This window comes from Geodermatophilus sp. SYSU D01036 (genome assembly GCF_054050435.1).
The window spans coordinates 1-56626 of record NZ_JBJGZJ010000023.1 but is presented as its reverse complement, the minus strand read 5'-3'; the positions used below and the strand labels follow the sequence as shown (position 1 = coordinate 56626).

Below are 56626 nucleotides of genomic sequence, written 5' to 3'. Positions count from 1 at the left end.
ACGACCCGGCGGCGGCCGCGCAGCTCGGCGTGCAGCCGTGGCTGCTGACCGGGATGCGCGGCACCGCCGAGCAGGCCCTCACCGAGCGCCGCGCGGTCACCGACCGGGCGCTGGCCGCGGTGCCCGCGGGCTCCCTGGGGTCGGGGGTCGCCGGCCGGGCGGCCGAGGCCCTGGCCTGGTGGCGGGCCCGCACCGACAGCGGCGGCGTGCGCCTCGAGCAGGTCTACCTGGGCTACCTCGACCTCTCCAACGAGATCATGACCGCCGAGCGCGCCGCCGCCTCGGCCGCCGTCTCCGAGGGGGTGCCGGCGGCCACCGTGCGCGCGGTCCAGGACGTCCAGACCGTCGCCCGGCTCGCGCAGGACGCCAGCCGGCAGATGCCGCTCTACCTCGGCTCGCTGTTCGCGGCCGACACCGCGCTCATCGGCTCCCGCCTGGCGTGGGAGACCGGCTGGCTGTCCTACACCGACGCGAAGCGGCAGATGGACGAGCTGTCCCAGGGCTCGCTGCGGCGGGCGTGGGAGGAGGTCCGCGACTCCGACCTCGTCACCGGCCTCGACCGGCTGCTCACCCCGTCCGACACCCCGCACGCCGCCTACGCGGCCGACGTCACCGGCATGGCCGAGCTGCTGTTCAGCAGCGGGGACCGCGACGCCCGGCTCGCCGGGCTGGTCGACACCGCGGTCGGCACGGTGCTGGAGCTGGCCGCGGCCGACCGCGAGGAGGCCGCCGCCGACCTGCGCACCACGCTGCAGGTCGGGGTCGGGCTGCTGCTGCTGTCCCTGGTGGGCGCGGTGTGGACCGGCCGCACCGTGTCGCGCGAGCTGGGCGTGCTGGCCGGCCAGGCCACCCGGATCAGCGAGGGCGAGCTCGTGGAGGTCGAGGTCGCCGGCCCGCGCGAGGTCCGGACCGTGTCCGCCGCCCTCGGGGACGCCGTCGCCGGGCTGCGCCGCATCCAGGACCAGGCCCGGGCCGTGGCCCGCGGCGACCTCGACGACGCGCTGCTCGACCGGCCCCTGCCCGGCCCGCTCGGCGAGGTCGTGCACGCCTCGATCCAGCAGATCGTCTCCTCGGTGCGCCAGCGGGAGGAACTGCAGTCCGCCCTCGCCCACCGTGCCACCCACGACCCGCTCACCGAGCTGCCCAACCGGGCCCAGGCGCTGACCCTGGTCACCTCGGCGCTGCACCGCGCCCGCCGCTCCGGGGAGATGACCGGCCTGCTGTTCGTCGACCTCGACGGCTTCAAGGCGGTCAACGACGCCCACGGCCACGCCGCCGGCGACACGGTGCTGCGCGAGGTCGCCGCCCGGATGCGCGCGCTGGTCCGCGCCGGCGACGTCGTCTGCCGCCTGGGCGGGGACGAGTTCGTCGTCCTGGTCGAGCCGGTCGGGGCCGAGCGCGACCTGCAGGACCTCGCCGAGCGGCTGATCGCGGGCGTGAGCGCGCCGATCGCGGTGGGCGGTGTCGCGGTGCGGGTCGGCGCCAGCGTGGGCATCGCGGTCAGCCGGGACGGCGGCGCCGACGCCGACGTCCTGTTCGCCGAGGCCGACACCGCCGCCTACCGCGCCAAGCAGCGCGGCCGCGGCCGGGCGGAGGTCTTCGACGAGGCGCTGCGGCGGCAGCTCGCCGTCCGCGCCGGGACCGAGGCGGCGATCACCGCCGCGCTGGCCGATGGCGACATGCGGCTGCACTACCAGCCGGTGGTCGACGTCGACGGGCAGCGGCTGCACGGCTTCGAGGCGCTGGTGCGCTGGCAGCGCGACGGCGCGTTCGTCCCGCCGGACGAGTTCGTGCCGGTCGCGGAGAGCTCCGGCCTGGTCTGCGAGCTGGACCGGTGGGTGCTGCACGAGGCCACCCGGCAGCTGGCCGCCTGGCGGGCCGAGGTGCCGCCGGTGCCGGGCGCGCCGGAGCCGACGGTCGCGGTCAACGTCTCCGGGCGGCACCTCACCGACCCGCGCGTGGTCACCGACGTCACCGACGCCCTGGCCGCCTCGGGGCTGCCGGCGCGCCTGCTGGTCCTCGAGGTCACCGAGACCGTCCTGGTCGACGACCCGGTCGCCATGACCCACCTCGCGCAGCTGCGGGAGATGGGCGTGGCCATCGCGATCGACGACTTCGGCACCGGCTACACCTCGATCGGGCAGCTCCGGCACATGCCGGTCGACACGCTCAAGATCGACCGGAGTTTCGTCACCTCGCCCGACCCGGGGCAGCGGGAGCTCGTGGCGCTGGTCATCCGGGCCGCGCACACCTTCGGCCTCGACGTCGTGGCCGAGGGCGTGGAGGAGCCGGGGCAGCTCGAGCGGCTGCGCGAGCAGGACTGCGACCTCGCGCAGGGCTACCTCATCCACCGCCCGCTGCCGCCGGAGGCCGCCGGGGCGCTGCTCCGGTCGGCGCCGGTCGGCGTGCCCGCCCCGCGCGGCGACGGCGCGCCGCGGGCGGTGCCGGCCTCCTGACCGGGCGCGCGGCCCCGTTGACCGCGGGGTCGCCGCCGGGGAGCCTCGCTGTCACGATGCCTGCCGCCGCCCGCCCGCGCCGCCCGGCCGCCGGCGTGCTGCTGGTGGCGGGGGTGCTGGCGGGCGGGTGCACCGCCGTCGTCCCCGGCACGGCGTCCCCGACGGGGACGGCGACCACCGACGCCACCGACGTCGAGGTGCGGGTGCACCTGGCCGAGGAGGGCGACCCGGCCGACCGGGTGGCGCGCAACGCGGTGGCCGACGTCCTCGCCTGGTGGGAGCGGACCTACCCGGAGGTGTTCGGCGGGCGGTTCGGGGGGATCGAGGGCGGCTTCTGGTCGGTCGACCCGGCCGAGACCGACCCCGCCGCCCTGCCCGACGGCGCCTGCTTCCCCGACGACGTCGACGACCTCGCCGACAACGCCTTCTACTGCGGCGACGACGACGCCGTCGTGTACGACCGGGCCTGGCTGGCCGACCTGGTCGGGGACTACGGCCCCTTCATCGTCGCCGAGATCATGGCGCACGAGATCAGCCACGCCGTCCAGGCGCAGGCCGGGCTGGACGACCCCTCGATCGTCGCCGAGACGCAGGCCGAGTGCTTCGCCGGCGCGTGGACGAAGTGGGTGGTCACCGGCCGGTCCGAGCACTTCGCGGTGCGGCCCAAGGAGCTCGACCCCTACCTGCTCGGCTACCTGTACTTCGGCGACGCCGTCGGCACCCCGCCCGACGCGGAGGACGCGCACGGGTCGCTGTTCGACCAGCTGTCGGCCTTCCAGGAGGGCTACGCCGACGGCGCGGAGGCCTGCGCCGCCTTCGACGAGTCCCGGCTGTACACCCAGCAGGAGGTCTCCCCGCGCCCGGGCGGGCACGACCGGTCCTACCGCGCCGTGGTCGACGGCGCCGACGACGTGCTGGCCGGCTTCTGGCAGCAGGCCCTGACCCGCGGCTTCCCGGGCACCGACCCGCTCGGCGGCCCGTTCGCCGCGCCCGAGGTCCGGGCCGCCGACGGCCCGGGCGCGGTGTGCACCGGCGAGGGCGCCGAGCTGGACCTGCAGTTCTGCCCCGAGGACGGGTCGGTCCGCTACGACGCGGCCGACCTGCTCGAGCCGGCCTTCGCCGACGTCGGCGACTTCGCCGTGACGACGCTGCTCGGCCTGCCCTACGCGATGGCCGTCCGCGAGCAGCGCGGGCTGTCGGTGGACGACCCCGAGGCGGTGACCAGCGCGGTGTGCGCCACCGGCTGGCTGGCCCGCGAGGCGTACCTCGGCGCGCTCGACGGCGCGCCGGTGGCGCTCGCGCCCGGGGACGTCGACGAGGCGGCGGTGGTGCTGCTGCAGTACGCCACCGAGCCGACCGTCGTCCCGGAGCCGGAGCTGTCCGGCTTCGAGCTGGTCGACTCCTTCCGGCAGGGCTTCGCCGACGGCGGCGACGCCTGCGGGCTCTAGGGCGCGTCCTCCCGGTCGGCGTCGAGGAAGTCCTCGACCACCGGCGCCAGCTCGTCGGCCTCGGTGACCAGCGCCAGGTGGCCGCCGCGGTACACGTGCAGCCGGGCGTCGGGGATGAGCCGGGCCATGACCCGGGCGTTGACCAGCGGGACGATCGGGTCGTCGTCGCCGGCCACCACCAGCGTCGGCTGCCGGACCAGGGAGAGGAACGGCAGGCTGCTCCAGCCCGAGCTCGCGGCCAGCTGGTAGTAGTAGCCGCGTCCCGGCCCCGTGCGCTCGTGCGCGTGCAGCGCCCGCGCGGCCCGCTCGGGGTCGGTGCGCACCGAGCCGCCGTAGATGACCGGGGCGATCCGCCGGGCGTACTCGGCGTCGCGGTGCCGCCGCGGCGTGAGCATGTGCGAGAGCACCCGCGGCGAGCCGGGCACCATCAGCGCGCCGGTGCCGGTGGCCGCGAGCACCAGCCGGCGGCAGCGGCGGCGGTGCTGGACGGCGAAGTGCTGCGCCAGGCCGCCGCCCCAGGACAGGCCCAGGACGTCGACCGGCCCGTCGTGGCCCAGCCGGCGCAGCACCCCGGCCACCACCGGCGTCAGCGTGCCCAGCACGTAGGGGACGACCGGCCGCGGGGACCCGCCCACGCCCGGGACGTCGAACCGGACGACGGTGCGCCGCGGGTCGAGCGCGTCGACGAAGGGCTGCAGCACCTCCAGGCTCGCGCCGATGCCGTTCATGAGCAGCAGCGGCGGCGTCGTGCCGTCGCCGGGCCGCTCGGCCACCCGCAGGGTGCGGCCGAGCACGGTCAGCGTGCGGACGGACTCACTTCTCGAGGACATAGGTCCCAGGAGCGTCCCCCAGGACCGGCAGTTCCGCACTCCCGAGCGACTCCGGCGCGGGCACCTCGTCCCCCGACCGCTCGCCCAGCCAGGCCATGAAGTCCGGCCACCAGGAGCCCTTCTCCTTCGTCGCCCGGGACAGCCACTCCTCCGGGTCGGCCGGGGTGTCCGGCGCCACCTGGAACGTCGACTTCGGGTTGCCCGGCGGGTTGACCAGCGAGGCGATGTGGCCGTTGGTGGACAGCACGAACCGGCTCTCCCCGCCGAGCAGCTGGGTGGTGCGGTAGCAGGCCTGCCAGGGGCAGAGGTGGTCGGCGATCCCGGCGGTGACGTAGGCGTCGACGTCGACGGCGGACAGGTCCACCGGCGTGCCGAGCATCGTGGCCGCGCCCGGCCCGGTGAGGGAGTTGCCGACCGCGACCTCGATGAAGTCCCGGTGCAGCGCCGCGCTCATCCGGGTGGTGTCGGCGTTCCAGAAGAGGATGTCGAAGGCGGCCGGTGGCTTGCCCTGCAGGTAGTTGTTGACCCAGTAGTTCCACACCAGGTCGTTGGGGCGCAGCCAGGCGAACACCTCGGCGAGCATCGCGCCGTCGAGGTAGCCCTTCCGGCGGGACTTCTCCGTCGCCTCCCGCACCGCCTCGGGGTCCATCAGGGCCGACACCGTGCCGGCCCGCGCCCAGTCGAGGACGGTGACGGCGAAGCTGGCGGCGGCCACCCGGTCCAGCCGGCCGGTGGCGGCGAGGTGGGCCAGCACCATCGCGGTGATGATCCCGCCGGAGCAGAACGCCTGGAGGGCCACCCGCTCGCTGCCGGTGACGCGCTGCGCGGCGTCCATCGCGTCCAGGACGGCCCGGCCGTACGTGTCCAGCCCCCAGTCGGCGTGCCGCTCGTCGGGGTTGCGCCAGCTGATCATGAAGACCTGCTGGCCGGCGGCCACGTAGTGCTCGACGATGCTGCGGCCGGGCGCGAGGTCGGTGATGTAGTACTTGTTGATCGTCGGCGGCACCATCAGCAGCGGGACGGCGCGGACGGTCTCCGTCGTCGGCCGGTACTGGATCAGCTCGAACACGTCGGTCCGCAGGACGACGGCGCCCGGGGTGACCGCGAGGTCCTCGCCCACGGTGAAGGCGTCGGGCTCGACCATCGAGGGCACCCGCGGCGGGGACACCAGGTCCGAGACCATCCGGCGCAGCCCGCTGACCGCGTTGCGGCCGCCGGTGTCGATGACCGCCTTGAGCGCCAGCGGGTTGAGGAACGGGACGTTGGACGGCGCCAGCGCGTCGACGACGTTGGTCATCGTGAAGCGGATCCGCTCGTCGTCCTGCCAGTCGAGGTCGGCGTCCTCGACCAGGCGCGCGGCGGCCTGCGCGGCGGCGATGTGCGCCTGCATGGTCCGCCGGAGGAACGGGTTGCCGGTCCAGGCGGGGTCGGCGAAGCGGCGGTCCTTCGGCGAGGGGGCGACCTCCGAGCGGCCCACCGCGATCCGGCCCAGCTCGCGCACCAGGTCCCCGCCGGTCCGGACGACGGTCTCGGGCCGGCGCGCCAGCGACGCACCGAACCGGGCGACCGTCCGGGCCGGCGGGACCATCCGCCGCAGCGGCCCGCGGGCGCCGTCGACCAGCACCATGTCCAGGCCGGTGACCGCCTCGGACGCCTCCGGGGAGGAGGGCTGGCCCCCGTCGGGGGCCGCGGCGGGACGCGGACGGGGCGGGGCGGACGGGCGCGGGGCGGTGGTGGTCATCCCGGCTCCTCGGGTCTTGAGGCCTCCTGTGACCCCAGTCACTCAACCACAGGAGGCGTCCCGCGGCAGACCTCACCGCGGACGGCCGACCACCAGCAGCACCACCGCCCCGACGAGCAGGCCCAGCCCGACGCCGCCGACGACGTCCAGCGGCAGGTGCGCCGCGGTCCACACCCGCGCCAGGCACACCAGCGCCGCCAGCACCACCCCGGCGATCCGCCCGTGGCGGCCCAGCCACGGCCAGGCCACGGTGAGCACGGCGACCACGACGGCCGCGTGCCCGGACAGGAACCCGCGGCCCCGCGCGGCCGCCCCTCGGATCACGACGTCGTCGAGCAGCCCGTCGGGCCGGCCGCGCACGACGACGTCCTTGATCCCCTTCGCCGCCAGGTAGGTCCCGACGCCGGCCAGCAGCAGCCCCAGCGCGAGCCGCCACCGCCGCAGCGCGGCCGCGACCACGGCGGCCGCCGGCACGACGAGGAAGTTCCCCAGCTGCATGACCGGCCAGACCAGCACGAACGGCACGACGTCGACCCCGTTGACCGCCCGGAACACCGCCGCCTCGGGCGCGGGCACCGACGTCCGCTCGACCGGCAGTGCGGCCAGCACGAGCAGCGCCGCGCCGACGGCGGCCAGGACCACCTCGCGACCGCCCCGGGCGACCGGCGGGCGCGGGCGGGTCGCCGTCCGCCCGGTCACGCCGTCTCCGGCACCAGCTCCGTGCGCGGTGCGGAGTTGGGCTCGCGCCGCCACGAGCGGTTGTGCCGCCAGAACAGGTAGGTGCCGATGCCGAGGGGGATGGGCAGCAGGTAGGTGAGGCCCCGGAAGACGAGCACGGCCGCGGCCACCAGCGACCGATCCCCGCCGTAGGCCGACATGCCGGTGATCAGGGCCAGCTCGATGACGCCGAGCCCGCCCGGGGTGAACGGGATCGCGGTGAGCAGGCGGGCGAAGGCGAACACCATGAGCGCCTCGACGACGCTGACCTGCTCGGCGGACACGCCCACCGCGCGCAGCGCGATGAGCAGCACGAGGAACAGGGACAGGTGGCTGACCACGGTGGCGAGGGTGAGCCAGTGCCAGCGGGCGCGCAGCAGCAGCGCGGTCCGGTCGCGGAACTTCGTCGTCGCCTTGTCCCAGCCCTGCACGGGCGGGCGGCCGAACGGCCGGATCAGCGCGGAGGCGACCCGCCCGCTGCCCCGGCCGATCCGGGCGGCGCCCTCCCGGCTGTGCAGCAGCAGGCCGAGCACGACCACGGCCGCGACCAGCCCGGCCACCCCGGCGATCCCGGCGGCCACCCGGCCGGGACCGGGAGTGGACGAGGTGAAGGCCATCAGCACGAGGGCGACCACCGGCAGGGCGAGCTTGGCGAAGTTGTTCCACAGCCCCGACAGCAGCAGCGACACCGACGTCCGGGACCGCGAGAACCCCCACGAGGAGTTCATCGCGTAGGTCAGCCCCAGGGAGATCGCCGCCCCGCCGATGACGGTGTTCGACACCGCGGTGGTGGTGAGGGTCGAGACCGTCGCCTCCCGCAGCCGCAGGCCGGGCATGGTCACGACCATCACGAACTGGTAGGTGGCCAGGTTCCAGGCGGCCGCGGCCAGGAGCAGCAGCAGCGACCCCCACGACAGGTCGACCACCGCGTCCCAGACCTGCGTCATGTCGGCGAAGCGCGGCAGGAACCACAGGAAGACGGCGGCGACCAGCGCGAGCGAGAACAGCGGGGCGAGCACTCGGCGCCACAGGGGCTTGCGCCGGGACGGCCGTGCGGGGGGCGCCTGCGGGGTCACGGCGGTCATGGCGGGTCCCCCTCGTCCTCGGGGCCGGCGGCGTCGGCGGGCGGCGGGTCGAGCTGCAGCCGGCCGCCGCTCTCCTCGTGCACCTCGCCGGCGAGCACCTCGCGGCTCACGACGCCCAGGCTCTGCGTGGCGAGCGCCAGGGGCTCCCCGCGGTTGTCGCCGGAGAGCGTGAACACGACGGTCAGGCAGCCGCCGGGGAAGACGTAGTAGCGGCGGCCCAGGTACTCCGGGGTCACCCGGACGACCCGCTCGAAGCGCTGGAGCCCGTCCCGCTCGCTGGGGATCTCGGTGGCGCCCGCGGTGTCGCAGCCGGCGGTCAGCCGCACCTCGATGGCGTGGTAGCCGTCGCGGTCGGAGTTCAGCCAGAACCGCGCCGAGCCCGAGTGGGCGTCGAGGCCGGCGAAGGTCCAGCCCACCGGGACGCTCTCCACGCACGGCACCCAGGTCGCCGTCGGCACCGCCTGGGCCATGAGCACGACGCCGTGGGCGGCCCGGTCGTCGTCGCCGGTGCGGCAGGCGGGCAGCTCGCCGCTGACGGTCGGGGTGCCCGGCGCGCAGCCCGCGGTCAGCAGGGCGGCCGCCAGCACCGCTGCGGCGGCCGGGCGCCGGGCGGCGCTCACAGCGGGGACCCGAGCAGGTCGACGGCGACGGCGAGGGTGAGGACGAGGGCGAGCGCGGTGACCACGCACAGCCCGGCCCGGCGCCAGGTCCACCGCTGGATGCGCACCGGCGGGAGCCGGTAGGGCAGCAGCTCGAGGAAGTCCCGGTGCAGGTCGCGGCCCTGCGCGCGCAGCATCCGGCGCAGCTGCGAGGGCATGGTGAGCCCGCGGGTGGCGGCGAAGGCCTCGGCCAGCTCCTCGTCGGAGAACTGCAGGCGAGCCCGCTCGTAGACGGTCCGGGCATCGGTGCGCAGCGCGAGGACCAGCAGCATGTTGGCCAGGTCCACCGCCTGCCGCCACGGGCTGGGGCGCACCTCGGCGAACGCCGAGTCGATGAGGAACAGCGTGCCGTCGCGCACCATCACGTTGGCCGGCTTGATGTCGCGGTGGGCCATGCCGATCTCCCACATCCGCCGCACCACGGCCAGCCCCTGGTCGATCACGGCGTCGTCCACGACGACCTCGGGGTCGCCGATCTCCCGCGCGCCCTGGAGGAACTCGGCGACCAGGAGGTACTCCCGCTCCGGGGTGATCTCCACGATCCCCAGCGGGTGCGGCACCGGCAGGCCGGCGTCGGAGAGCAGCCGCAGCACGTAGTCCTCGTACTGCACCAGCCGCCGCACGCTGTGGTACGGCTTCTCGTCCTCGAGCCGCCCGTAGAGCAGCGTGCGCCCCAGCTTGAACCAGCGGTCGGACCGCACGTGCGTGGCGGCGTAGAGCTTGCCGAAGACGCAGCTCTCCTCCTGCTCGGCGGCGTCGGTGGCCTTGACGGTGATCTTCAGCGGCGTGGACCCGCCCGACCCCGCCAGGCCGAACGGCTTCACCGAGGTGGCGACCAGCCCGAGCTGGTCCTGCAGCGCCCGGATGATGGCCTCCCCGCGGGCGCCGGTGACGTCGAGGTGCGCCGGGCTGCCGCGCCGGTAGCGGACCGGGTACACCTCGTTGGGCGTCAGCAGCCGGAAGGCGGCCAGCGGAGCGGCGACGCCGAGGACGACCCCGGCCAGGACGTCGGTGGGGTGGTCCTGGGCCAGGTAGAGCCGGGAGGCCGCGGTGACCAGCAGCAGGCCCCACACCACCCACTTGCCGATGTCCCGGAGGTGGCCCGCGGGCACCAGCGAGTAGAGGGTGCTGACGAGGAAGGTGGCCAGCACGGTCATCGGCACCGACGGCATCGAGAAGCCCGACCAGCTGCCGAGGATCTCCACCTCGTAGGGCCGGGGGCGCTGCAGGGTGGCGGCCAGGGTCGCGGCGGTGTTCACCACCAGCAGGCCGACCCCGATCCACACGAACAGGTGCCGCCAGCGGCGGAAGACCGCCAGCACGACGAGGTTGGCCAGCCACAGCAGGTGGATCGCCCGGCTGGTGCCCAGCACGCCGGCCACCTCGGCGACGTCGGTGAGGCCGGGGGAGCGGATCGCGGCGATCGCCTGCAGCACCCGGGTGTCGACCAGGTCGAAGAACGCCGCGCTGCCGGTGAGGAGCACGACGCCCCAGGTGACGACGACGCCGCCGCTGAGCGCCAGCCACCACTTGCCCGAGGCGTTGAGGTGCCGCGGCAGCGGCGGGGGCTCGCCGGAGGGCCGGCGCCGGCGGTGGACGTGCTGGATCGGCGGGAGGTCCGGTCGCCGGACCTGTCCTCCCGCGGGGTGCTGCGCCGCCGGCGCCGTCGCCGGTGCCTGCGGCGCCGGAGCGCGGTCTGGTGCCCGGGGCGCCGGGGGTCGCGCCGTGGCCGCCATGCCGCCCGATGCTGCACCGGTTGCGCTCGCGGGACCATCGACCTTGGTCCCGAGCAGGGCTAGCGTGGCCGTCCCCGCGCCAGTCCGCCCGCGGGGCGTCGCCTCCTGTCCGGGAGGGTCCGCGATGCGTCGTCGACCGCTCGCCGCGCTGCTCCTCGCCGCCGCCGTGCTGGGCGCCTGCGGCTCCCCGGCCGCGGACGCCGGCCCACCCGCCGAGGGCGTCGTCCGGGTGGCGTCCTACGACTTCCCGGAGAACCAGACGCTGGCCGAGGTGTACGCCGAGGCGGTCCGGCGGGCCGGCTTCGAGGTGGCGGTGCAGCACGGCATCGGCACCCGCGAGGTGGTCTTCCCGGCGCTCGAGCAGGGCGTCGTCGACCTCGTCGTGGACTACCTGGGCACCGCGTCGGAGTTCCTGGAGGCCGGCGCGGGGACGGCGTCCCACGACCCCGCCGTCCTGCGGGAGTGGCTGGCCGCCGCCCTCGCGCCGCGCGGGCTGACCGTCCTGGCCCCGGCCGAGGCCGAGGACCAGAACGGGTTCGTGGTGCTCACCGACCTCGCCGCCCGGCGGGAGGTGACGACGCTCAGCGACCTCGCCGCGGTCGCCCCGGAGCTGGTGTTCGGCGGCCCGCCCGAGTGCAGCGAGCGGCGGTTCTGTCTGCCCGGGCTGCGCGAGGTGTACGGCATCGAGTTCGCCGAGGTGCGCAGCATGCCGTCGCGGGCGGCCACGGTGGAGGCGCTGCTCACCGGGCAGATCGACGTCGGGATGCTGGAGACGACCGACGCCCGGCTGACCGACGCCTCGCTGCACCTGCTGCGCGACGACCTGGCGCTGCAGCCGCGGGAGAACGTGGTGCCGCTCGTGCGGACCGAGGTGGCCGCCGAGGGCGGCGAGCGGCTGGGCGCCGCGCTGGACGCGGTCAGCGCCCAGCTGACGACGATCGACCTGATCCGGCTCAACCGCTCCGTCGCCGTCGACGGGCTCACCCCCGCCGAGGCCGCGGCCCGCTGGTGGGACGGCCGGTGACGAGGGGTCCTGCCGCTCAGGTGATGGCGCTGGTGCCGGTGATCGCGCGGCCGACGATGAGGCTGTTGACCTCGCGGGTGCCCTCGTACGAGTAGATCGCCTCGGCGTCGGCCACGAACCGGCCGACGTGGTTCTCCAGCAGGATCCCGTTGCCGCCCATGAGCTCCCGCGCCCAGCCGACGGTCTCCCGCATGCGCATGGTGCTGTAGCCCTTGGCCATCGAGGCGTGCTCGTCGCGCAGCATCCCGCAGTCCTGCAGCTGGGACGCCCGCGCGCACAGCGCCGCCGACGCGGTGATGTTGCCGAGCATCCGGAACAGCAGGTCCTGCACCAGCTGGAACGAGGTGATCGGGCGGCCGAACTGCTCGCGGCCCAGCGCGTAGCGCAGCGCGTGCTCGTACGCGCCGCGCGAGCACCCGACCGCCGACCACGCCACGCTCACCCGGGTGGCCCGCAGGACGTTCGCGGTGTCGCGGAAGGAGTTCGCGTTCTGCAGCCGGTTCTCCTCCGGCACGCGGACGCCGTCGAGGGTGATGTGCGCGTTCTGCACCGCCCGCAGCGCGATCTTGTCCTCGAGGTCGACGGCGCTGAAGCCCGGCGTCGGCGTCTCGACGACGAAGCCGAGCACCCGGTCGGTCTCGACGTCGCGCGCCCAGATGACGACCAGGTCGGCGAAGCTGCCGTTGCCGATCCACTTCTTCTGCCCGTCGAGGACCCACTCGTCGCCGTCGCGGCGGGCGGTGGTCTGGATGCCGCGGGCGACGTCGGAGCCGTGCTCGGGCTCGGTCAGGCCGAAGGCGCCGATGGTCTCCATCCGCGCCATCCCCGGCAGCCAGCGCTCCTTCTGCTCCTCGGAGGCGCACAGGTGCAGGGTGCCCATGGCCAGCCCGCCGTGGACGCCCATGAACGTGGCCACCGACGGGTCCCCCCGGCCGAGTTCCATCGAGACCATGCCGTCGAACAGCGACGAGCGGCCGGGGGAGCCGTACCCGGAGTACTGCGCCCCCGCGATGCCGAGCTCGGCCAGGCCCGGGATGAGCTCGCGCGGGAACTGCGCCCGCGTCCAGTACTGGTTGATCACCGGCTCGACCTGCTCGTCCATGAACGCCCGGACGCGCATCAGCGTCGCCCGGTCCTCCTCGTCGAGGAGGGCCTCGAGCTCGTAGAAGTCCGACGTGACGGTGGGCCGGTCGGCCATGGCACTGCCTCCTCCGGGTGCCGGGACCCCGCTGTCCCGTGGGTCCGGCCTACCCCCGCCCCCGGGCGGCAACCCGCACCGGCGGTGCGTGTCGGTGACCCGGGGCGCCGGCCGTCGACGTCGTCCCCGGTCACAGACGCCACCGTGCGGTGCCCGGCCCCACCCCGCAGGGACGGGCCGGGCACCCGCGGGGTGAGGTCGCGCCCGCCCGGCGGCGGCATGGGGGCGGGGCGATCGGGGCAGGGACGGGCGGATCCGACCGCACCCGTTCCGAGGAGGGCCCCGTGCCCCGTTCCATCGCCGACCAGACCGACGACGAGCTGGGAGGTCCCGGCAGCGTCCTGGTCCGCCAGCGGGAGGACCACGTCGAGCTCGACCGGCTGCTGCACGGGCTCGACGGCACCGCCGGCCGCGCGCAGGAGGAGGTGCTGACGCGCATCGACCGGCTGGTGTTCAGCCACGCGTTCGCCGAGGAGACCGTGCTCTGGCCGGTGATCCGCCGGGTGCTGCCCGACGGCGACGCGCTGACCCGGCGGATCGAGACCGAGCACCAGGAGGTCAACGAGCTGGTCGCGGCGCTGGAGGAGGGCGGCCCCGACGACCCGGAGCGGCCCGCCCGGCTGGCCCGGCTGGTCGAGGTGCTGCGCGAGGACGTCCGCGACGAGGAGGACGTGCTGTTCCCCCGGCTGCAGGAACGGCTCGACCCCGCCGAGCTGCGCCGGCTGGGCCGCCGGTGGGAGTTGGTGCGCCGGATCTCGCCCACCCGCGCGCACCCCACGGTGTCCCGCCGCCCGCCGGGCAACGCTCTCTCGGGCCTGCCGCTGTCGCTGCTGGACCGAAGCCGCGACGTCGTCGACACCCTCGTCCGGCGGGCGCCCGCCCCGCTGGCCCCGGCCGGTCGGGCGGTCAGCCGGGGGCTGGCCGCGGTGGCCGCCGTCGTCGAGCGCACCCCGCCGGCCCGCCGCGGCGACGGCCCGCCCACCGCCCGCTGAGCACACGACGAGGGCCCCCTCCCGGGATGGGGAGGGGGCCCTGTGTTCGGCCTCCCTGCAGGGGCCCGCCGCGAGCGGAGCGAGTGGCGGGGGGCAGGGAGGTCCTTCCTCAGTGGGTGTGGCGGGGCTTGGGCTCGGCGCGGGCGTCGAGCTGGATCTCCTTGTCCGCCCCCGGGACGCCCTCCTTGAGCTCGGTCGTCCGCTCCTTCTCGGCGTCGAACTCGATGCCGAACAGCAGCGCCATGTTGATCAGCCAGAACCAGATGAGGAAGACGATGACGCCGGCCAGCGCACCGTAGGTCTTGTTGTAGCTGCCGAAGTTCGCCACGTAGAAGGCGAAGGCGGCCGAGGCCAGGACCGCGACGAGGATGGCCACGCCGGCACCGGGGCTGATGAACCGGAAGCCGCGCAGCTTGACGTTCGGCGTGGAGTAGTAGAGGACGGCGATCATCAGGGCCAGGACCACCAGGATCACGGGCCACTTGACGACGTTCCACACGGTGAGCGCGGTGTCGCCCAGGCCGATGGCCGAGCCGACGGCCTCGACGACCGGGCCGCTGAGGACCAGCATCGCCACGATGACGGCGGCGAACAGGATGCCGATCAGGGTGATCAGCAGCTGCAGCGGCTTGAGCTTCCAGATCTTGCGGCCCTCGGGCGTCTCGTAGACGACGTTGGACGCGCGGGTGAAGGCGCCCACGTAGCCCGACGCCGACCAGATCGCGAGGGCGAGACCGATGACGAGCCCGACGCCGGCGGTGCTCTGGTTGCCGGCGACCTGCTCGATGACCGGGCCCATCGTGTTCGCGGCGCTGGCGGGGACGACGGTGGTCAACGCGTCGGTGAGCTGCTGGGGGGTCGTCAGCAGGCCGACGATCGACGTCAGCGCGATCAGCGCCGGGAAGAGCGCGAGGACGCCGTAGTAGGTCAGCGACGCCGCCCAGTCGGTGAGGTTGTCCTCCTGGAACTCCTTGACGGTCCGCTTGACCGTGCCGAAGAAGGTCGGCGTGGTGTCCGCGCCGCGCGGCGCGTTGTCGAAGCGGGTGGAGTTGACCTTGTCGTCGTGCGGCGCGGGGTCACCGGCGGTGTTGCCGGAGAAGCGCGTCGGCTTCGCCGTGTCGGTGCTCGCGGCGCGGGAGCCGTGCGGGCGGGCCATGGTCGTCCTCCGGGTCTGGGGCGGGTCGATCGGACCGTGGTTTCCCCGGACGGGGCGCTTCCATGCGCGCGGTGATCATCCCGGCGCGTCGCGGGCGTCAGCGGATGCCGGAGACCGGGCACCACTCGCCGGCGCCGGCGGTGGCCCGCTCGACGTCGTGGAGGTCGTCGGGGCCGGCCGGCCCGCTGCGCCGCGCCTGCACCATCCCGGCCAGGCTGACCAGCGCGACCGCGCCCGCGGCACCCGCGCCGAGCAGGGCCACCGCGGTGAACCCGGACGCCCGCGGCAGGCCGGTGGCCGGGTCGAGGGTGGCGCCGAGCAGCGCCACGGTGAGCGTGCTGCCCACCGCCTGGCCCACCGCGCGGGCGATCGAGTTGACCGCGTTGGCGACGCCGGTCTCGCTGCGCCGCACCGCCTGCACCACGAGGGTCGGCAGCGCCGCGTAGGCCACGGTCACCCAGGCCTGCGACAGCAGCCCCGCGACGACCACCAGCGCCGGCTCGGACCGGCCCAGCGCGAACACCACGAACCCGGCGACGCCGGCGACCGCGCCGGTGAGCAGGGTGGGCAGCGCGCCGATGCGGTCGACGACCTTGCCGGCCAGCGGCGCCAGCAGGATGCCGACCACGCCGCCGGGCAGCAGGTAGACGACGGCGGCCTCGAGCACCGACGCGCCGAACCCGTAGCCGGCCACCCCGGGCGGCGTCTGGACGTACTGCATGACGGCGAGGAAGGACACGAACAGCCCGATGCCGGTGGTGAAGCCGGCGATGTTGGGCACGAGCATCCGCGGGTCGGTGAGCAGCGCCGGGCGCACCAGCGGCTGGGCGCGGCGGCGCTGCAGCAGGACCCAGCCGGTGAGGACGGCCAGCGCACCGGCCGCGCAGCCGAGCGTCAGCGGGGAGGTCCACCCCCAGGTGTTGCCCTGCGACACCGGCAGGAGCAGCAGCACCAGGCCGACGCCGAGGACGACGGCGCCGAGCCAGTCGACCCGCCCGCTCGCCGTCGCGGGGCGGCGGGGGAGCAGGACCGCGGCGAGCGCCAGGGACAGCAGGGTCACGCCCAGCCCGATCCAGAACGGCCGGTGGTAGTCCCCGCCGTCGCCGGTGAGCAGGCCCGCGGCGACCAGGCCGACGACGCCGCCGACGCCGAGGGTGCTGCTGACGACCGACATCGCCACGCTGAGGCGCTCCGGCGGGAGCTCGCGGCGCAGCACGCTGATCGACAGCGGGAACAGCCCGTAGGAGGAGCCCTGCAGGACCCGCGCGACCAGCAGCAGCGGCAGCGAGCGGGTGACGATCGCCAGCAGCGTGCCGAGCGCGACCGCGACCAGGATGCCGAGGATCACCGGCCGCTCGCCGCGGGTGTCCCCGAGCCGGCCGAGCACCGGGGTGAGGACCGCGGCGGCCAGCAGGTTGGCGGTGAGCACCCAGCCGGCCGCGGCCGGGGAGACGCCGAGCTGGTCCCCGATCGGCCCGAGCACCGGGACCACGAGGCTCTGCAGCAGGGACAGGGTCGTGACGCCGAGTGAGAGGGTCAGGACCAGCAGCGCCGGCCGCGTGCGGGCGGGCGGGGTGCCGGTGCCGGCGGGGAAGACCTCGGCACCTGCGGACACGACTCGATGACACCACGCGCCGGAGCCGGCGGCGCACCGGCCTCCGACGGCCCCGACGGGTGAAGTCGGTCACAGCCTGTCAGGTGAACACTGCGCAGCGACGATTGAGAGGGCGGTTCGCTGGGGACACAGTCCCCAGAGACGAGCCGCCGGGCCCGCCGCCCGGCCGGCGTCACGAGACGAGCAAGGGGACGTTCGAGATGCTTCTGTGGCCTGCAGTCACCCTGGTCGGGTTCCTGGTCCTGACCGCCCTGGTGATCGCGATGGGCACGTCGACCACGGCGCGGTACGAGCGCGAGCAGCGGGCGGCCGCCCGCCGCGAGACCGCCCCGACCGGTGCCGCCGTCGAGGCGGTCGGGATGGCCCGGGCGGCGTAGCAGCCGCCGGCCCCGAGACGCCCCGCGCCCCGCCGCTCCTCCCGGAGCCGCGGGGCGCGAGTGCGTTCAGAGGTGGGCGTCGGGGGTGTCGAGCACCGTCCGGTCCAGGGACTCCAGCAGGTCCAGCCAGGTGTGCACCCTGGGCAGCTCCCAGTGCTGGAAGTACCGCGCCGCGGCGCGCTTGCCCTCGTGGAAGTCGCTGGTCTCGTCGCGCGTGGCCAGCGCCTGCTCCAGCCACAGCCAGCCGACGACGGTGTGCCCGGCCGCGTCGAGGTAGGCGCTGGCGTTGGCCAGGGCGAGCGCCGGGTCGCCGGTGCCCCACAGCGTGCCGGTCACCGCGACCAGCCGGGCGATCGCGGCGTCGACGTCCGCGGCCAGGTCGGCGAACGGCGTCCCGGCCGCCCGCGCCGTCGTCGCCGCGATCGTCTCGGCCAGCAGCCGCAGCCCGGCGCCGCCGTGCATGGTGACCTTGCGGCCGAGCAGGTCCAGGGCCTGGATGCCGTTGGTGCCCTCGTGGATCGGGTTGAGCCGGTTGTCCCGGTAGAACTGCTCGACCGGGTAGTCGCGGGTGTAGCCGTAGCCGCCGTGCACCTGGATGGCGAGGTCGTCGGCGACCGGCCCCCACTGCGAGGGCCACGCCTTGGCGATCGGCGTCAGGGTGTCGAGCAGCAGGTGGGCGCGGCTGCGGTCGTCCTCGGTCTCGCCGGTCCGCTCCTCGTCGACCAGGCGGGCGCAGTACAGGCCGAGCGCCAGACCGCCCTGCGCGTAGCTCTTGGCGGCCAGCAGCATCCGGCGGACGTCGGGGTGGTCGACCAGCCGGACCATCGGCGACGACGGGTCCTTGCTGCTGGCGGCGCGGCCCTGGGTGCGGGTGCGGGCGTACTCCAGGGCGTGCAGGTAACCGGTGTAGCCGAGGACGGTCGCGCCCATCCCGACGCCGATCCGCGCCTCGTTCATCATGTGGAACATGTAGGAGAGCCCCTTGTGCGGCTCGCCCACGAGGTAGCCGACCGCGCCGGCCCGCCCGCCGGGGGTGTGCACGCCCTCGCCGAAGTTGAGCAGCGTGTTCGTCGTCCCGCGGTAGCCCATCTTGTGGTTGAGGCCGGCCAGGACGACGTCGTTGCGCTCGCCGAGCGACCCGTCCTCCTCGACGAGCACCTTCGGCACGATGAACAGCGAGATGCCCTTCACGCCCGCCGGGCCGCCGGGGATCTTGGCCAGCACCAGGTGGACGATGTTCTCGGTCAGCTCGTGGTCGCCGGCCGAGATCCACATCTTGTTGCCGGTGAGCCGGTAGGTGCCGTCGTCCTGGGGCTCGGCACGGGTGGTGATGTCGGCCAGCGAGGACCCGGCCTGCGGCTCGGACAGCGCCATCGTGCCGAACCAGCGGCCCTCGAGCATCGGCCGGACGAAGCGGTCCTTCTGCTCCTGCGAGCCGTGCGCGAGCAGCAGCCGGGCGTTGCCCATGGTCAGGAACGGGTAGCTCGAGGTCCCGACGTTGGCCGCCTTGAACCAGGCGAACGCCGCCTGCCCGACGGTCTGCGGCAGCTGCATGCCGCCGTACTCCTCGTCGAAGGTCCCGGCCATGATCCCGGACTCGCGGAACACCGCGAGCGCCTTCGCGACCTCGGGGATCATCTCCACCCGGCCGTCGACGAACCGCGGCTCGTTCTCGTCGGCCTTCCGGTTGTGCGGCGCGAAGTGCTCCGTGGCGATCTGCTGCGCCAGCTCCATCACCGCGTCGAACGTCTCGCGCGAGTGCTCGGCGAACCGGGGCCGCTTGGTGAGGGTCTCGACCTCGAGCCACTCGTGGAGCAGGAAGTCCAGGTCGCGTGGCGACAGGATGAGGTTGGGGGACACGGGGCCTCCACGGACGACGGCGGCGGGAGAGCCGGGCGCGCGGCCCGACCGGCCCACGATAGGCCGGGTCCGCGCCGGGCCAGCAGGCGCCGCGGCCCGCCACGGCCCGGCCCGCTCGTGTCGATCATCGGCTGCGTGCACGCGACACGGGACGACGCGCCGCCGCACCGTGCACGCGTCCGATGATCATCAGCTGCACGGGCTGTCCGGAGCGGGCTCACAGACGACGAGAGGCCCCTCCCCGGTGCGGGGAGGGGCCTCTCGGCTCAGTGCCTCAGGCGTGGTGCCGGCCCGCGGGCTCGGCGTCGCCGGGGCGCCCGACCGGGGGAGCCGTCGACGTCGGCGCCGCGGCACCGGCCGCCTGGGCGGCGTCCTCGGCGGTCCCGGCGGCCGGTGCAGCACCGGCCGTCTGGCCGGCCGCGGCCTGCGCCTGGATGCCCGACTGATCGCGCAGCTCGAGCTGCGGCAGGAACCACAGGACGAAGAAGCCGACCGCGACGACGAGCGCCGCCACCAGGAACACCAGGTCGAGGGTGTGGGAGAAACCGATCCGGAACGGCAGGACCAGCGCCGGGTACTGCTCGATCGCGCTGGTGTCGGACAGGACGCTCTCCGGCCCCGCCTGCAGGAGCGCACCGGCCTGCTGCGCGGCCTCCGGGCTGGACTGCGCGGCCTGGCGGATCTGCTCCGGCACCTCGGTGCCCAGCCGCGAGAACATGATCGACAGGAACGCCGCCGTGCCCATCGTGCCGCCCATCTGCCGGAAGAACGTCACCGAGGAGGTGGCGACGCCGATCTCCCGCGGCGACACGGCGTTCTGCACCGCGAGGATGACCGGCTGCATGTTGAAGCCCAGGCCCAGGCCCAGCAGGAGCATGAAGGGCACCAGCGTCCAGACCGAGGTCTCGGCCTCGACCACCAGGGACAGCGAGGCGAGCGCCAGGACCATGAGGACGACGCCCACGAGCGGGAACACCTTGTACTTGCCCGTCCGCGCGATGGTCTGACCCGAGGTCATCGCGCCGGTCATGATGCCGAGGACCAGCGGCAGCATCTGCAGACCGGCGATCGTCGGGCTGGACCCGTGGACGACCTGCAGGTACTGCGGCAGCAGCAGGATGCCGCCGAACATGCCGGCCCCGAGCACGATGCTGGAGACGCTGCTCACCGAGAAGGTCCGGTTGGCGAACATCCGCAGCGGCAGGATCGCGTCGTCCCGGTAGGCCCGCTCGGCCAGCACGAAGCCGATGAGCCCGACGGCGCCGATGGCGTAGCAGGCCAGGGCCCTGCCCGAGCCCCAGCCCCAGGTGCGGCCCTGCTCGGCGACGATCAGCAGCGGGACGAGGGCCACGACGAGCGCGAGCGCGCCGGGCCAGTCGATGCGGTGGTCGCGCCGCTCGTGGGGCAGGTGCAGCACCCGCATCACGACGGCGAAGGCGAAGACGGCCAGCGGCACGTTGATCCAGAAGATCCACCGCCACCCGTCGAGGCCGAGGATCGACGCCTGACCGGCGAGGAAGCCTCCGATGACCGGGCCGAGCACGCTGGACGTGCCCCAGACGGCCATGAAGTAGCCCTGGTACTTCGAGCGCTCCCGGGGCGGGACGACGTCGGCGATGATGGCCAGGGCCAGCGACATGAGGCCCCCGGCGCCGATGCCCTGGACGGCGCGGAAGGCGGCCAGCTCGTACATCGAGTCGGCGATGCCGCACAGCGCCGAGCCGATCGCGAAGACCGCGATGGCGAACAGGTAGAAGGGTCGCCTGCCGTAGATGTCGGAGAGCTTGCCGTAGAGCGGCGTGGCGATCGTCGAGGTGATCAGGAAGGCCGTGGTCGCCCACGCCTGCAGGTCGTAGCCCTGCAGATCGTCGGCGATGGTGCGGATGGCGGTCGAGACGACCGTCTGGTCGAGCGCGGCCAGGAACATGCCGAGCATGAGGCCGGACAGGATCGTGATGATCTGCCGGTGGGTGAACACGCCGCTGGCGTCGGGCGCAGCGGCCGCCGCACGGGCGTCCCGTCGGCCGTTCGCGCTGGCGCGGGTGGTCTGGCTCATGGCTTCTCTCTCGGGACGGGGAGGGCAGCGGGGGACCGGGGGTCGGACGGCAGCGCTGCCGTCAGGTCGTCGAGCAGGCGCCCGAAGAGCCCGGTGAGCGTGGCGAGGTCGGCGTCGGACCAGCCGGTGAGCATCGCGGCGAGCTGGGTGGTGCGCTCCTCGGCCAGCCGCTCGACGGCGGCCCGGCCGGCGTCGGTGACGACGAGGCGCGTGGCGCGGCCGTCGGTCTCGTCGGCCACGCGCTGCACCAGGTCGCGCTCGACCAGCCAGGCCACGTGCCGGCTGACCGTCGACGGGTCGGCGTGCACCAGCTCGGCCAGCGCGCTCTGCCGCAGCGGCCCGAGCCGGGTCAGCGGGAAGAGCAGCACCAGGGCCGCGCGCTCCCGGCCGTCGGCGGCGGACGGGAGGCTCTTGAACGCGTGCACCAGCCGCATGAAGCGCGGCATCTGCTCGGAGAGCCGGCGGACCTCCGCTGCGCGCTGCGGCGACGGCGCGGCCGGAGGGCCGGCGTCGCGGGACGCGGACGAGGACATGGAGGACTCCGGAGAACGGGAGGAGTGGATGCGTGCACGGTACAAGTGCGTGTGCGCTACACACAACCAGTTGCGCCGTGCATGCCTCGTGACGCGAGCGACAACGGGTCCACCTCCGGTACCCGCGAGTGCCGCTGGGTGCACCTCGGGCGGGAAGGGTCCGGCGCCCCCCCGCGTTGCACCCCCTGGCCCAGCAGCGCCGGACGTCCGGCGGCGCGGGCCGGACCTGCGATCCTGGGGGCGGTGGCCCCGGTCGCCACCCGTCCCCCCACCCCGGAAGGGAGTCGAGCGCGCCCGTGACCGCGACCCTCGCGGACCTCCGGTCCCGGCTGGCCGCGCTGACCCTCGACGACGAGCACCGGCTCGGCCGGCGGCTCGAGGGTCTGCGCCGCACCCGTGACGAGGCCGCACGCGAGCGGGCCCTCGGCACGATCGCCGCCGACGTCGCCGCCGCGGAGGAGCGCATCGCCCGTCGCCGGGCCGCCGTCCCCACGATCACCTACCCCGAGCAGCTGCCGGTCAGCGCCCGCCGCGACGACATCGCCGCCGCGCTGCGCGAGCACCAGGTGGTCGTCGTCGCCGGGGAGACCGGCTCGGGCAAGACCACCCAGCTGCCCAAGATCGCCCTCGAGCTCGGCCGGGGCGTGCGCGGGCGGATCGGGCACACCCAGCCGCGGCGGATCGCCGCGCGCACGGTGGCCGAGCGGATCGCCGAGGAGCTCGGCACGCCGCTGGGCGGGGCGGTCGGCTGGAAGGTGCGGTTCACCGACCAGGTCGGCGACGGCACGCTGGTCAAGCTCATGACCGACGGCGTGCTGCTGGCCGAGATCGCGCACGACCGGCTGCTGCGCCAGTACGACACGATCATCGTCGACGAGGCCCACGAGCGGAGCCTCAACATCGACTTCCTGCTGGGCTACCTCGCCCAGCTGCTGCCGCGCCGGCCCGACCTCAAGGTCGTCATCACCTCGGCCACCATCGACGTCGACCGGATCGCCAAGCACTTCTCCGTCGACGGCGCCGAGGTGCCCGTCGTCGAGGTCAGCGGCCGCACGTACCCGGTGGAGGTCCGCTACCGGCCGGTGGTGGACCCCGACGACCCGGACGCCGATCCCGACCGCGACCAGGTCACCGCCATCGCCGACGCCGTCGAGGAGCTGGCGCACGAGGGCCCGGGCGACGTCCTCGTCTTCCTCGCCGGCGAACGCGAGATCCGCGACACCGCCGACGCCCTGGCCGAGCGCTTCCCCGGCGTCGAGGTGCTGCCGCTCTACTCCCGGCTGTCGGCGGCCGACCAGCACCGGGTGTTCCAGCCGCACACCGGCCGCCGGGTCGTGCTGGCCACCAACGTCGCCGAGACGTCGCTGACCGTGCCCGGCATCCGCTACGTCGTCGACCCCGGCACCGCGCGCATCTCCCGCTACAGCGCGCGCACCAAGGTCCAGCGGCTGCCGATCGAGCCGATCAGCCAGGCCTCGGCGCGGCAGCGCTCGGGCCGCTGCGGCCGCGTCGCCGAGGGCGTCGCGATCCGGCTCTACACCGAGGACGACTTCGACGGCCGGCCGGAGTACACCGACCCGGAGATCCTCCGCACCAGCCTCGCCTCGGTGCTGCTGCAGATGGCCGCGCTCGACCTCGGCGCCGTCGAGGACTTCCCGTTCGTCGACCCGCCGGACCGGCGCGCCGTCGCCGACGGCCGGGCGCTGCTCGAGGAGCTCGGCGCACTCGACGACGCCGGCCGGCTCACCGACACCGGGCGGGCGCTCGCCCAGCTCCCGCTGGACCCGCGGCTGGGCCGCATGGTGGTCGAGGCCGACCGGCGCGGCGTGCTCGAGGAGGTGCTCGTCGTCGCCGCGGGCCTGACCATCCAGGACCCGCGGGAGCGGCCCACCGAGCACCAGCAGGCCGCCGACCAGATGCACGCCCGGTTCGCCGACGAGCACTCCGACTTCCTCACGCTGCTCAACCTCTGGCGGTACCTGACCGAGCAGCAGGAGGCGCTGTCGGGCAGCGCGTTCCGCCGCACGGTCAAGCGCGAGTTCCTGCACTACCTGCGCATCCGCGAGTGGCAGGACCTGCACGGCCAGCTGCGCAGCACCGCCCGCCGGCTGGGCATGACCCCCGGCTCGCTCGCCGCCGAGCCCGACGAGCGCGGCATCACCACCGCCCTGCTCGCCGGCCTGCTGTCGCAGGTCGGCCTCCAGGTCGAGGACCTCGCAGGGAGGAAGGACGCATCCCGGCGCCGCGGCGGCCGCGAGTACCTCGGTGCCCGCGGCGCCCGGTTCGTCATCGCCCCCGGCACCCCGCTGGCGAAGAAGCCGCCGCGCTGGGTCGTGGCCGCCGAACTCGTCGAGACCAGCCGGCTGTTCGCCCGCACCGTGGCCCGCGTCGACCCCGACGACGTCGAGCGGCTGGCCGGCCACCTGGTCCGGCGCGAGTACTCCGAGCCCCGGTGGGACGCGAGGCGCGGCTCCGTCGTCGCCACCGAGCGGGTCACCCTCCACGGCATCCCGCTCGTCGTCGGCCGGCGGGTGCAGTACGGCTCGATCGACCCGGTCGTCTCCCGCGAGCTGTTCATCCGGCACGCCCTCGTCCAGGGCGAGTGGACGACGCACCACCGCTTCTGGGCCGACAACCAGCGCGCCATCGAGCGGGTCGCCGAACTGGAGGAGCGGGCCCGCCGCCGGGACATCCGGGTCGACGACGAGACGCTGTTCGAGCTCTACGACGCCCGCATCCCCGCCGACGTCGTCTCCACCCGGCACTTCGACCGCTGGTGGAAGCAGGCCCGCCGCGAGACCCCGGACCTGCTCACCCTCACGCCGGAGGTGCTCACCGACGCGGCCGCGGCCGGGCAGGTGGACCCCGCGGACTTCCCCGACGAGGTGCCGCTGACGCAGGGACTGACCCTGCCGCTGTCCTACGCCTTCGCCCCCGGCGCGCCGGAGGACGGCGTCACCGTCGACGTGCCGCTCGCGGTGCTCGACACCGTCGCCGAGCGGACGTCGGGGGAGTCGCTGGCCTTCACCGTGCCCGGCCTGCGCGAGGAGCTGGTGACGGCGCTGCTGCGGACGCTGCCCAAGCAGCTGCGCCGGGCGCTGGTGCCGATCCCCGACCGGGTCCGCGAGGTGCTGCCGCACATCGGCCCCACCGAGCCGCTGCTGCCGGCCCTGGAGCGCGAGCTGCGCCGGGCCGCGGCCGTCGTCGTCCCGCCGGACGCCTGGCGCCCGGCCGAGGTGCCGGCGCACCTGCGGGCCACCTTCCGCGTGCTCGACGACAGGCAGCGGCCGCTGGCCACCGGCAAGGACCTGCAGGCGCTGCGCCGCGAGGTGGCGCCGGCCAGCCGGGCGAGCCTGGCCCGCGCCGCCTCGGACCTGGAGCGCACCGGGCTGACGGCCTGGACGATCGGCGAGCTGCCGCGCACCGTCGAGGTCCGCCGCGGCGGGCACGTGGTCACCGCGTACCCGGCGCTGGTCGACGAGGGGACGACGGTCGGCGTCCGGGTGGTGGCCACCGAGACCGAGGCCACCCGGCTGACCTGGCGCGGCGCCCGGCGGCTGCTCGTGCTCGTGGCCGGCTCGCCCGCCCGGCAGGTGGTCAGGGGGCTCTCGCCGAAGAGCCGGCTGGCGCTGCAGTTCAACCCCGACGGCGAGATCCCCGCGCTGGTCGACGACTGCGTGGACGCCGCGGCCGACGAGCTGGTCGCCGCCGCCGGCGGGCCGCCCCGCGACGAGGCCTCCTTCGCCGCCCTGGTGACGACGGCGAAGCAGCAGCTGCTGCCGCTCACGCAGGACGCCGTGCGGCGGGTCGAGGCGGTGCTGACCCAGGCCCGCGAGGTCGCCGTCGCGATCGGCGCGGCGCCGGGGCGCCGGGTGCCCGAGGCGGCGGTCGCCGACCTGCGCCGGCAGATGACCGGGCTGCTGCACCGCGGCTTCGTGGCCGACGCCGGCCGGCGGCGGCTGCCCGACCTGGTCCGCTACCTCAAGGGCATGGCGCTGCGGCTGGAGAAGCTCCCGGCCAACGCGGTGCGCGACGCGCTCTGGACGGAGCAGGTCGCCGCGGTCACCGCCGAGTACGAGCAACTGCGCCGCGGGGTGCCGCCCACCGGCGCCCCCGACGACCCGGTCACCCGCATCCGGTGGATGGTCGAGGAGCTGCGCGTGGGCCTGTTCGCCCAGCAGCTCGGCACGCCCCGGCCGATCTCCGAGCAGCGCGTCTACAAGGCCATCGACGCCCTGAGCGCCTAGGCCGTCGCGCCGTCCCGGCCGGCGGGGCCGGGCTGGTCCCGCAGCAGGGCCGAGATGCGCTGGCGGGTGACGCCGAACATCCCGGCGATGCGGTTGATGCTCACGTGCTCGGCCTGCAGCGCGCGGGCCTGCGCGCGGCGCCACGTCGACCCGGCGCCGGCCAGGGCGCCGAGGACGGTGGTGATCCGCTCGACGACCAGCGGGCGGGACTCCTCGGTGACGATGTCGAGCCAGCTGTCCCCGGAGCGGCGCTGCGACAGCAGCTGCTCGGCGCGGGTCCGGGCGTCCTGCAGCTCGGCCGCGCACCGGTCGATCTCCCGCACCAGCTGCTCCAGGGCCGCGACCGCGTCGTCCCCGGGTGCCGGCGGGGCGCTCACCGACGGTTCTGTGGTCACGGGGCCTCCTCGCAGTCGGGCGGGCCGCGCCCGCGACCGGTCCCGCCCGATCGTAGGGAACGGGCGTTGCGTGCAAGGGGAGTTGCGCTGCCGACGGCGGCAGGCGCGTCCGGTCCGTCCTCGGCGGGTGATGGGGGCCCGAGTTTGACCACGGGGCGCGCCGGGGAGGGCTGGAGGGACCGAAGCCGTTCGACGGAGGAGATGGGATGAGCGAGCCCACCAGCCACACCGAGGCCGCGGGCGAGGGCCTGTCCGACGAGGAGATGGCGCAGACCGTCGCCGACCAGACCGACAGCGCCTCCGGGCACGCCTACAAGGCCGGCAAGGACTGGGACGGCGACGCCAGCCAGGCGCCTGCGCCCCCGGACACCGAGTCCTGAGCTGACACACTCCTCTCGCCCGGCGCCCGCCGGGCGGGAGGTGCTGTGACGACGACGTCCCGGCGGCCGGACCGGACCGCCGCCGAACCCGCGACCCCGTCCGCGAGGGCGCGCCTGCTGCGCCCGGCCCGCACGGCGACCCGCTACGCGTTGGGCCACGGCCTCCCGGCCCTGTACCTCGCGCGCGCCGCCCGCCGGGGCGACCCGGTCGGCCGGCTGCTGCGCGACCCGGCGGCCCGCGAGGACCCCTACGGCCTCTACGACCAGCTGCGCGCCCGCGGCCCGCTGTCCGGCGGCGCGCTGGGCCCGGTCACCGCCTCGCACCCCGTCGCCACCGCGGTGCTGCGCTCGGACGCCGCCGGCGTGGGCTGGGACCGGTCCCGGGCGCCGGCCCTCGTCCGGTGGGCGCTGCGCTTCGGCGACGAGCTCGACGCCACCGGCGTGGCCGAGCCGCCGTCCATGCTGGTCACCGACCCGCCCGACCACACCCGCTTCCGCCGGCTGGTCAGCCGCGCCTTCACCCCGCGCGCCACGCTGGCCTCCGAGCCGATGGTGCGGCGCACCGCCGAGGCGCTGCTGGACCGGCTGGCCGGCCGCGGTGACGTCGTCGACCTGGTCGACGCCTACGCCGCGCAGCTGCCGGTGCTGGTCATCGCCGACCTGCTCGCCGTCCCTGCCGACCGCCGCGAGGACTTCCTGCGCTGGGGCGCCGCCGCGGCCGCCACCCTCGACCCCGGCCTGCCGCTGCGCCGCTACCTGGCCGCCGAGCGCGGGCTGCGCGCCATGCACGCCTTCCTCCGCGGGCACTTCGCGCGGCTCCGGGCCGACCCGGGCGAGGACCTGGTCAGCCGGCTGGTCACCCTCCCCGACGACGAGGCGCTCTCCGAGCGGGAGCTGCACGCCACGGTGATGCTGCTGCTCGGCGCCGGGTTCGAGACCACGGTCAACCTGCTCGGCAACGCCGTCGTGCTGCTCGACGCCCACCGCGACCAGTGGGACGCCCTCCGGGAGGACCCGGCGGGCTGGGACGGCGCGGTGGAGGAGGTGCTGCGCCACGACAGCCCGGTCCAGCTCACCGGCCGCAGCACCACCCGCGACACCGAGGTCGCCGGGGTGCCCCTGCCGGCCGGCACGCGGGTGACCCTGCTGCTCGGCGCGGCCAACCGGGACCCGGCGGTGTTCGCCGACCCCGCCCGCTTCGACGTCACCCGGCCCAACGCCCGCGAGCACCTGGCCTTCTCCGGCGGCGTCCACTACTGCCTGGGCGCGGGCCTGGCCCGGCTGGAGGGCGTCGTCGGGCTGCGGACGCTCACCGAGCGGTTCCCGCGGCTGCGGGTGGCCGGCCGCCCCGTCCGCCGCGACCTGCAGACGCTGCGCGGCTTCGAGGTCCTCCCGGTACGGCTGACCTGAGGTTCAGCGGTGGGGCGGGAGCATCCCGGCGCCGACGGTGGCGTTGGTGGCCTCGTCGACGATGATGAACCGGCCGGTGACCCGGTTGCTGTTGTAGTCGTCGACGAACAGCGGCTGGGTGGTGCGCAGCTTGACCCGGCCGATGTCGTTGAGGCCGAGCTCGGTGGCCTCGAGGTCGCGGTGCAGCGTGTTGACGTCGAGCCGGTAGGTCAGCTCCTTGACCACCGCACGCACCGAGCGGGTCGTGTGCTTGACCGCCAGCCGCTGCCGCAGGCGCAGCGGCTCCTCGGCCATCCAGCACACCAGCGCGTCGAGGTCCTGCGTCACCTGCGGCACGTTGCCCGGCCGGCAGATCAGGTCGCCGCGGGAGACGTCGACGTCGTCGGTCAGGCGCACGGTCACCGCCATGGGCGGGAAGGCCTCGGCGACCGGGCCGCGCGGGCCGTCGATGCCCGCGATCGTGGTGGTCAGGCCGCCGGGCAGCACCTGCACCTCGTCGCCGGGGCGGAGCACGCCGCTGGCCACGGTGCCGGCGTAGCCCCGGTAGTCGTGGAAGGCGTCGGACTGCGGCCGGACGACGTACTGCACCGGGAAGCGGGTGTCGACGAGGTTGCGGTCGCCGGCGACGTGCACGTGCTCGAGGTGGTGCAGCAGCGAGGGCCCGCCGTACCAGGGCGTGTTCTCCGACCGGGTCACCACGTTGTCGCCGTGCAGCGCCGAGATCGGGACGACGGTGAGGTCGTGGATCGACAGCTTCGTCGCGAACGCGGCGAACTCGTCGCGGATGCCCTCGTAGACGTCCTCGGACCAGTCGACGAGGTCCATCTTGTTCACCGCGACGACCAGGTGCGGCACCCGCAGCAGCGACGCGAGGAAGGCGTGCCGGCGGCTCTGCTCGACCAGGCCCTTGCGCGCGTCGACCAGCACGATCGCCAGGTCCGCCGTCGAGGCGCCGGTGACCATGTTCCGCGTGTACTGCACGTGGCCGGGGGTGTCGGCCAGGATGAACGTCCGCCGCGGGGTGGCGAAGTACCGGTAGGCGACGTCGATGGTGATGCCCTGCTCGCGCTCGGCGCGCAGGCCGTCGGTGAGCAGCGCGAGGTCGACGTAGTCGCCCTTGCTGGCCCGCTCGATCGCCGCGTACTGGTCCTCGAACACGGCCTTGCTGTCGTAGAGCAGCCGGCCGATCAGGGTGCTCTTGCCGTCGTCGACCGAGCCGGCGGTGGCGATGCGGAGGATGTCCTTGCGCGCCGTCGCGATCTCGGCCGCCTGCTCGGCGGCGGGGGAGTGGACGTCGACCGCGGACTGCTCGGACATGGCCCCCATCGTCCCAGCCGCGGCACCGGGGCCCGCGATCGGGGACGCTGGTGTGAGCGGGACCACCCGGTCCTGCGGGGAGGAGCGGTGCGTGGGCGGCTTCGTGTTCCTCGTCCCGGTGCTGCTGGTCGTCGTCGCGGGGTACGCGCTCGGCTACGTCGTCGCCGAGGCGCTCGGGATGGCGGCGCCCGAGGCGGTGGCCTGGCCGGCGGGGCTGCTGCTGCTCGCCGTCACCGTCGTCGCCCTGCTGCGCTTCCGCCGCCGGCGACGCGCTAGAAGTAGCCCTCCTTCTTCCGGTCCTCCATCGCCGCGTCGCTGACCTTGTCGTCGCCGCGGGTGGCGCCGCGCTCGGTCATCCGGGTCACCGCGATCTCGGCGATGACCTCCTCCACCGTGCGCGCCTCCGAGCGCACCGCCGCGGTCAGGTTGGCGTCGCCGACGGTCCGGTAGCGCACCGTCTCGCGGGACACCCGCTCGCCCTCGCGCGGGCGCACGAACTCGTTGACCGCGTACAGCATCCCCTGCCGCTCGACGACCTCCCGCTCCTGCGCGAGGTACAGCGGCGGGATCTCGATGCCCTCGCGGGCGATGTACTGCCAGATGTCGAGCTCGGTCCAGTTCGACAGCGGGAACACCCGGATGGACTCGCCCAGGTGGATGCGCCCGTTGTAGAGGTCCCACAGCTCCGGCCGCTGGTTCTTCGGGTCCCACTGGCCGAACTCGTCGCGGAAGGAGAACACCCGCTCCTTGGCCCGCGCCTTGTCCTCGTCGCGCCGGGCGCCGCCGAACAGGGCCGTGAACCCGTGCTCCTCCACCGCCTCGAGCAGCACCGGCGTCTGGATCCGGTTGCGCGAGCCGTTGGGCTCCTCGCGGACCAGGCCGCGGGCCATCGCGTCGGGCACCGAGGCGACGACGAGCTCCACGCCCAGCTCGGCCACCCGCTTGTCCCGGAACTCGAGGACGTCGGGGAAGTTCAGGCCGGTGTCGACGTGCATCACCGGGAACGGGATGCGCGCCGGCGCGAACGCCTTGCGGGCCAGCTCCAGCATGACGATGGAGTCCTTGCCGCCGGAGAACAGCAGCACCGGCCGCTCGAGCTCGGCGGCCACCTCCCGGATGACGTGGATCGACTCGGCCTCGAGCGTCTCCAGCTGCGTGAGCCGGTAGTCGGGGGTCGTCACCCCACCAGTGTCCGTCACCGGGTCGAGCCCCCCGGCCCGGCCCCTCGCCCGGCGCTCAGCGCACGGCGGCCAGGAGGTCCGCGGCCAGCTCGGGGCGGCAGACCAGCAGGTCGGGCAGCGAGGGGTCGGGCTGGTTGTAGCGCAGCGGCGACCCGTCCAGCCGGACCGCGGTCAGCCCCGCGGCCAGCGCGACGGCGACCGGCGCCGCCGAGTCCCACTGGTACATCCCGCCGGCGTGCACGTAGGCGTCGACCTCGCCGCGGACCACCGCGGTCACCTTGAACCCGGCCGAGCCCAGCGGCACCAGCTCGCCGCCGACCGCCGCGGCGGCCGCGTCGGCCTGCGCCGGCGGCCGGGTCCGGCTCACCGCGATCCGCGGCGGGCGGGTCACCGGCGGTGGCAGGGCCGGCGCCGGGTCGGTCACCAGCACCTCCCCGACGGCGGGCAGCGCGACGGCGCCGGCGGCCAGCGTCCCGCGGACCCACAGCGCCACGTGGACGGCGAAGTCGGACCGCTCCGTCTCGCCGTACTCGCGGGTGCCGTCCAGCGGGTCGACGATCCACACCCGCCCCGCCTCCAGCCGGCTGCGGTCGTCGGCCGCCTCCTCGCTGAAGACGACGTCGTCGGGGCGCTCGGCGGCGAGGACGGCGGTGATCGCCCGCTGGGCCGCGGCGTCGCCGGCGTCGCCGAGGGCGCGGCCGGTCAGCCCGCCGGCGCGCAGGTCGGTCAGCGCGTCCGCGGCCGCCCGCGCGGCGGCCGCGGCGACCTCGACGTCCCTCACCCGGCACCTCCGGGGGCGGTGGCGTCGGTGGGGCGGGAGGGCGGGGCGTGCCGGCCGGAGGCGTCGGTGACCCGCGCGAAGTACTCGGCGCGCAGGTCCTCGCGCGGCAGCACGAACACCGCCCGCGCCTCGACCAGCGGCCGGTCGGGCGCCTCGGCGAGCGCGATGGTGCCGGTGACCACCGACTTGCGGCCGCCGGCCTCGGTCACCCGGCCGCGGCAGACGACGGGGGTGTCCAGCGGCACCGGCCGCCGGTAGTCCAGCTCCAGCCGGGCGGTCATGCCCCACAGGCCCGCGCGGATGGTGGCCGCGCCCAGCACCTGGTCCATCACCAGGCCGCTCATCCCGCCGTGCAGGAAGCCGGGCGGCCCCTCGTAGGTCAGGCCGAAGGACACCTCGCCGACGACGCCGCCGGGCTCCTCGCGCAGCCGCAGCGGCGGGGCGAAGGCGCTGCCGACCCCGGCCACCGGGTTGTAGACGCGCCGGAACCGCACCGGGTCGTCCAGCGCCGGCAGCTGCCCCGGCGGGCGGACCGCGGCGGTCAGCCGGCCGGTGGCGGCCCGCACCGCCGCGGCGACCTCCTGCAGGTCCGCGGCGGGGACGGCGGTGCGCACCGAGGCGTCGACCAGGCCGCGCAGGGCGTCGCCCAGGTCGGCGACCGCGCTCATCAGCGCGGCGTCGTAGGGAGCTCCTCCGCTGTCAGTGGTCACCGGCGGACGGTAGCCCCGCCGGTTCGGCGGGCTGCCCGGGGGGACCGGCGGCCGCGGACCCGGGCGCCGCGCCGGGTGCGCCGCCCGGGACGCCGGGCACCTCGGGGCCGGAGCGGGGGAGCCGCACGGTGAAGGCCGCCCCGCGGCCGGGGGCGGTGTCCAGGGCGACCTCCCCGCCGTGCGCGGCGACCAGCGAGGCCACGATCGACAGGCCCAGCCCGGTGCCGCCGGCGGCCCGGCTGCGCGAGGCGTCGGCCCGGTAGAAGCGCTCGAACACCCGGGCGGCGTCCTCGGGCGCCATGCCGGGGCCCTCGTCGGCCACCCGCAGCACCACCACGTCCCCGCCGCCGCTGGTGTCCTCGCCGATCGAGACGGTCACCCGGGCGGTCTCCGGCGTGTGCACCAGGGCGTTGGTCACCAGGTTCCCGACCACCTGGCGCAGCCGCGCCTCGTCGCCGAGGACCACCGGCACCTCGGTGAGGGAGTCGTCCAGGTGCAGGGTGACCGGCCGGTCCGGCTGCAGGACCCGCGCGTCGTGCACGGCGTCGCCGGCGACCTCGGCCAGGTCGACCGGCGCGATCGACAGCGGGCGCTGCATGTCCAGCCGGGCCAGCTGCAGCAGGTCCTCGACCAGGATGCCCATCCGGCCGCCCTCGCTCTCGATGCGCTGCATCAGCCGGGCGGTCTCCTCCGGGTCGGTGACGGCGCCCTGCCGGTAGAGCTCGGCGAAGCCGCGGATGGAGGTCAGCGGCGTCCGGAGCTCGTGGCTGGCGTCGGCGACGAACCGGCGCATCCGCTCCTCCGACGCCCGGGCCTGCTCCTCGGAGGCCCGCTCGGCGCGGAACGAGTCCTCGATCCGGGCGAGCATGCCGTTGAGCGCCTGCGACAGCCGGCCGACCTCGGTGCGGCTGTCGCCCGGCGCCACCCGCTGCGAGAGGTCCCCGGCGGCGATCGCCTGCGCGGTGCGCTCCACCTCGGCGAGCGGGCGCAGGCTGCTGCGCACCAGCCAGTACCCGGCCACGCCCAGGGCGCCCAGCACCACCAGGCCGACGACGACCTCGATGGCCACCAGCCGCGCGATCACCCGGTCGTCGCGGTCGAGGTCCCCACCGACCACGAGCACCAGCCCACCGGGCAGCTCCGCGGCCGTGACCCGCCAGTAGGTGTCGCCGTCGCCTGAGGCCACCGTCTCCGCCAGCGACCGGCCCGGGCCGCCGTCCTGGGGCGGTCCGCCGGGTGCCGCGGCCCGGGCCGCGATCGCGGTGACGTCGTCGGAGTCGAGGGCGGGCAGGTCGTCCTCGTCGTCCGGGCCGGAGAGCACCACCGGCTCCTCGTCCCCGGGCACCACGCACGCCAGGTAGTTGCCCGGGGCCAGGTAGCGCTGGCGGCTGCCGAACAGGCAGTCGGTGAGGTAGTCCTGCGAGCCCGCCGTCTCGCGCAGCGTGCTCTCCAGCTGCTGGTCCAGCTGGTCGACCAGGTAGCGCTTGAGCAGCGACGTCGCCGCGACCCCGGTGGCGACCAGCGCGAGGGTCACCAGGACCAGCAGCATCGCGACGAGCGTGATCCGCAGCGGCACCCGCGGGAGGCGGGGGCCGCTGCGGAGCGCCGCTCCGGGAGGAGGACCCGGGGGAGTGCTCACGCGCCGCGGGGCAGGCGCAGGGTGTAGCCCACCCCGCGGATGGTGTGCAGCAGGCGCGGCTCGGTGGTGTCTACCTTGCGCCGCAGGTAGGAGATGTAGGACTCGACGACGTTGGCCTCGCCGTTGAAGTCGTAGTTCCACACGTGGTCCAGGATCTGCGCCTTCGACAGCACCCGCCCGGCGTTGGCCATGAGGTAGCGCAGCAGCTTGAACTCGGTGGGCGACAGGCTCACCACCTGGCCGGCCTTGACCACCTCGTGCGACTCCTCGTCGAGCTCGATGTCGGCGAAGGTGAGCCGGCTGGTCTCGACGGTGCGCTGCTGGCCGGCGCTGCGGCGCAGCACCGCCCGGATGCGGGCGAGCACCTCGTCGAGGCTGAACGGCTTGGTCACGTAGTCGTCGCCGCCGAGGGTCAGCCCGGAGACCTTGTCCTCGGCCGCGTCCCGCGCGGTGAGGAACAGCACCGGCGTGTGCCGCCCGCTCTCCCGCAGCCGGCGGACGACGCCGAAGCCGTCCAGGCCCGGCATCATCACGTCGAGGACCAGCAGGTCGGGGCGGAACGTCGAGGCCAGGGCGAGCGCCTGCTGGCCGTCGGACGCCGTCGCCACCTCGAACCCGGCGTAGCGCAGGCTGGCCGAGAGCAGCTCGCGGATGTTGGGCTCGTCGTCGACCACCAGGAGGCGCGCCTCCGGGGCGACGGGTCGAGCGGTGCGGGCTCCCGTCACGACAACTCCCGTCGGACGCCTGGCTGCTGTCGTCATGCCCCGAGGCTGTGCCGCGGAACTGCAGTCCCCCTGGACGCTACCTGTGAGTTCCCTGCGGGTGACCCCACTAGCCGGCGGGCGCCATGGCGCGGCCGCGCCGCCAGTAGCCGATCGCGTGGTGCTGGGCGCGGCTGAGCCCCCAGCGGCCGCGCAGGTCGGCGCGCACCGCCCGGACGGCGGCCGACTCGGCGGCCACCCACGCGAAGACGTCGTCGCCGGCCGGGCGCTCCGTCGCGGCCACGGCGTCGGCGAGCAGGGTGCTCTCGCCGGGCGGCGTGCCGCCGCGGTGCAGCCAGCGGACCTCGATGCCGGCCGGCGCGGCGAGCGGCTGCTCCTCCTCCGGCCCGGCGACCTCGAGCAGCGCCGTCCCGACGGTGTCCGGGCCGGCCGCGGCCAGGATGCGGCTGATGGCCGGCAGCGCCGTCTCGTCGCCGGCGAGGAGCAGCGTGCCGGCCGGCCGGTCGCCCAGCGGGCCGCTGCCGGCCACGCCGAGCAGGGCGCCGGGGGCCGCCGCACCCGCCCAGGCGGCGGCCGGGCCGTCGCCGTGCAGCACGAAGTCGATCTCCACCTCGCCGCGGGCGGTGTCCTGGCGGCGGGCGGTGTAGCTGCGCAGGCTGATGCCGTGAGCCCCGGCCGGCCACACGACCCGGCCGTCCCGGGCGACCGCCGGCCACCGCGGCTCCGGGTCCCCCACGCGGGGCACCAGCAGGTTGACCGTGGGCCCGGCCGTGGCGACGGCGTCCGGGGTCCCCGAGAGCACGACCCGGCGCACCGACGGGGTGACGTCGGTGACGGAGACGACGGTGAGGACGTCGACGGGGCGGGGGCTGCCCGGCAGGTGGTCCCCGTCAGCGGGAGCGGGCGGGCCGGCGGGATCGGTCACGCCGGCGAGCGTAGGGACCGGGCCTGCAACGGGGCCGACCCGGCCGACCCCGGGGGAATGGGGTCGACCGGGCCGGCGATCGAGGACGGGGCGCCTCACCGAGCGTCACCGCTGCTCGACTCTCAGCAGGAGGTTCGCTCGTCCGGCCCCCGTCACCGGACACGCTACGTGAGCGCGGCGATCCTGCCACCGCACGAGCGGGTGATGCCGGCCCTCCGGAGGGTGATCCGCGTCGCTCCGGGTGCCGATGTGTGTGCGCTCCGGCCGCCGGGCACGGGGGAGGGACGACCCGACGACGTGGAGGCTCGGACGATGGCCGACGACTTCGACAAGGGTGACCACGTCACCTGGAACAGCCACGGCAGCAAGGTCGAGGGGACCGTCACCCGGGAGATCACGGAGGAGACGGAGGCCGGCGGCCGGAAGGTGAAGGCCAGCCCGGACGACCCCCAGTACGAGGTGAAGAGCGACAAGAGCGGCAAGACGGCGGTGCACAAGCCCTCCGCGCTCGACGAGAAGTAGTCACAGGGACAGGGAGACGATCGTGAGCGAGATGGACGACGGGTTCGCTGGTGTGTCGTCGCGCAGCAACAAGCACAACCCGCGGCTCGACGAGGAGCTCGAGCACGAGATCCAGGGGATGCTGAAGGCCGAGCGGGCCACCCGGGCCGAGGAGTTCCGGGAGGTCGAGCCGGTCGCCGAGGGCGAGCCGGACATCGCCGCGAACCCCGCGGGCACCCTGGTCGGCGGCGTCCCCGTCGGGATGACCGAGGACGCCGTGGTCGCCCGTGCGGAGCTGGCGCGCTGGCTGGTGCGGGCCGACTTCCCGAACGACGGCCCGGGGCTGGTCGAGGCCGCGCTCGACCACCGGGCGACCGACGCGGTGGTCGACGAGCTGCGCCGGCTGCCCGAGGGCGAGACCTACGAGCGGATCGGCGACGTCGCCCGCGCGCTGGGGTACCCGACCGAGACCTGACGGCGGGACGAGCGGGACCCGAGGGGGCTCAGGAGCCGGTGCGCTCCTGGGCCTCCTCGGCGCTCTCGTCCTCGGCGATCTCGTCGCGGCCGCGCCGGCGGAACAGCCGGGAGCCGGGGAAGCCCTTCACCACCTCGCGGATGTCCTGCATGGTGTCGACGAGGTCGTGGACGTCGGTGCCGACGTCGCCCAGCGACTCCAGCACCGGCAGCATCGTCTCGTCGAGGTGCGTGACCAGGTCCGGCAGCCGGTCGACCAGCCGGACCAGCGCCTCCACCTCGTGCGGGTCGAGCGTCTCGGCCAGCCGCCGCACCGACGGCGCCAGCCGTGTCAGCGGCTCCTCGTAGCCGGCCAGCAGCGGGTCGATCCGCCCGACCAGCCCCTCGGCGGCGGTGACCGCGCCGTCCGCCCGCCCCAGCGTGCCCTCGGCGCGGTCGACCGCACCCTCGGCCCGCCCGACGGCGTCCTGCGCCCGCTCGATGGTGCTGCCCACCGCCGCGATGGCGTCGTCGGCCCGCCGCTGGGTGCCCTCGACGGCCTCGATCGCGCGGTCGGCGCGGGCCTGCGTGCCCTGGACGGCGCCGATCGCGGCGTCCGCGCGGGACTGGGTCTGCTCGACGGCGCCGATCGCGGCGTCCGCGCGGCGCTGGGTGCCCTCGACGGCGCCGATCGCGGCGTCGGCCTTCTGCTGCGTCCCGCCGACCGCGGTGATCGCGGCGTCGGCGGCCTGCAGCGTCGACCCGGCCCCGGCGACCAGCTCGTCGGCGCGCTGCCGCGTCGAGTCCAGGGCGGCCACCGCGCCGTCGACCCGGTCGACCAGGCCCTCCGCGCGGACCACGACGGCGTCGACGCGGTCCAGCAGCCCCTCGAGCCGCCCGACCGCCGCGGCCACCCGGGGCACGAGCGCGAGCGCCTCGGCGACGCCGTCGCGCAGGCTCTCGACGGCGGTGAAGACGTCGGAGGGACCGGGGATCGAGGGCAGCCGCACGCGCCGACGCTACGTCCGCGCGCCGGACCCCGCCCGCCCGCCGACCACCCCTCCCTCGTTCGTGGCCTGCGACGACGCGACCCGCCCGGCGGGTCACGCCGCGCGCAACCGGTCGAGGGGGCCTTCCGCCCGTATCGTTGAGTACTGCCGCGCGTGCGGTGTGCAACGGCACGGACCACGACGATGGGATCGACAGCGGTGCGGGACGAGCGGGGGGACGACCGGGCCGAGGGCGGCGACGCGCCCGGTCCGGTGACCGTCGAGCAGTTGCTCGCCCGCCAGGGCGGCGCCACCGGCCGCCGCGCCGCGCGCCGCACCGGGGAGGTGCCCATCCCGCTGGAGCCCGGTGAGTCCCTGCCCCCGCACCGCGGGCCGAAGCCGCCCGTGCCCGGCACCGCCGCCCCGCCGCCGGCCGCCGCGTCCCCGGCGGCCGTGGAGCCCCGCCGCGGGCTGCCGCCGGTCCCCGCCGCGCCGGCCGGCGTGCAGCACTCCCGCCCGGTGCCACCGCTGCCCGGCACCCCGCCGACGGGCGTCCCGCGCCCCGCCGCGGTCCCGCCGGCCGGCGTGCAGTACTCGCGCCCGGTGCCGCCGCTGCCCGGCACGCCACCCGTGGGCGTGCAGTACTCCCGCCCGGTGCCGCCGCTGCCCGGCCGCCCCGCGCACCCGCCGATCCCCGGCCTCGACGGCCCGGCGATGTCCGGCGCCGGCAGCACCCGCCGGCCCGTGGCCTCCCGCCCGCCGCGCAGCCCCGGCCACCGCCGGCTGGTCCGCGCCGCCGTGGTCCTCGGCGTGCTGCTCGGCCTCGTGGTCGGCTACCACGCCGGCCTGTACGCCTACGTCGACCGCAGCATCGCCCGCGTCGCCGCCCTCGCCCCCGAGGGGCCGGAGGTCATCGCCCCGCAGCTGCAGGACGGGTCGACCACCTACCTCGTCGTCGGCACCGACCTCCCCGGCACCGACGGGCCGGCCTCGGTCACCACGCTGCTCGTGCACGTCGCCGCGGACGAGCAGCGCGCGGTCCTGGTCAGCGTCCCGCCGACGGCGTGGGTCGACACCCCCGCCTGCCGGACCGACGACGGCGCCGCCCGCGAGCCCGTCTCCGAGGCGTTCGCCGCGTCGCTGCTGGCCGGCGGGCCCTCGTGCATGGTCCGCGCGGTGCAGCAGCTGTCCGGGCTGCGCGTCGACCACTACCTCGCCGTCGACCTCGGCCGTCTCCCGGCGATGGTCGACGCCGTCGGCGGGGTCAGCGTCTGCCTGCCCACCGCCGGGCCCGCCGACGCCGCCTCGGCCGCGCCGCTGCCGGCCGGCACGTCGGAGCTGACCGGGGCGCAGGTCGGCCGCTACCTCGCGCCCGGTGACGCCGGCTCCGACGTCACCGGGGTCGCCGCCGCCGAGCGCACCCAGCTGCTGCTGTCGGCCACGCTGCGCTCGGCGATGACCGTCGGCACGCTGGCCAACACCTACGAGCTCACCCGCTTCCTCACGCGGTCCGCCGACGCGCTCACCGTCGACGAGCAGACGACGCTCGGCGACCTCCGCACGCTGGCCTCGGCGCTGGGCGACCTCGAGGGCGACGCGGTCCAGCGGGCGAGCCTGCCGGTGGCGCAGGTCGGCTACGTGCCGGCCGGCAGCGACCAGGCCTACGTGCTGCTCGACGGCCCGGCCACCCGCACGCTGTTCGACGACGTCATCGAGGACAGCACCGTGCCCGACGAGCTGGCCACCCCGGTCGCCGCGGCGGCCACCGCCCCGGCGGACCCGGCCGCGGCGGAGACCCCGGCGGCCGACCCCGCCGCCGCCACCGCGCCCGAGCAGCCGCCCGCCAGCCCGGCCGCCCAGCCGCTCACCGTGGCGCCGGCCGCCGTCACCGTCGACGTCCTCAACGGCACCGCCACCACCGGGCTGGCCTCGACCGTCGGCGACCTGCTGCGCCAGCAGGGCTTCACCGTGGGCCAGGTGGGCAACGAGCGCGGCACGGTCAACCAGACCGTCGTCCGGCACGGCCCGGGGGTGGTCGAGCAGGCGCGCACCGTGGCCGCCGCCGTCCCCGGCGCCGTCCTGCAGCCCAGCGACGCCATCGGCGACACCGTGCAGCTGGTCCTCGGCCCCGGCTACACCGGCGTCGTCCCGGTGCAGGTGGCCCCCGTCCCCGCCCCTGCCCCGGCCGTGGCCGCCGCCCCGGCCCCCGAGACGCCGGCGGCGCCCTCCACCACGGCTGCTCCCGCCACGCCCGTCAGCTGCTGACCCAGGCGCTCCGCCGGGTGGGGCCCCGCCCCGCCGCTCGTGCTCTGGTCCGCATCGGGGGCAGAGCACGAGCGGGGCGCAGGGCCGGATCCGGACGCCGGACGGACGCGGGCCCGGTCAGCTGGCAGCTGACCGGGCCCGCGAACGGAGCAGGGGGGATCACCCGAAGCGGCCGGAGATGTAGTCCTCGGTCGCCTTCTGGTCGGGGTTGCTGAAGATCTTCTCGGTCGGGTTGAACTCGATGAGCCGGCCGGGCTGGCCCACGCCGTTGAGGTTGAAGAAGCCGGTGGACTGGCTCACCCGCGCCGCCTGCTGCATGTTGTGCGTGACGATGACGATGGTGAACCGCTCCTTGAGCTCGGTCATCAGGTCCTCGATGGCCAGCGTGGAGATCGGGTCCAGGGCCGAGCAGGGCTCGTCCATGAGCAGCACGTCGGGCTCGACGGCGATCGCTCGGGCGATGCACAGCCGCTGCTGCTGACCGCCCGACAGGCCCGAGCCGGGGCGGCCCAGCCGGTCCTTGACCTCGTCCCACAGGTTGGCGCCGCGCAGCGAGCGCTCGACCAGCTCGTCGGCCTCGGACTTCTTCATCCGCTTGTTGTTGAGCCGGTTGCCGGCGATGACGTTGTCGTAGATCGACATCGTCGGGAACGGGTTGGGCCGCTGGAAGACCATGCCGATCTGCCGGCGGACGTCGACCGGGTCGGTGTCGGCGCCGTAGAGGTCCTGGCCGTCCATGACGACCTTGCCCTCGACGCGGGCGCCGGGGATGACCTCGTGCATGCGGTTGAGCGAGCGCAGGAAGGTCGACTTCCCGCAACCCGACGGCCCGATCAGCGCGGTGATGCTGCGCGGCTCGATGGAGACGTTCACGCCCTCCACGGCGAGGAAGTTGCCGTAGTAGATGTTGAGGTCGGAGACCTCGATGCGCTTGGCCACGGGGGGATCCTCCGGGTCGGGGGGTCGGTCAGCGACCGGTCTTGGGGGCGAAGAAACGGCTGATCAGGCGGGCGACGACGTTGAGGACCATCACAAGGATGATGAGGACGAGCGCCGCCGTCCAGGCCCGGTCGAGGAACGCCTGGGTGTCGGTACCCGGCTGCGTGAGCTGGTAGTAGGCGAACACCGGGAGCGTCGCCATCCGCCCGTCGAACGGGTTGAGGTTCGTGCCGGTGATCAGGCCGACGGTGATGAGCAGGGGCGCGGTCTCGCCGATCACGCGCGCCACCGCGAGGGTGATGCCGGTGCCGAGGCCGGCGACGGCGGTCGGCAGGACGACCTTGACGATCGTCCGCCACTTGGGCACGCCCAGGGCGTAGCTGGCCTCGCGCAGCTCGTTGGGGACGAGCTTGAGGACCTCCTCGCAGGAGCGGACGACGACCGGGATCATGAGCACCGAGAGGGCCGCGGACCCCATGAGGCCGAGCCGGACGTCGTTGCCGAACAGCAGCGTGAACAGCGCGAAGGCGAACAGGCCGGCGACGATCGACGGGATGCCGGTCATGACGTCGACGAAGAAGGTGATCGCCTTCTTCAGCCGGCCGGTGCCGTACTCGACGAGGTAGATCGCGGTCAGCAGGCCGATCGGCACCGAGATCACCGCGGTCACCGCGGTGATGATCAGCGTGCCGAGGATGGCGTGGTAGGCGCCGCCGCCCTCACCCACGACCCGGAACATCGAGTTGGTGAAGAACATGGCGTCGAAGCGGGCCAGGCCCTTCTCGAGCACCGTGTAGACCAGCGACACCAGCGGGATCATCGCGATCGCGAAGGCGGTGGTCACCAGCGCGGTGACCAGGCGGTCGGCGGCCTTGCGCGACCCCTCGACGACCCGGGACCCGACGTACACGGCCAGCGTGCCCAGGACGGCGCCGTAGACCACCGTCAGCGCGACGCTGAAGCCGGTGAGCGCCGACAGGAGCGCCCCGACGGCGATGCCGGCGGCGTAGAGCCCCAGCGGGGCGAACCGGGGGAGGCGGGAGCGGCGGGGGACCGGGCCGGACGGGTCGGGGGCGACCTGCAGCGTCGACTGCGTGGAGGTGCTCATCAGTTGGCTCCGGAGAAGTCGGCGCGCCGGTTGACGATCCAGCGGGCGAGCATGTTGACCGCGAGGGTGATGACGAACAGCACCAGGCCGCTGGCGATCAGGGTGTTGATCCCCAGGCCCGTGGCCTCGGGGAAGCGCAGGGCGATGTTCGACGCGATCGTCGAGGGGTTCGAGCTGCTGATCAGGTTGAGCGTGGCGCCGGCGCCGCCCGACAGCACGATGGCCACCGCCATCGTCTCGCCGAGCGCGCGGCCCAGGCCCAGCATCGCGCCGGCGATGACGCCGGACTTGCCGTAGGGCAGCACCGCCATCTTGATCATCTCCCAGCGCGTCGCGCCGAGGGCGAGCGCGGCCTCGCGGTGCAGCGCCGGGGCCTGGCTGAAGACCTCGCGGGAGATGGCCGAGATGATCGGCAGGATCATGACCGCGAGCACCAGGCCGACGGTGAGCATCGTGCGGCCGCTGGTGGAGGCCGGGCCGGCGAAGAACGGGAGCCAGCCCAGGTTGTCCGCGGCCCAGACGTGGAACGGGACCAGCGCCGGCGCGAGGACCGCGAGCCCCCAGAAGCCGTAGACGACGCTCGGGATGGCCGCGAGCAGGTCGATCACGTAGCCGAGTCCGGCCGCGATGCGGCGCGGCGCGTAGTAGGTGACGAAGAGCGCGATGCCCACCGCGAGCGGCGTGGCCACGACCAGGGCGAGGACGGCGCCGAGGAGCGTGCCGAGGATCAGGGGGGCGATGTAGCTGCCCAGGCCCTTGCCGCCCGGGATGTCCTCCGCCGGCGCGGTGAGGGCGGGGACCGCCTCGCTGATGAGGAAGGCGGCCACGCCCGCGAGCACGAGCAGGATGAAGACGCCGGAGCCCTTGGCGCTGCCGGCGAAGATGCGGTCCCCCGCCCGGCGCACGGCGCGCTGCTGTGACGGGGGTGGGGTCGGGGCCTTCGTGGCGGTCACCGTTGCTCCGGGTGGTCGATCGGTGGTGCGGGGAGCCCGTCTCCGGGTGGGGCGGCGGCCCGGGGCGTCGTCGACGCCCCGGGCCGCCGGGGGATTGCTGTGTCAGCCGGCGGCCGAGATGGCGTCCACCGCGGGCTGGGCCTGCTCGCGCAGGGTGTCGGAGATCGGGGCGCTGCCGGCGTTGTCGGCGGCGGCCTGCTGGCCGTCCTCGCTGATCACGTAGGACATGAAGGCCTTGACGTTGTCGGCGGTCGCCTGCTCGTCGTACTCGACGCAGCCGATGTGGTAGCTGACCAGGACGATCGGGTACTCGCCCGCGCCCTCGGTCTGCCGGTTGACCTCCACGGCGAAGTCGTACTCGCCGCGGCCCTCGACCGCGGGGGAGTTCTCGACGACGGCCGCGGCGGCCTCGGCCGACGGGGCGACGAACTCCTCGCCGACGCCGACGCTGGCGACACCGAGCTCGCCGGCGCGGCTGGCGTCGGCGTAGGTCACGGCGCCGGCCGTGCTCTCGACGACGCCCACGACGCCGGAGGTGCCGTTGGCGGCCTCGCCACCGGGCAGCGGCCACACGCCGTCGGGCTCGGAGGTCCACACGTCACCGGCGGCCTGGAACAGGTAGTCGGTGAAGTTGTCCGTGGTGCCCGAGTCGTCGGCGCGGTGCACGGGGGTGATCGCCGTGTCGGGGAGTTGGGCGTCCGGGTTGGCCTCGGCGATCGCCGGGTCGTTCCAGGTGGTGATCTGGCCGGTGAAGATGCGGGCGATCACGTCGGGCGAGAGGTTGAGGGAGTCGACGCCCTCGAGGTTGAAGATCACCGCGATCGGCGAGATGTAGTTCGGCAGCTCGAAGACCTCGCCGCCGCCGCAGCGCTCCTGCGCGGCGGTGAGCTCCTCCTCGTCCAGCGCGGCGTCGGAGCCGGCGAAGTCGGCCCGGCCCTCGATGAACTGCTCGCGGCCCGCGCCGGAGCCGGCCGGGTCGTAGCTGAACTGGACGTCGGGGTACTCGCCCTGGAAGCCGGCCTGCCAGGCCTCCATCGCCGCCTGCTGGGCGCTGGAGCCGGCGCCGACGAGGTCGCCGCTGAGCTCGGCGGCGCTCGCGCCGCTGCCGCCGTCGCTGCCGCCCGAGGAGCTGCCGGACTCGTTCGCGGCGCCACACGCGGCGAGCGCGAGGGTGCTGGTCAGCGCGGTGCTGAGGACGACGGCGCGCGACCCGGTGCTGAGCTTCAAGCCAGTGCCTTTCCGGAGGTGCCCGGACCTCGATGCCGGGCAGGGGAGGACCAACGGAAGGGGACGGTAGGCAGCCCAGGTGGCCGGGCCCGGGTCGCTCGATGAACGCCCGGTGAACGCCGGTCGAGCCTTTCCCGACCGGGTGAGGACAGCATCACGGCCGCCAGGTGAACGAGCGCGCGTCGGGTGGCGGCGGACACCTCGGGTGGGGCACAAAGGGACGTTTGCGCCTCGTTCCCCGGGTCAGGGGACGCGGCGCCAGGAGACGTCGACGGCGTGCCGCGTGAAGCCGGTGCGCCCGTAGAGCGTGACCGCCGCGGTGTTGTCCTCCTCGGTGTAGAGGAGCACCTCGTCCAGGCCGCGGGCGCGCAGGTGCGCCAGGCCGCGCCCGGTCAGCGCCCGGCCGAGCCCGAGCCCCTGGGCGTCGGGGTCGATGCCCAGCACGTACACCTCGCCGACGGCGTCCGGGCCGGCGTCACCGGGCGGGTGCACCTTCGTCCAGTGCGCGCCGAGCAGCGTGCCGCCGGCGTCGGGGTCGCCGCGCCAGGCGAGCAGGAAGCCGGCCGGGTCGAACCAGGGCTCGGCCTCGCGCAACCGCAGGTCCTCCGGCGTCCAGGCGCCCTGCTCGGGGTGCGCGGCGAAGGCCCGCGCGTTGAGCCGCAACCAGGCGGCCTCGTCCCGGCCGGGACGGAAGGCGGCCACGGACACGTCCGGCGGCAGCGGGGCGGGCGCGTCGAGGTCGGCGTCGGTGAGCGGGCGGCGCATCTGCAGCAGCACGCGCGCCCGGGTGTAGCCGCGGGCGCCGGCCAGCGCGGTGGCGGCCGGCAGGTCGCCGTGCGCCCAGACCCGCAGCGGCCGGCCGGCGGCGAGCTCCTCGAGCCGGGTCAGCAGCGCGCCGCCCACCCCGCGCTCCCGGGCCGCGGGCGCGACGACCAGCTCGGCCTCGGCGTCCCCGGTGCCGTCGCCGAGCTCGAGCCGGGCGTAGCCGGTCAGCCCGCCGTCGTCCTCGGTGGCGACGACGTCGCGGCCGCCGGGCGGACCGCCGTGCTGCAGCCGCAGCTCGGCCTCCTCGGACAGCGGGCGCACGCCGTCGGCCGCCGCGGCCGCCCGCAGCAGCGCGAGGACGGCAGCGGTCCGCGCGGCGTCGAGCCCGGCGGAGTCGGAGACGGCGGCGGCGCTCAGAGCAGCGGGGCGGTGGTGGGGGAGGCGTCGGCCACCGTGTTCGCCGACCGCTCGGCCTCGGCGCGGGCGGCCGCGGCGGTCGCGTCGGCCACCTGCTGGTCGAGCTTGTAGCCGACGTTGCGGACGGTGCCGATCAGCGCCTCGTGCTCGGTGCCGAGCTTGGCGCGCAGCCGCCGCACGTGGACGTCGACGGTGCGGGTGCCGCCGAAGTAGTCGTAGCCCCAGATCTCCTGCAGCAGCTGGGCGCGGGAGAACACCCGGCCCGGGTGCTGGGCGAGGTACTTGAGGAGCTCGAACTCCTTGTAGGTGAGGTCGAGCGGGCGGCCGCGCAGCTTCGCCGAGTAGCTGTGCTCGTCGATGACCAGCTCGCCGGCCTGGGTGACGCCGCCGTCGGCGCCGTCGGCCGGGGTGGTCGCGGCGAGCCGTCGGGCGGTGGCCCACTTCAGCCGGGCGTCGACCTCGGCCGGGCCGGCGGTGTCGAGCAGGACGTCGTCGACGCCCCAGTCGGCCGACAGCGCGACCAGCCCGCCCTCGGACAGGACCGCGACCAGGGCGGAGGCCACCCCGGTCGAGGACAGCAGGCTGCACAGCGTGCGGGCCTGGATGAGGTCGTGGCGGGCGTCGACGAGCACGACGTCGCCGGAGTCGCCGTCGAGCAGGCTGGACAGCTCGGGGGCCACGACGCGGACCTGGTGGCCGAGCAGCCCCAGCGCGGGCAGCACCTCGGTGGTCGCCTGACGCGCCGCGGTCATGAGCACGAGTCGCATGTCGTCTCCTCGGGGAGGGCATCGACGGCGCTGTCGAACCGAGACCGCAGGATAGCCGACGTGCGTCCCGTTCCCTCCGAGGTCACCCGTGCGCGTCCGGTGACGGTCCGCACCGAGGACGGCGTGCGGCTCGCGGGCGTCGTCGTCCCGGCCTCGGGGCCGGCGACGGACCTCGTCTTCGTCGTGGCGCACGGGTTCACCAACTCGACCGCCTACCCGCCGTTCCGGCGGATGGCCGGCTGGCTGTCCCGGTTCGGCGAGGTGCGCGCCCTGGACTTCCGCGGGCACGGCCGCTCCGGCGGCGGCACGGGGGCCGGGGGCGACGACGAGCTGCGCGACGTCGACGCGGCGGTGGCAGCCGCGCGGGCCGACGGCGCGGGCGCGGTGGTGACCCTCGGGCTGTCGATGGGCGGCGGCGCGGTGCTGCGGCAGGCGGCGCACGGCCGGCACCGGCCCGACGCGGTGGTCGCCGTCAGCGCGGTCAGCCGCTGGTACGTCCGCGACACCCTGCCCATGCGCCGCGTGCACTGGCTGCTGGAGACGACGCTCGGCCGGCGGGCCGGCGCGCGCCTGCTCGGCGTCCGCCTGGCGCCACCGTGGGAGACGGTGCCGTCCTCGCCGCTGGAGGCGGTCGCCCGGATCGCGCCGACGCCGCTGCTGCTCGTGCACGGCGACCGGGACGCCTACTTCCCGCTCGAGCACGCCCGCGCGCTGGCGCGGGCGGCCGGCCCTACGGCGACCGCGTGGGTGGTCCCTGGCTTCGGACACGCCGAGAGCGCCCTCACCGCTCCGCTCGTCGAGCGCGTCGGCCGCTGGGCGTCTGCGACGATCGGGGGCGAGCGGGACGTGCCGGCGCCGACGGGGGTGCCGGGCGGTCCCGGGCAGGAGGGGACGTGACCACGGCGCTGGACTCCCCGCCGGCCGCCCGCGCGCGGCACGCCGCCGCGGCCGTCGTCGCCGGTGCCGCCGTCGCCCTGGTGCTGCTCGCGCCCGACCTGCTCGGGGAGCACGGCCGCCTGGCCGCCGTCCTCGTGCTGCAGGTCCTCCTCGTCGCGGGCTGGGGAGCCGCCACGGCGCCGGCCGGGGCGGCGGGCGTCGCGGTGGTCGGGGCCGCGGCCGCCGTCGGCGCCGACCTCGCCGTGGACCTGCTCGACGGCGACGGCGACCGGCCCGGCCCGGGGCTGCTGCTCGCCGTCGTCGGGCCCGCGCTGATCGTCGCGGTGCTGCACCAGATGCTGCGCCGGCCGCCGCGCACCGACGTCGTCGGCTCGCTGGGCAGCGTGGCGGTGCTGGTCTCCGCCGTGTGCGCGCTGGCGCTCCTGCTGCTGCCCGACGTCGTCGGCGACGACGGGGACGTCGCCGCCGCGCCGCTGCTGGCCGCCGGCGCCGCGCTGGTCGTCGCGCACCTCGCCGACGCCGTGCTGCCCCGCCCCGCGGTGGCCCCCGGCGCCGACCGCGGCGTGGCGGGGCTGCTGCTCGCCGTGGCGACCGGGGTCGTCGTCACGCTGGTCGCGCGCGGCACCGGGGGGACGGCCGACGTGGTCGGCGGCATCGCGACCGGCCTGGTGCTCGGCCTGGTCGCCGGGCTCGCCGGGACCGCTGCCTCGTTCGCGGTGGGCGACGCCGGGGAGCGGCGCCGCGGTGCGGCCGTCGCCGGGGTCGCGGTCGAGGCCGTGCTGCCGCTGGCCGTCTGCGCGCCGGTGCTGCTGGCCCTCGCCGCCGTCTGAGGCCCGGTGCGCGCGCTCCTCGTCGTCCTCGCGCTGGTCGTCGTCCTCGCGCTGGTGGCCGACCCGGTCGCCGAGGGCGTCGCCGAGGACCGGGTCGCCGAGGCGCTGCGGGACGCCGGTGGGCTCGCCGGGACGCCCGACGTCGACGTCCGGGGCTGGCCGTTCCTCACCCAGGCGGTGTCGGGCACCTACGACGACGTCCGCATCTCGCTGACCGCCGCCGAGCTCCGGCAGCCGGAGGGGACCACCGCCGACGTCCGGCTGCGCGGGGCGCACGTGCCGCTGTCCGACGCGCTGTCGGGGGCGGTGCGCGAGGTGCCGGTGGACCGGGTCGACGGCACCGCGACGCTGTCCTACGCGCTGCTCGCGCAGCAGCTCGGCGGCGACACCACCGTGGCCCGCGAGGGCGACGGGCTGCGCGTCACCCGGACCGTGGAGGTGCTCGGTCACACCGTCCCCCTCACCGCCGCGGGCACGGTGTCGCTGGACGGCCAGGACCTCGTGGTCGACGTCGAGGATGCCGACGCGGCCGGCGTCGACGTGCCCGACGTCGTCGTCGACCGGGCGGGCGACCTGCTCGACCTGCGCTACCCGGTCGAGCTGCCGTTCGGGCTGGAGTTGACCGGCCTGCGCCCGGCCGACGCCGGCGTCGAGGTCACCGCCGAGGCCACCGACACGGTGCTGCGCGCGCCCTGAGCCCGCCGGGAATGCGCACCGGAGCGGTCGGGTTGGTGCGGGGGACGAGCGGGACGGCTCAGGACGGAGGAGGCACCCGTGGGCGGACCGACCCCGGTCCTCGAGGGGCTCGGCGTGCGGCCGGGCGAGGCGGACCTGACCGTCGTCCAGTTCTCCACCGCGTTCTGCGGGCCGTGCCGCACCACCCGCGCCCGGCTGCAGCACCTGCAGGCCACCCGGCCGGGCCTGGCGTACGTGCACGTCGACGCCGAGAGCCACCTGGAGGCCGTCCGCGAGCTCGACGTCCGGCGCACCCCGACGCTGTTCTACCTGGACCGGTCGGGCCGGCTGCTGGGCCGCAGCAGCGGCGCCCCGCGCCCGGAGGAGCTCACCGCCCTGGTGGACGCGCACACGGACACCCGGTCGTGATCGGCTACCCTCGCCGCATGGGCACCCTGCTGACCTCGCGCCGCACAGTGGACCTGTGCCGCGTCGGCAGCTGCCTGTGTCGCGCCTCCTGAGGGCGGCCCCGCTCCGCCCAGACGTGCCCTGACCGCCGTCCGGAGAGCCTCGTCGATGTCCCTGAGTCCTGCCCGCACGGTCGACGTGCGCGGCCCGCGCCCTGCCGCGCGGGTCCCCGCCGTGGGCGCGGCCGCCGACCGCGGGTACGTCCTCTCCACGGTGCCGTCCCGCACTCCCGCCGCCCCCGGTGCGGCGGGGTCCTCGGCCGGCGCGCAGGGGCCGCCCTCGTCGCGGCCCCGCTCGACGCGGCCACCGGCTCCCACTCCGGCGGCGAGCCGCACCTGACCGTCCGGCGGGCCCACCCGGCCCGCACCACCTGATCGTCCGCACACCCACCACAGGGAGGAAGACCCCCATGAGCCGCAACGACGTGCTCGTCACCGCCGACTGGGCGCAGGAGAACATCGGCGCCCCCGGCATCGTCTTCGTCGAGGTCGACGAGGACACCAGCGCCTACGACAAGGGCCACATCGAGGGCGCGGTCAAGCTGGACTGGAAGACCGACCTGCAGGACCCGCTGCGCCGCGACTTCGTCGGCAAGGAGCAGTTCGAGGAGCTGCTGTCCGCCAAGGGCATCGGCAACGACGACACCGTCGTCCTCTACGGCGGCAACAACAACTGGTTCGCCGCCTACGCCTACTGGTACTTCAAGCTCTACGGCCACGACCAGGTCAAGCTGCTCGACGGCGGCCGCAAGAAGTGGGAGCTCGACAGCCGCCCGCTGTCCTCCGACGCCGTCGCGCGCCCGGGGACGCAGTACCGGGCCCAGGAGCCCGACACCTCCATCCGCGCCTTCCGCGACGAGGTCGTCGCCGCGATCGGCCAGCAGAACCTGGTCGACGTCCGCTCGCCCGACGAGTTCGCCGGCAAGCTGGTCGCCCCCGCCCACCTGCCGCAGGAGGGCGCGCAGCGTCCCGGCCACATCCCGACCGCGGTGAACGTGCCGTGGAGCAAGGCGGCCAACGAGGACGGCACCTTCAAGAGCGACGACGAGCTGCGCAAGCTCTACGCGGACGCCGGCCTCGACGAGTCCAAGGACACCATCGCCTACTGCCGGATCGGCGAGCGCTCGAGCCACACCTGGTTCGTGCTGCGCGAGCTGCTCGGCCAGCAGAACGTCAAGAACTACGACGGCTCGTGGACCGAGTACGGCTCGCTGGTCGGCGTCCCGATCGAGAAGGGGGCCTGAGCGTGTGCGGCGCCCCGAAGCAGGGCGGTGCCCTCGCCGGGATCGACCTGGACACCCAGACGGTGATCCAGGGCCAGGTGTGGCACGACGGCGCGCCGGTGGCCGGGGCCTACGTCCGGCTGCTCGACGCCACCGACGAGTTCACCGCCGAGGTGGTGACCAGCCCGGAGGGCGAGTTCCGCTTCTTCGCCGCCCCGGGCACGTGGAAGCTGCGCTCGCTGGCCCCCGTCGGCCGCGGTGAGCGCGTCGTCGAGGCCGAGGTCGGGCTGACCGAGACGACCGTCGTCCTCGAGAAGTAGTCCGCGCGCACGGCGCCCCTCCCGGCTGCGGCCGGGAGGGGCGCCGTCGTGTCCGGGGCCGGCCGCGTCGGGGCGGTCGCGTCGGGGCCGGTCGTGCCCGGCGTCAGGACATGCCGGGCGGGAGCCGGCGGGGGCCGGCCTCCGGGGGGCGGGGCCGGTCCTCCGGGAACGCGCGGACGGCGACCAGCGCGACGTCGTCGGCGCCCGCCGTGGGCACCATCCGGGCCAGCACGGTGTCGCACAACTCCTCCAGCGGGACCTCGCCGAGGTCGCGCAGGGCCTCCCGCAGCGCCGCCAGCCCGGCGTCGAGGTCGGCGTCGCGGCGCTCGACCAGGCCGTCGGTGACGAGGAGCAGGGTGTGCCCGTCCTCGAGCTCGGCGGTGTGGTCGGTGCGCCGCGTGTCGGGGTCGACGCCGAGCATGCGGTCGGGGCGGGTCTCCAGCAGCGTGGTGGTCCCGTCCGGGGTGAGCAGGACCGGCGGGAGGTGGCCGGCGTTGCTCCAGCGCAGCACGCGGGTCCCGGCCACCGGCACGTCCGGGTGCCGCTCGACGCGGGCGAGCGCCACGGTGGCCAGGGTGCCCACCGCCAGGCCGCGCGCCGCGCGCTCGGTCCGCGTCAGGGTCGCCGACGGCGGCTCGTGCTCGTCCCAGGCCAGCGCCCGCAGCAGCCCGCGCAGCTGGCCCATCGCCGCCGCGGCGTCGCTGTCGTGGCCGACGACGTCGCCGATCACCAGCACCGTCGCGCCGTCGGGCTGGAGGAAGGCGTCGTACCAGTCGCCGCCGACCCGGGCGCCGTCGGCGGCCGGCCGGTAGCGGACGGCGATCTGCAGGTGGTCCGGCTCCGGCGGTGGGGTGAGCAGCGCCTGCTGCAGCCGGTCCGACAGCGCCCGCTCGACGGCGGCCTGCTCGGTGACCCGCCGCAGCTCCTCGGCCTGCCGGCGTGCGGCGAGCCGGTCGGTGAGGTCGCGGAAGGAGACGACGACGCCGGTCACCCCGCCGTCCTCCACCATCGGGACGGCGATGAGCTCCACGGGCACCGGCGTGCCGTCGGTCCGCCAGAACACCTCCGCGTCGGCGGCGACGGTCCGGCCGGACCGCAGCGCCTGCCAGACCGGGCACTCCTCGCGGGGGTACGGGGAGCCGTCGGGCCGCCGGTCGTGCATGAGCTCGTGCTGGTCGTGACCGAGCTGGTCGGCGGCGGGCCGGCCGGTGATCCGCTCGGCGGCCGGGTTGACGAACTCCACCCGCCCGGCCCGGTCGAGGCCGTAGATCCCGTCGGCGACGGTCGCGAGCACCCGTTCGTGGCGGGCCGCCGTCCGGGCGAGCTCGGCCTCCACCTCGTGCAGGGAGGCGCCGTCCGCCGTGGTCCGTGGGTCGATGGCGCCGTCCTCCTCCGCTCCGCCGGGACGTGACCCCTCCAGCGTGCCCGACGCGCGCGGGAGCCTCAGGAGCGGGCGGGGAGCCGCCGCGCGGTCCAGACCAGCGCCAGCACCACGGCGACGCCGAGCGCCGCGCCGCCGCCGCTGAACGCCGCGGCGACCCAGGCCGACCGCAGGTCGGGCGCCCCCGCGGCGGCGATCGCGCCGACGGCCGCCGCCGCGCCCGCGAGCACGGCCCACGGCAGCCACCAGCGCGGGTGCGCCGCCGCCGGCCCGGCGGGCGTGCGCCGCCACCACAGCGCCAGCCAGACCAGCAGGACCAGCGCGCCGGCGGCACCGCTGAGGTCCTGCGCCCAGGCGTGGCCGGGGTACCCGGCCCACGAGCGGGCGAGCGCGGGCACGTGCTCGGCGCCCCACCGCCCGGGGTGGGTGAACGCGTCCCAGACGACGTGCGTGGCGGCGCCCGCGGCCAGTGCGGCGACGACCCGGAGGGCGTCCCGCGGCGAGCGCAGCCGCCGGCGCAGCCCGGGCGCCGCCGCGGCCGGCAGCCGGGCGGCCAGGGCGCGCGGTGCCCGGGACAGCGCCGGCCGGGACAGCAGGCCGTGCCACAGTGCCCACAGCAACGCCCCCAGCGCGATGTCGGTGCTGACGACGGCGAGCGCGGTGTGCGTGCGCACGCCGAGGCCGACCGGCAGGTAGAAGGGCAGGTCCGGGGCGAGGCTCCCGGCGACGAGCGCCGATGCGGGCAGGCCGGTCCGCAGCAGGGGCAGCACCGCGGCGGGGTGGCTTCCCGTGAACGGCACGGCGCCATCCTCCCCGTGGCGGCGGGTCCCGCGGCGCGGCGCCGGGCGGGTGCCTACCGTGGCGTCGTGGTCGCCGCCTGGGTCCTCGTCGCGCTCGCCGTGCTCCTGGCGGTCGGGTGCGGCCTCGCCGCCCGGCGGCTGGCCCGGCGGCCGGCCGAGCGGTCCCGCCGCGTGCCGCCGTCGCCGCCGGGGCGGCCCGCCCGCGGGCGCTGACCGCCGCGGGAGCGCAGGTCGGGGCCGGGCTACGGTGGCGGGCATGTCTCCCCGGGACGCCGGCCGGTGACCGGCCCGACCGAACTGCCCGTCGCCGACACCGTCGACGTCCGCGAGGGCCCCGAGGTGGCGCACGGCCTGCTGTCGGTGCTGCCGCTGCTGGGGGAGTGGCACGGCGAGGGCGTGCTCGCCGGCGGGGACGCCGGCGACCGGCGCTTCGGCCAGTGGATCCGCTTCGCCCACGACGGCCGCGACTTCCTCGCCTACGAGTCCCGCACCTGGCTGATCGGCGACGACGGCCGGGTCGAGGGCCCCGCGTCCCGCGAGTCCGGCTTCTGGCGGCCGCGCGGCGAGGACGACGTCGAGCTGCTGGTGACCAGCGCCGAGGGCGTGCTCGAGCTGTACGTCGGCCGCGCCCGCACGACGACGAGCTGGGAGCTCACCACCGACGTCGTCGCGCGGACCCAGGACGCGCCGGACACCACCCGCGCCGTGCGGCTGTACGGGATCGTCGACGGGGCGCTCATGTACGCCGTCGACCGCGCCGGCGCGGACACGCCGCTGCGGCCCACCATGTCGGCCCGCCTGGAGCGGCTGCGGTGAGCGCCACTCCCCGCGAGGTGGCCGACCGCTACGTCGACGCCGTCTGCGAGCTCGACCCGATCGTCGCGACGTCGCTGGGCACCCGGCCCGGCGACGACCGGCTGCCCGACCCCAGCCCCGCCGGCCTCGAGGCCGAGGCCGAGCTCACCCGCGCCACGCTGGCCGAGCTCGACGCCGTCCTCGGCGCCGACCCGGCGCTGGACGAGGACCCGATCGAGCGCCGCTGCGCCCGGCTGCTGCGCGAGCGGCTGGGCGCCGAGCTGGCCGCGCACGAGGCCGGCGAGGGCTTCCGCGCGCTGTCCAACCTGTTCAGCCCGGTGCACTCGATCCGCCAGGTCTTCCTGCTCATGCCGACGGCGACCGACGACGACTGGGGCGTCGTCGCCCGCCGGATGGCCCGGGTGCCCGAGGCCTACCGCGGCTACCTCGATACCCTGCGCGAGGGCGCCCGGCGCGGGCTGTTCGTGGCCCCGCGGCAGGTGTCCACCGTCGTCGGCCAGCTCGGCGAGTGGCTGACCGGGCCGTTCTTCGGCGGGCTGGCCGCCTCCGGCCCCGACGCCGTGCGCGGCGACCTCGACGCCGCCGCCCGCGCGGCCGACGCCGCCGTCGCCGAGGTGCGCGACTTCCTGCGCGACGAGTACCTCCCGCGGGCCGAGGGCACGCCGGACGCCGTCGGCCGGGACCGCTACGCCGTCGCCGCCCGCCGGTGGAACGGCTCGGACCTCGGCGCGGGGCGGGGCCTGGAGGAGGCCTACGCCTGGGGCTGGGCCGAGCACCGGCGGCTGCTGGCCGAGCAGCGGGCCGAGGCGCAGGCACTGCGGCCGGGGTCCGAGCCGTTGGAGGCCATGGCGTGGCTCGGTGAGCACGGCCCGGCCGTCGACGGCGTGGAGGCCATCCGGCAGCGGCTGCAGGCGATGATGGACGAGGCGATCGCCGCCCTCGACGGCACGCACTTCGACCTCGCCGAGCCGGTGCGCCGGGTGGAGGCGATGATCGCGCCGCCCGGCAGCGCGGCGGCGCCGTACTACACCCGCCCGGCGCAGGACTTCTCCCGGCCCGGCCGCACCTGGCTGCCGACGCTGGGCCGCGAGCGGTTCCCCCTCTGGGACCTCGTGTCGATCTGGTACCACGAGGGCGTCCCCGGCCACCACCTGCAGCTGGCGCAGTGGGCATACGTCTCCGGCGACCTGTCCACCTACCAGACGTCGCTGGGCTCGGTCAGCGCCAACGTCGAGGGCTGGGCGCTGTACGCCGAGCGGCTCATGGACGAGCTCGGGTACCTCACCGACACCGGCGCCCGCATGGGCTACCTCGACGCCCAGCAGCTGCGCGCGATCCGGGTGGTCATCGACATCGGCATGCACCTGCGGCTGCCGGTCCCCGACGACGCCGAGGGCGTGCTGGCCGGACACCGGGGGCAGCCGTGGACGCCGGAGCTCGCGCGGGCGTTCGCCGGCGAGCACCTGGGCAGCGACCCGGCGTTCCTCGACAGCGAGCTGGTCCGCTACCTGGGGCTGCCCGGGCAGGCGATCAGCTACAAGCTCGGCGAGCGCGCCTGGCTGGCCGGGCGGGCCGCGGCCCAGCGGGCGCGCGGTGCCGACTTCGACCTGAAGGCCTGGCACATGGCGGCGCTGTCGCAGGGCTCGCTCGGCCTCGACGACCTCGAGGCGGAGCTGGCCGCGCTCTAGTCCGCGGTCAGCCCGACCAGCGCCGCCAGCTCGGCCACCGCGCGCTCGAAGTAGGCGTCGGCGTCCTCGACCGACCCGGCGAGGTGGCCGAACAGCTCGAAGCTGACCGTGCCGTACAGCGCGCTCCAGGCCAGCAGGGCGCGCACCCGGACGGCGTCGTCGATGCCCGGGGCGTCCTGGCCCAGGATCTCGACCGCCACGTCGCCGAGCAGGCCGGGCACGCGGCCGCCGTGCCCGTGCAGCCGGCCGGCCCGGGCGGCGTCGCCGAGGACGCGGCCCAGGACGACGCCGACCCGCGACGCGGCCGGGACGGTGTCGCGCGGCGCGGTGTACCCGGGCACGGGGGAGCCGTACAGCAGCGCCCACTCGTGCGGGTGCGCGCGGGCCCGGTCGCGCACCGCCGCGCACACCGCCGCCCAGCGCCGCTCCGGCGCCGCGGCCGGGTCGTCGGCGGCCTCGGCCGCGGCGCCGAGGGCGTCGTAGCCGTCGATGATCAGCCGGGTCAGCAGGTCGTCGCGGCTCGGGAAGTACCGGTAGACCGCCGACGACGCCATGCCCAGCTCCCGCGCCACCGCGCGCAGCGACAGCCCGGCCGCCCCGACCTCGGCCAGCTGCCGGCGGGCGGCCTCGGTGATCTCGGCGGTCAGCTCGGCGCGGACGCGCTCGCGGGCGGTGGGCACCCCCGCCATGCTCCCCGACGAGAGCGTCGCACACAAGAGAGAGCACTGCTCTTGACAGTCGTCCGCCTGGTGGGAGAGCGTCGTCCTCGAACGAGAGCACTGCTCTCGCCCGAGCGACGAGGAGATCGCCATGGCACTGCACGTGATCGTCGGCAAGGGCCCGGTGGGCACGACGACGGCGGAGCTGCTGGCCGCCCGTGGCCACCGGGTGCGGGTGCTGTCGCGCAGCGGCGGCACCTCCACGGGCGCGGTGGAACACCGCCGGGTGGACGCCGCCGACGCCGCGGCCCTGACCGCCGCCACCGAGGGCGCGGCCGCCCTCTACAACGCGGTCAACCCCGCCTACCACCGCTGGACCACCGACTGGCCCCCGGTCGCGGCGGCCCTGCTCACCGCGGCCGAACGGACCGGGGCGGTGCTCGTGACGATGGCCAACCTCTACGTCTACGGCCGGCCCACCGCGCCGATGACGCCGGAGAGCCCGCTCGCCGCCACCGACACCAAGGGCCGCGTCCGGGTGGCCATGTGGCGGGAGGCGCTGGCCGCGCACGAGGCCGGCCGGATCCGGATGACCGAGGCCCGCGCCGCGGACTTCGTCGGGCCGCAGGTGCCGGCCGCGCAGTCGCACCTGGTGCGCCAGCTCCCGGCGCTGCGCCGCGGCCGCCGCGCCTGGGTGGTCGGGGACCCCGACGCGCCGCGCAGCTGGGCGTACCTGCCCGACGTCGCCGCCACGCTGGCGACCCTCGGCACCGACGAGCGGGCGCTGGGCCGTGCCTGGCACGTGCCGAGCACGCCGCCCCGCTCCCAGCGGGAGGCCCTCGGCGACCTCGCGCGGGCGATGCGCCGGGAGCCGGGGCCGGTCAGCGGCATCCCGTGGCCGGTGCTCCGCGTCGCCGGCGTGTTCTCGCCGGTGATGCGGGAGGTCCTCGACGTGCGGCACCAGTTCGACCAGGAGTACGTGGTCGACGCGACGGCGACCACCGCGACCTTCGGCCTCACCGCCACGCCGTGGGACGAGGTGGTCGCCGCGACCGTCGGCGCGCCGGAGCCCGGGGGGGGGGGGGGGGCGGGGCGGGGGCGGCCGGGGGGGGCCGGGGGGGGGGGGGGGGGGTGGGGGGGGGGGGGGGCGGGAGGGGCGGGGGCCCGGGGCCGCGGCCCCCGCGACGCTGTCCTACGCGCTGCTCGCGCAGCAGCTCGGCGGCCACACCACCGTGGCCCGCGAGGGCGACGGGCTGCGCGTCACCCGGACCGTGGAGGTGCTCGGTCACACCGTCC

52 protein-coding genes (1 of these 52 cut by a window edge) are annotated in these 56626 nt (G+C 75.8%); 22 read left to right on the top strand and 30 right to left on the bottom strand.

The window, feature by feature from the left end; all coding sequences use genetic code 11:
- Together ACI8AR_RS19230 and ACI8AR_RS19225 are read left to right on the top strand one after the other, a co-directional pair.
- Positions 1-2456 carry the 3' portion of a putative bifunctional diguanylate cyclase/phosphodiesterase gene (locus tag ACI8AR_RS19230; RefSeq protein WP_457052414.1) on the top strand. Its footprint begins 247 nt before the window's first position, so 2456 of the gene's 2703 nt are visible here — the last part of the coding sequence; the start codon falls outside the window, past its left edge; the stop codon is at positions 2454-2456.
- Between the two features lie 56 nt (positions 2457-2512).
- Positions 2513-3904, top strand: a complete 1392-nt coding sequence (locus ACI8AR_RS19225) for a neutral zinc metallopeptidase (RefSeq protein WP_457052413.1) — start codon at positions 2513-2515, stop codon at positions 3902-3904.
- Here the strand turns inward: ACI8AR_RS19225 and phaZ are convergent.
- From phaZ to ACI8AR_RS19195, 6 genes are all read right to left on the bottom strand, one after another.
- Positions 3901-4734: a poly(3-hydroxyalkanoate) depolymerase gene (gene phaZ / locus ACI8AR_RS19220; RefSeq protein WP_457052412.1), complete on the bottom strand. Its 834-nt coding sequence runs from the start codon at positions 4732-4734 to the stop codon at positions 3901-3903. The two genes, ACI8AR_RS19225 and phaZ, sit on opposite strands and share 4 nt — an antisense overlap.
- Positions 4718-6475, bottom strand: coding sequence for a PHA/PHB synthase family protein (locus tag ACI8AR_RS19215; protein WP_457052411.1), 1758 nt, complete (start codon positions 6473-6475; stop codon positions 4718-4720). Before ACI8AR_RS19215 ends, phaZ begins: the two co-directional genes overlap by 17 nt.
- Before the next feature lie 72 nt (positions 6476-6547).
- Complete coding sequence (locus ACI8AR_RS19210; protein WP_457052410.1) at positions 6548-7174, bottom strand: phosphatase PAP2 family protein; 627 nt, start codon at positions 7172-7174, stop codon at positions 6548-6550.
- On the bottom strand, positions 7171-8277 hold the full coding sequence (locus ACI8AR_RS19205) for a lysylphosphatidylglycerol synthase transmembrane domain-containing protein (protein WP_457052409.1): 1107 nt from the start codon (positions 8275-8277) through the stop codon (positions 7171-7173). The genes ACI8AR_RS19210 and ACI8AR_RS19205 overlap by 4 nt, the downstream gene beginning before the upstream one ends.
- Positions 8274-8897, bottom strand: a complete 624-nt coding sequence (locus ACI8AR_RS19200; RefSeq protein ID WP_457052408.1) for a hypothetical protein — start codon at positions 8895-8897, stop codon at positions 8274-8276. The genes ACI8AR_RS19205 and ACI8AR_RS19200 overlap by 4 nt, the downstream gene beginning before the upstream one ends.
- Positions 8894-10672 carry a phosphatase PAP2 family protein gene (locus ACI8AR_RS19195; protein WP_457052407.1) on the bottom strand — a complete coding sequence of 593 codons (1779 nt, stop codon included), beginning with the start codon at positions 10670-10672 and terminating at the stop codon, positions 8894-8896. Before ACI8AR_RS19195 ends, ACI8AR_RS19200 begins: the two co-directional genes overlap by 4 nt.
- 124 nt (positions 10673-10796) lie before the next feature.
- Here ACI8AR_RS19195 and ACI8AR_RS19190 point away from each other — a divergent pair, with 124 nt between their 5' ends.
- On the top strand, positions 10797-11696 hold the full coding sequence (locus ACI8AR_RS19190; RefSeq protein WP_457052406.1) for an ABC transporter substrate-binding protein: 900 nt from the start codon (positions 10797-10799) through the stop codon (positions 11694-11696).
- 16 nt (positions 11697-11712) lie between these two features.
- Here the strand turns inward: ACI8AR_RS19190 and ACI8AR_RS19185 are convergent, their stop codons facing one another.
- A complete protein-coding gene (locus ACI8AR_RS19185; protein WP_456936585.1) occupies positions 11713-12894 on the bottom strand; it encodes an acyl-CoA dehydrogenase family protein in 1182 nt (393 codons plus the stop codon).
- Between the two features lie 284 nt (positions 12895-13178).
- Between ACI8AR_RS19185 and ACI8AR_RS19180 the strand changes: the two genes are divergently transcribed.
- Positions 13179-13886, top strand: a complete 708-nt coding sequence (locus ACI8AR_RS19180) for a hemerythrin domain-containing protein (protein WP_457052405.1) — start codon at positions 13179-13181, stop codon at positions 13884-13886.
- Between the two features lie 109 nt (positions 13887-13995).
- On the opposite strand, the gene ACI8AR_RS19175 is transcribed toward ACI8AR_RS19180, so the two are convergent.
- Together ACI8AR_RS19175 and ACI8AR_RS19170 are read right to left on the bottom strand one after the other, a co-directional pair.
- Positions 13996-15042, bottom strand: coding sequence for a YihY/virulence factor BrkB family protein (locus tag ACI8AR_RS19175; protein WP_457052404.1), 1047 nt, complete (start codon positions 15040-15042; stop codon positions 13996-13998).
- A 97-nt stretch (positions 15043-15139) separates the two neighbouring features.
- Positions 15140-16657, bottom strand: coding sequence for an MFS transporter (locus ACI8AR_RS19170; RefSeq protein WP_457052403.1), 1518 nt, complete (start codon positions 16655-16657; stop codon positions 15140-15142).
- A gap of 200 nt (positions 16658-16857) precedes the next feature.
- Between ACI8AR_RS19170 and ACI8AR_RS19165 the strand changes: the two genes are divergently transcribed.
- Positions 16858-17034, top strand: coding sequence for a hypothetical protein (locus ACI8AR_RS19165; protein WP_456936581.1), 177 nt, complete (start codon positions 16858-16860; stop codon positions 17032-17034).
- Between the two features lie 66 nt (positions 17035-17100).
- Here ACI8AR_RS19165 and ACI8AR_RS19160 read toward each other — a convergent pair whose 3' ends face one another.
- From ACI8AR_RS19160 to ACI8AR_RS19150, 3 genes are all read right to left on the bottom strand, one after another.
- Entirely contained in the window at positions 17101-18894 is a 1794-nt protein-coding gene (locus tag ACI8AR_RS19160; protein ID WP_457052402.1) for an acyl-CoA dehydrogenase, read from the bottom strand.
- A 274-nt stretch (positions 18895-19168) separates the two neighbouring features.
- Positions 19169-20950: an MDR family MFS transporter gene (locus ACI8AR_RS19155; RefSeq protein WP_457052401.1), complete on the bottom strand. Its 1782-nt coding sequence runs from the start codon at positions 20948-20950 to the stop codon at positions 19169-19171.
- On the bottom strand, positions 20947-21483 hold the full coding sequence (locus ACI8AR_RS19150; protein WP_457052400.1) for a MarR family winged helix-turn-helix transcriptional regulator: 537 nt from the start codon (positions 21481-21483) through the stop codon (positions 20947-20949). Before ACI8AR_RS19150 ends, ACI8AR_RS19155 begins: the two co-directional genes overlap by 4 nt.
- Positions 21484-21779: 296 nt before the next feature.
- On the opposite strand from ACI8AR_RS19150, the gene hrpA reads away from it, so the two are divergent.
- Positions 21780-25730 (top strand): ATP-dependent RNA helicase HrpA, encoded by a 3951-nt coding sequence (gene hrpA, locus ACI8AR_RS19145; RefSeq protein ID WP_457052399.1) that lies wholly within the window; start codon positions 21780-21782, stop codon positions 25728-25730.
- Here the strand turns inward: hrpA and ACI8AR_RS19140 are convergent.
- On the bottom strand, positions 25727-26125 hold the full coding sequence (locus ACI8AR_RS19140) for a hypothetical protein (RefSeq protein WP_457052398.1): 399 nt from the start codon (positions 26123-26125) through the stop codon (positions 25727-25729). The genes hrpA and ACI8AR_RS19140 overlap by 4 nt on opposite strands.
- A 206-nt stretch (positions 26126-26331) precedes the next feature.
- On the opposite strand from ACI8AR_RS19140, the gene ACI8AR_RS19135 reads away from it, so the two are divergent.
- Positions 26332-26505 carry a hypothetical protein gene (locus ACI8AR_RS19135; RefSeq protein ID WP_456927554.1) on the top strand — a complete coding sequence of 58 codons (174 nt, stop codon included), beginning with the start codon at positions 26332-26334 and terminating at the stop codon, positions 26503-26505.
- Between the two features lie 45 nt (positions 26506-26550).
- Complete coding sequence (locus tag ACI8AR_RS19130) at positions 26551-27915, top strand: cytochrome P450 (RefSeq protein WP_457052397.1); 1365 nt, start codon at positions 26551-26553, stop codon at positions 27913-27915.
- Between the two features lie 3 nt (positions 27916-27918).
- Here the strand turns inward: ACI8AR_RS19130 and ACI8AR_RS19125 are convergent, their stop codons facing one another.
- Positions 27919-29232: a sulfate adenylyltransferase subunit 1 gene (locus ACI8AR_RS19125; RefSeq protein ID WP_457052396.1), complete on the bottom strand. Its 1314-nt coding sequence runs from the start codon at positions 29230-29232 to the stop codon at positions 27919-27921.
- Between the two features lie 52 nt (positions 29233-29284).
- Here ACI8AR_RS19125 and ACI8AR_RS19120 point away from each other — a divergent pair, with 52 nt between their 5' ends.
- A complete protein-coding gene (locus tag ACI8AR_RS19120) occupies positions 29285-29551 on the top strand; it encodes a hypothetical protein (protein ID WP_457052395.1) in 267 nt (88 codons plus the stop codon).
- On the opposite strand, the gene cysD is transcribed toward ACI8AR_RS19120, so the two are convergent.
- From cysD to ACI8AR_RS19090, 6 genes are all read right to left on the bottom strand, one after another.
- Positions 29505-30413 carry a sulfate adenylyltransferase subunit CysD gene (gene cysD, locus ACI8AR_RS19115; RefSeq protein WP_456936571.1) on the bottom strand — a complete coding sequence of 303 codons (909 nt, stop codon included), beginning with the start codon at positions 30411-30413 and terminating at the stop codon, positions 29505-29507. The two genes, ACI8AR_RS19120 and cysD, sit on opposite strands and share 47 nt — an antisense overlap.
- A 55-nt stretch (positions 30414-30468) precedes the next feature.
- Complete coding sequence (locus tag ACI8AR_RS19110; RefSeq protein ID WP_457052394.1) at positions 30469-31194, bottom strand: inositol monophosphatase family protein; 726 nt, start codon at positions 31192-31194, stop codon at positions 30469-30471.
- Positions 31191-31904: a PaaI family thioesterase gene (locus ACI8AR_RS19105; RefSeq protein ID WP_457052393.1), complete on the bottom strand. Its 714-nt coding sequence runs from the start codon at positions 31902-31904 to the stop codon at positions 31191-31193. The genes ACI8AR_RS19110 and ACI8AR_RS19105 overlap by 4 nt, the downstream gene beginning before the upstream one ends.
- The gene (locus tag ACI8AR_RS19100) at positions 31894-33480 is read right to left on the bottom strand and encodes a sensor histidine kinase (RefSeq protein WP_457052392.1); all 1587 of its coding nucleotides are present in this window, start codon (positions 33478-33480) and stop codon (positions 31894-31896) included. The genes ACI8AR_RS19105 and ACI8AR_RS19100 overlap by 11 nt, the downstream gene beginning before the upstream one ends.
- Positions 33481-33539: 59 nt before the next feature.
- On the bottom strand, positions 33540-34268 hold the full coding sequence (locus ACI8AR_RS19095; RefSeq protein ID WP_457052391.1) for a response regulator transcription factor: 729 nt from the start codon (positions 34266-34268) through the stop codon (positions 33540-33542).
- 106 nt (positions 34269-34374) lie between these two features.
- Entirely contained in the window at positions 34375-35190 is an 816-nt protein-coding gene (locus tag ACI8AR_RS19090) for a siderophore-interacting protein (protein WP_457052390.1), read from the bottom strand.
- 312 nt (positions 35191-35502) lie between these two features.
- Here ACI8AR_RS19090 and ACI8AR_RS19085 point away from each other — a divergent pair, with 312 nt between their 5' ends.
- Entirely contained in the window at positions 35503-35712 is a 210-nt protein-coding gene (locus ACI8AR_RS19085) for a DUF2945 domain-containing protein (RefSeq protein ID WP_457052389.1), read from the top strand.
- Positions 35713-35743: 31 nt separating this feature from the next.
- Positions 35744-36166, top strand: coding sequence for a DUF2795 domain-containing protein (locus ACI8AR_RS19080; protein ID WP_457052430.1), 423 nt, complete (start codon positions 35744-35746; stop codon positions 36164-36166).
- 28 nt (positions 36167-36194) lie between these two features.
- On the opposite strand, the gene ACI8AR_RS19075 is transcribed toward ACI8AR_RS19080, so the two are convergent.
- On the bottom strand, positions 36195-37154 hold the full coding sequence (locus ACI8AR_RS19075) for a hypothetical protein (RefSeq protein ID WP_457052388.1): 960 nt from the start codon (positions 37152-37154) through the stop codon (positions 36195-36197).
- Between the two features lie 183 nt (positions 37155-37337).
- On the opposite strand from ACI8AR_RS19075, the gene ACI8AR_RS19070 reads away from it, so the two are divergent.
- Positions 37338-39398: an LCP family protein gene (locus tag ACI8AR_RS19070; protein WP_457052387.1), complete on the top strand. Its 2061-nt coding sequence runs from the start codon at positions 37338-37340 to the stop codon at positions 39396-39398.
- 159 nt (positions 39399-39557) lie between these two features.
- Here ACI8AR_RS19070 and pstB read toward each other — a convergent pair whose 3' ends face one another.
- From pstB to ACI8AR_RS19040, 6 genes are all read right to left on the bottom strand, one after another.
- Complete coding sequence (pstB, locus tag ACI8AR_RS19065) at positions 39558-40337, bottom strand: phosphate ABC transporter ATP-binding protein PstB (RefSeq protein ID WP_456938246.1); 780 nt, start codon at positions 40335-40337, stop codon at positions 39558-39560.
- Positions 40338-40365: 28 nt separating this feature from the next.
- Positions 40366-41445: a phosphate ABC transporter permease PstA gene (gene pstA, locus ACI8AR_RS19060; RefSeq protein ID WP_456938245.1), complete on the bottom strand. Its 1080-nt coding sequence runs from the start codon at positions 41443-41445 to the stop codon at positions 40366-40368.
- On the bottom strand, positions 41445-42398 hold the full coding sequence (pstC, locus tag ACI8AR_RS19055; protein ID WP_457052386.1) for a phosphate ABC transporter permease subunit PstC: 954 nt from the start codon (positions 42396-42398) through the stop codon (positions 41445-41447). The genes pstA and pstC overlap by 1 nt, the downstream gene beginning before the upstream one ends.
- A 102-nt stretch (positions 42399-42500) precedes the next feature.
- Positions 42501-43625 (bottom strand): phosphate ABC transporter substrate-binding protein PstS, encoded by a 1125-nt coding sequence (pstS, locus tag ACI8AR_RS19050; protein WP_457052385.1) that lies wholly within the window; start codon positions 43623-43625, stop codon positions 42501-42503.
- Between the two features lie 243 nt (positions 43626-43868).
- Complete coding sequence (mshD, locus tag ACI8AR_RS19045; protein WP_457052429.1) at positions 43869-44807, bottom strand: mycothiol synthase; 939 nt, start codon at positions 44805-44807, stop codon at positions 43869-43871.
- Positions 44804-45574 carry a winged helix-turn-helix transcriptional regulator gene (locus tag ACI8AR_RS19040; RefSeq protein ID WP_456927571.1) on the bottom strand — a complete coding sequence of 257 codons (771 nt, stop codon included), beginning with the start codon at positions 45572-45574 and terminating at the stop codon, positions 44804-44806. Before ACI8AR_RS19040 ends, mshD begins: the two co-directional genes overlap by 4 nt.
- Before the next feature lie 60 nt (positions 45575-45634).
- Between ACI8AR_RS19040 and ACI8AR_RS19035 the strand changes: the two genes are divergently transcribed.
- The 6 genes from ACI8AR_RS19035 to ACI8AR_RS19010 all read left to right on the top strand — a co-directional run bounded on the left by ACI8AR_RS19035 (position 45635) and on the right by ACI8AR_RS19010 (position 49986).
- Positions 45635-46471: an alpha/beta hydrolase gene (locus ACI8AR_RS19035; protein WP_457052384.1), complete on the top strand. Its 837-nt coding sequence runs from the start codon at positions 45635-45637 to the stop codon at positions 46469-46471.
- Positions 46468-47301 (top strand): hypothetical protein, encoded by an 834-nt coding sequence (locus ACI8AR_RS19030; RefSeq protein ID WP_457052383.1) that lies wholly within the window; start codon positions 46468-46470, stop codon positions 47299-47301. The genes ACI8AR_RS19035 and ACI8AR_RS19030 overlap by 4 nt, the downstream gene beginning before the upstream one ends.
- Positions 47302-47307: 6 nt before the next feature.
- Positions 47308-47997 carry an LmeA family phospholipid-binding protein gene (locus ACI8AR_RS19025; protein ID WP_457052382.1) on the top strand — a complete coding sequence of 230 codons (690 nt, stop codon included), beginning with the start codon at positions 47308-47310 and terminating at the stop codon, positions 47995-47997.
- A 78-nt stretch (positions 47998-48075) separates the two neighbouring features.
- Positions 48076-48405, top strand: a complete 330-nt coding sequence (locus tag ACI8AR_RS19020) for a thioredoxin family protein (protein ID WP_457052381.1) — start codon at positions 48076-48078, stop codon at positions 48403-48405.
- 448 nt (positions 48406-48853) lie between these two features.
- Positions 48854-49687, top strand: a complete 834-nt coding sequence (locus ACI8AR_RS19015) for a sulfurtransferase (RefSeq protein ID WP_457052380.1) — start codon at positions 48854-48856, stop codon at positions 49685-49687.
- A gap of 2 nt (positions 49688-49689) precedes the next feature.
- The gene (locus ACI8AR_RS19010) at positions 49690-49986 is read left to right on the top strand and encodes a DUF1416 domain-containing protein (RefSeq protein ID WP_456938235.1); all 297 of its coding nucleotides are present in this window, start codon (positions 49690-49692) and stop codon (positions 49984-49986) included.
- A gap of 103 nt (positions 49987-50089) precedes the next feature.
- On the opposite strand, the gene ACI8AR_RS19005 is transcribed toward ACI8AR_RS19010, so the two are convergent.
- Together ACI8AR_RS19005 and ACI8AR_RS19000 are read right to left on the bottom strand one after the other, a co-directional pair.
- On the bottom strand, positions 50090-51322 hold the full coding sequence (locus ACI8AR_RS19005; protein ID WP_457052379.1) for a PP2C family protein-serine/threonine phosphatase: 1233 nt from the start codon (positions 51320-51322) through the stop codon (positions 50090-50092).
- Positions 51323-51429: 107 nt separating this feature from the next.
- A complete protein-coding gene (locus ACI8AR_RS19000; protein ID WP_457052378.1) occupies positions 51430-52167 on the bottom strand; it encodes a DUF4184 family protein in 738 nt (245 codons plus the stop codon).
- Positions 52168-52233: 66 nt separating this feature from the next.
- On the opposite strand from ACI8AR_RS19000, the gene ACI8AR_RS18995 reads away from it, so the two are divergent.
- The 3 genes from ACI8AR_RS18995 to ACI8AR_RS18985 all read left to right on the top strand — a co-directional run bounded on the left by ACI8AR_RS18995 (position 52234) and on the right by ACI8AR_RS18985 (position 54671).
- Complete coding sequence (locus ACI8AR_RS18995; RefSeq protein ID WP_457052377.1) at positions 52234-52380, top strand: hypothetical protein; 147 nt, start codon at positions 52234-52236, stop codon at positions 52378-52380.
- A gap of 66 nt (positions 52381-52446) precedes the next feature.
- Positions 52447-52983 (top strand): FABP family protein, encoded by a 537-nt coding sequence (locus tag ACI8AR_RS18990; RefSeq protein WP_456938231.1) that lies wholly within the window; start codon positions 52447-52449, stop codon positions 52981-52983.
- The gene (locus tag ACI8AR_RS18985; protein WP_457052376.1) at positions 52980-54671 is read left to right on the top strand and encodes a DUF885 domain-containing protein; all 1692 of its coding nucleotides are present in this window, start codon (positions 52980-52982) and stop codon (positions 54669-54671) included. Before ACI8AR_RS18990 ends, ACI8AR_RS18985 begins: the two co-directional genes overlap by 4 nt.
- Here the strand turns inward: ACI8AR_RS18985 and ACI8AR_RS18980 are convergent.
- On the bottom strand, positions 54668-55351 hold the full coding sequence (locus ACI8AR_RS18980) for a TetR/AcrR family transcriptional regulator (RefSeq protein ID WP_457052375.1): 684 nt from the start codon (positions 55349-55351) through the stop codon (positions 54668-54670). The genes ACI8AR_RS18985 and ACI8AR_RS18980 overlap by 4 nt on opposite strands.
- Before the next feature lie 130 nt (positions 55352-55481).
- On the opposite strand from ACI8AR_RS18980, the gene ACI8AR_RS18975 reads away from it, so the two are divergent.
- Positions 55482-56626: NAD-dependent epimerase/dehydratase family protein (locus ACI8AR_RS18975; protein WP_457052374.1), on the top strand; the 1145-nt coding region annotated here is incomplete at its 3' end.

Bases quoted from the DNA above. Each gene is read 5' to 3' on its own strand.
- ACI8AR_RS19225 (WP_457052413.1), top strand. From the start codon at position 2,513: ATGCCTGCCGCCGCCCGCCCGCGCCGCCCGGCCGCCGGCGTGCTGCTG.
- phaZ (WP_457052412.1), bottom strand. From the start codon at position 4,734: ATGTCCTCGAGAAGTGAGTCCGTCCGCACGCTGACCGTGCTCGGCCGC.
- ACI8AR_RS19215 (WP_457052411.1), bottom strand. From the start codon at position 6,475: ATGACCACCACCGCCCCGCGCCCGTCCGCCCCGCCCCGTCCGCGTCCC.
- ACI8AR_RS19205 (WP_457052409.1), bottom strand. From the start codon at position 8,277: ATGACCGCCGTGACCCCGCAGGCGCCCCCCGCACGGCCGTCCCGGCGC.
- ACI8AR_RS19195 (WP_457052407.1), bottom strand. From the start codon at position 10,672: ATGGCGGCCACGGCGCGACCCCCGGCGCCCCGGGCACCAGACCGCGCT.
- ACI8AR_RS19190 (WP_457052406.1), top strand. From the start codon at position 10,797: ATGCGTCGTCGACCGCTCGCCGCGCTGCTCCTCGCCGCCGCCGTGCTG.
- ACI8AR_RS19185 (WP_456936585.1), bottom strand. From the start codon at position 12,894: ATGGCCGACCGGCCCACCGTCACGTCGGACTTCTACGAGCTCGAGGCC.
- ACI8AR_RS19175 (WP_457052404.1), bottom strand. From the start codon at position 15,042: ATGGCCCGCCCGCACGGCTCCCGCGCCGCGAGCACCGACACGGCGAAG.
- ACI8AR_RS19165 (WP_456936581.1), top strand. From the start codon at position 16,858: ATGCTTCTGTGGCCTGCAGTCACCCTGGTCGGGTTCCTGGTCCTGACC.
- ACI8AR_RS19155 (WP_457052401.1), bottom strand. From the start codon at position 20,950: ATGAGCCAGACCACCCGCGCCAGCGCGAACGGCCGACGGGACGCCCGT.
- ACI8AR_RS19150 (WP_457052400.1), bottom strand. From the start codon at position 21,483: ATGTCCTCGTCCGCGTCCCGCGACGCCGGCCCTCCGGCCGCGCCGTCG.
- ACI8AR_RS19135 (WP_456927554.1), top strand. From the start codon at position 26,332: ATGAGCGAGCCCACCAGCCACACCGAGGCCGCGGGCGAGGGCCTGTCC.
- ACI8AR_RS19125 (WP_457052396.1), bottom strand. From the start codon at position 29,232: ATGTCCGAGCAGTCCGCGGTCGACGTCCACTCCCCCGCCGCCGAGCAG.
- ACI8AR_RS19085 (WP_457052389.1), top strand. From the start codon at position 35,503: ATGGCCGACGACTTCGACAAGGGTGACCACGTCACCTGGAACAGCCAC.
- ACI8AR_RS19080 (WP_457052430.1), top strand. From the start codon at position 35,744: ATGGACGACGGGTTCGCTGGTGTGTCGTCGCGCAGCAACAAGCACAAC.
- ACI8AR_RS19070 (WP_457052387.1), top strand. From the start codon at position 37,338: ATGGGATCGACAGCGGTGCGGGACGAGCGGGGGGACGACCGGGCCGAG.
- pstA (WP_456938245.1), bottom strand. From the start codon at position 41,445: ATGAGCACCTCCACGCAGTCGACGCTGCAGGTCGCCCCCGACCCGTCC.
- ACI8AR_RS19040 (WP_456927571.1), bottom strand. From the start codon at position 45,574: ATGCGACTCGTGCTCATGACCGCGGCGCGTCAGGCGACCACCGAGGTG.
- ACI8AR_RS19015 (WP_457052380.1), top strand. From the start codon at position 48,854: ATGAGCCGCAACGACGTGCTCGTCACCGCCGACTGGGCGCAGGAGAAC.